The sequence below is a fragment of the Proteus genomosp. 6 genome, assembly GCF_040139785.1.
Lineage (GTDB): Bacteria > Pseudomonadota > Gammaproteobacteria > Enterobacterales > Enterobacteriaceae > Proteus.
This window is the reverse complement of sequence record NZ_JBEEVJ010000001.1, coordinates 115,344-173,014: the sequence shown is the minus strand read 5'-3', so window position 1 is coordinate 173,014 and position 57,671 is coordinate 115,344. Positions and strand designations below refer to the sequence as shown.

Annotated in this window: 50 protein-coding genes and 1 other RNA gene (2 of these 51 cut by a window edge); 26 read left to right on the top strand and 25 right to left on the bottom strand. The window is 39.6% G+C overall.

The window, feature by feature from the left end:
• Window positions 1–494: the beginning of a murein transglycosylase gene (gene sltY / locus ABN212_RS00810; RefSeq protein ID WP_349442718.1), read on the bottom strand. It extends 1,426 nt beyond the left edge of the window; 494 of the gene's 1,920 nt are visible here — the first part of the coding sequence; it begins with the start codon at window positions 492–494; its stop codon lies beyond the left edge, outside the window.
• A gap of 342 nt (window positions 495–836) precedes the next feature.
• Between sltY and ettA the strand changes: the two genes are divergently transcribed.
• Window positions 837–2,504: an energy-dependent translational throttle protein EttA gene (gene ettA / locus ABN212_RS00805; protein WP_109371873.1), complete on the top strand. Its 1,668-nt coding sequence runs from the start codon at window positions 837–839 to the stop codon at window positions 2,502–2,504.
• Between the two features lie 182 nt (window positions 2,505–2,686).
• Complete coding sequence (locus tag ABN212_RS00800) at window positions 2,687–3,640, top strand: type II toxin-antitoxin system PemK/MazF family toxin (RefSeq protein WP_198625960.1); 954 nt, start codon at window positions 2,687–2,689, stop codon at window positions 3,638–3,640.
• A gap of 218 nt (window positions 3,641–3,858) precedes the next feature.
• Here ABN212_RS00800 and ABN212_RS00795 read toward each other — a convergent pair whose 3' ends face one another.
• Window positions 3,859–4,656: an energy transducer TonB gene (locus ABN212_RS00795; protein WP_198625959.1), complete on the bottom strand. Its 798-nt coding sequence runs from the start codon at window positions 4,654–4,656 to the stop codon at window positions 3,859–3,861.
• Between the two features lie 171 nt (window positions 4,657–4,827).
• On the opposite strand from ABN212_RS00795, the gene ABN212_RS00790 reads away from it, so the two are divergent.
• From ABN212_RS00790 to ABN212_RS00770, 5 genes are all read left to right on the top strand, one after another.
• Window positions 4,828–5,376: an RNA polymerase sigma factor gene (locus tag ABN212_RS00790; RefSeq protein ID WP_109371879.1), complete on the top strand. Its 549-nt coding sequence runs from the start codon at window positions 4,828–4,830 to the stop codon at window positions 5,374–5,376.
• Complete coding sequence (locus ABN212_RS00785) at window positions 5,366–6,394, top strand: FecR family protein (RefSeq protein ID WP_232797545.1); 1,029 nt, start codon at window positions 5,366–5,368, stop codon at window positions 6,392–6,394. Before ABN212_RS00790 ends, ABN212_RS00785 begins: the two co-directional genes overlap by 11 nt.
• Before the next feature lie 103 nt (window positions 6,395–6,497).
• Complete coding sequence (locus ABN212_RS00780; protein WP_349442715.1) at window positions 6,498–9,245, top strand: TonB-dependent receptor; 2,748 nt, start codon at window positions 6,498–6,500, stop codon at window positions 9,243–9,245.
• Window positions 9,246–9,308: 63 nt separating this feature from the next.
• The gene (locus tag ABN212_RS00775; protein WP_349442714.1) at window positions 9,309–11,018 is read left to right on the top strand and encodes an ABC transporter ATP-binding protein/permease; all 1,710 of its coding nucleotides are present in this window, start codon (window positions 9,309–9,311) and stop codon (window positions 11,016–11,018) included.
• On the top strand, window positions 11,008–13,806 hold the full coding sequence (locus ABN212_RS00770; RefSeq protein WP_349442712.1) for a M16 family metallopeptidase: 2,799 nt from the start codon (window positions 11,008–11,010) through the stop codon (window positions 13,804–13,806). The genes ABN212_RS00775 and ABN212_RS00770 overlap by 11 nt, the downstream gene beginning before the upstream one ends.
• Before the next feature lie 139 nt (window positions 13,807–13,945).
• On the opposite strand, the gene ABN212_RS00765 is transcribed toward ABN212_RS00770, so the two are convergent.
• Entirely contained in the window at window positions 13,946–14,362 is a 417-nt protein-coding gene (locus tag ABN212_RS00765; protein WP_198619294.1) for a DoxX family protein, read from the bottom strand.
• 270 nt (window positions 14,363–14,632) lie between these two features.
• On the opposite strand from ABN212_RS00765, the gene ABN212_RS00760 reads away from it, so the two are divergent.
• Complete coding sequence (locus ABN212_RS00760) at window positions 14,633–16,651, top strand: FAD-dependent oxidoreductase (protein WP_198619293.1); 2,019 nt, start codon at window positions 14,633–14,635, stop codon at window positions 16,649–16,651.
• Window positions 16,652–16,756: 105 nt separating this feature from the next.
• On the opposite strand, the gene sstT is transcribed toward ABN212_RS00760, so the two are convergent.
• Window positions 16,757–18,010, bottom strand: coding sequence for a serine/threonine transporter SstT (sstT, locus tag ABN212_RS00755; protein ID WP_109371891.1), 1,254 nt, complete (start codon window positions 18,008–18,010; stop codon window positions 16,757–16,759).
• A 713-nt stretch (window positions 18,011–18,723) separates the two neighbouring features.
• Between sstT and ABN212_RS00750 the strand changes: the two genes are divergently transcribed.
• The 5 genes from ABN212_RS00750 to ABN212_RS00730 all read left to right on the top strand — a co-directional run bounded on the left by ABN212_RS00750 (window position 18,724) and on the right by ABN212_RS00730 (window position 21,235).
• Window positions 18,724–19,383 carry a DedA family protein gene (locus ABN212_RS00750; RefSeq protein WP_109371893.1) on the top strand — a complete coding sequence of 220 codons (660 nt, stop codon included), beginning with the start codon at window positions 18,724–18,726 and terminating at the stop codon, window positions 19,381–19,383.
• Window positions 19,384–19,650: 267 nt separating this feature from the next.
• Window positions 19,651–19,956, top strand: coding sequence for a DUF883 family protein (locus ABN212_RS00745; RefSeq protein WP_098941181.1), 306 nt, complete (start codon window positions 19,651–19,653; stop codon window positions 19,954–19,956).
• A 6-nt stretch (window positions 19,957–19,962) separates the two neighbouring features.
• Entirely contained in the window at window positions 19,963–20,373 is a 411-nt protein-coding gene (locus ABN212_RS00740) for a phage holin family protein (RefSeq protein WP_160229968.1), read from the top strand.
• A complete protein-coding gene (locus ABN212_RS00735; RefSeq protein WP_232797544.1) occupies window positions 20,354–20,659 on the top strand; it encodes a YqjK-like family protein in 306 nt (101 codons plus the stop codon). The genes ABN212_RS00740 and ABN212_RS00735 overlap by 20 nt, the downstream gene beginning before the upstream one ends.
• A gap of 183 nt (window positions 20,660–20,842) precedes the next feature.
• Window positions 20,843–21,235 (top strand): DoxX family protein, encoded by a 393-nt coding sequence (locus ABN212_RS00730; protein ID WP_023580968.1) that lies wholly within the window; start codon window positions 20,843–20,845, stop codon window positions 21,233–21,235.
• Between the two features lie 85 nt (window positions 21,236–21,320).
• On the opposite strand, the gene ABN212_RS00725 is transcribed toward ABN212_RS00730, so the two are convergent.
• Window positions 21,321–22,223 (bottom strand): LysR family transcriptional regulator, encoded by a 903-nt coding sequence (locus ABN212_RS00725; protein WP_023582840.1) that lies wholly within the window; start codon window positions 22,221–22,223, stop codon window positions 21,321–21,323.
• A gap of 113 nt (window positions 22,224–22,336) precedes the next feature.
• Here ABN212_RS00725 and ABN212_RS00720 point away from each other — a divergent pair, with 113 nt between their 5' ends.
• Complete coding sequence (locus tag ABN212_RS00720; RefSeq protein ID WP_198619292.1) at window positions 22,337–23,041, top strand: pirin family protein; 705 nt, start codon at window positions 22,337–22,339, stop codon at window positions 23,039–23,041.
• A gap of 67 nt (window positions 23,042–23,108) precedes the next feature.
• Here the strand turns inward: ABN212_RS00720 and rnpB are convergent.
• Together rnpB and rsmI are read right to left on the bottom strand one after the other, a co-directional pair.
• Window positions 23,109–23,484, bottom strand: an RNA gene (rnpB, locus tag ABN212_RS00715) — RNase P RNA component class A.
• Between the two features lie 60 nt (window positions 23,485–23,544).
• Window positions 23,545–24,423, bottom strand: a complete 879-nt coding sequence (rsmI, locus tag ABN212_RS00710) for a 16S rRNA (cytidine(1402)-2'-O)-methyltransferase (protein ID WP_023582842.1) — start codon at window positions 24,421–24,423, stop codon at window positions 23,545–23,547.
• Between the two features lie 61 nt (window positions 24,424–24,484).
• On the opposite strand from rsmI, the gene ABN212_RS00705 reads away from it, so the two are divergent.
• The 4 genes from ABN212_RS00705 to dolP all read left to right on the top strand — a co-directional run bounded on the left by ABN212_RS00705 (window position 24,485) and on the right by dolP (window position 27,901).
• Window positions 24,485–26,242, top strand: a complete 1,758-nt coding sequence (locus ABN212_RS00705; RefSeq protein WP_349442710.1) for a penicillin-binding protein activator — start codon at window positions 24,485–24,487, stop codon at window positions 26,240–26,242.
• Between the two features lie 80 nt (window positions 26,243–26,322).
• Complete coding sequence (locus ABN212_RS00700; RefSeq protein ID WP_349442709.1) at window positions 26,323–26,700, top strand: YraN family protein; 378 nt, start codon at window positions 26,323–26,325, stop codon at window positions 26,698–26,700.
• Window positions 26,701–26,722: 22 nt separating this feature from the next.
• The gene (gene diaA, locus ABN212_RS00695) at window positions 26,723–27,313 is read left to right on the top strand and encodes a DnaA initiator-associating protein DiaA (protein ID WP_004245257.1); all 591 of its coding nucleotides are present in this window, start codon (window positions 26,723–26,725) and stop codon (window positions 27,311–27,313) included.
• A 9-nt stretch (window positions 27,314–27,322) separates the two neighbouring features.
• On the top strand, window positions 27,323–27,901 hold the full coding sequence (dolP, locus tag ABN212_RS00690; RefSeq protein WP_023582845.1) for a division/outer membrane stress-associated lipid-binding lipoprotein: 579 nt from the start codon (window positions 27,323–27,325) through the stop codon (window positions 27,899–27,901).
• 113 nt (window positions 27,902–28,014) lie between these two features.
• On the opposite strand, the gene ureG is transcribed toward dolP, so the two are convergent.
• The 7 genes from ureG to ABN212_RS00655 are packed head-to-tail and all read right to left on the bottom strand — an operon-like array spanning window position 28,015 to window position 33,054.
• The gene (gene ureG / locus ABN212_RS00685) at window positions 28,015–28,632 is read right to left on the bottom strand and encodes an urease accessory protein UreG (RefSeq protein ID WP_006535303.1); all 618 of its coding nucleotides are present in this window, start codon (window positions 28,630–28,632) and stop codon (window positions 28,015–28,017) included.
• A 9-nt stretch (window positions 28,633–28,641) separates the two neighbouring features.
• Window positions 28,642–29,307, bottom strand: a complete 666-nt coding sequence (locus tag ABN212_RS00680; RefSeq protein WP_198619289.1) for an urease accessory protein UreF — start codon at window positions 29,305–29,307, stop codon at window positions 28,642–28,644.
• A gap of 24 nt (window positions 29,308–29,331) precedes the next feature.
• A complete protein-coding gene (gene ureE / locus ABN212_RS00675) occupies window positions 29,332–29,832 on the bottom strand; it encodes an urease accessory protein UreE (RefSeq protein ID WP_196573643.1) in 501 nt (166 codons plus the stop codon).
• A gap of 26 nt (window positions 29,833–29,858) precedes the next feature.
• Window positions 29,859–31,562: an urease subunit alpha gene (ureC, locus tag ABN212_RS00670; protein WP_109371909.1), complete on the bottom strand. Its 1,704-nt coding sequence runs from the start codon at window positions 31,560–31,562 to the stop codon at window positions 29,859–29,861.
• A complete protein-coding gene (locus tag ABN212_RS00665; protein WP_069368686.1) occupies window positions 31,559–31,885 on the bottom strand; it encodes an urease subunit beta in 327 nt (108 codons plus the stop codon). Before ABN212_RS00665 ends, ureC begins: the two co-directional genes overlap by 4 nt.
• 8 nt (window positions 31,886–31,893) lie before the next feature.
• Entirely contained in the window at window positions 31,894–32,196 is a 303-nt protein-coding gene (locus ABN212_RS00660) for an urease subunit gamma (protein ID WP_198619288.1), read from the bottom strand.
• 21 nt (window positions 32,197–32,217) lie between these two features.
• On the bottom strand, window positions 32,218–33,054 hold the full coding sequence (locus tag ABN212_RS00655) for an urease accessory protein UreD (protein WP_198619287.1): 837 nt from the start codon (window positions 33,052–33,054) through the stop codon (window positions 32,218–32,220).
• A gap of 494 nt (window positions 33,055–33,548) precedes the next feature.
• Here ABN212_RS00655 and ABN212_RS00650 point away from each other — a divergent pair, with 494 nt between their 5' ends.
• Window positions 33,549–34,439, top strand: coding sequence for an AraC family transcriptional regulator (locus tag ABN212_RS00650; protein WP_196532370.1), 891 nt, complete (start codon window positions 33,549–33,551; stop codon window positions 34,437–34,439).
• Between the two features lie 5 nt (window positions 34,440–34,444).
• Here ABN212_RS00650 and mtgA read toward each other — a convergent pair whose 3' ends face one another.
• From mtgA to arcB, 3 genes are all read right to left on the bottom strand, one after another.
• Entirely contained in the window at window positions 34,445–35,143 is a 699-nt protein-coding gene (mtgA, locus tag ABN212_RS00645; protein ID WP_196532371.1) for a monofunctional biosynthetic peptidoglycan transglycosylase, read from the bottom strand.
• Window positions 35,144–35,163: 20 nt separating this feature from the next.
• A complete protein-coding gene (gene elbB / locus ABN212_RS00640) occupies window positions 35,164–35,814 on the bottom strand; it encodes an isoprenoid biosynthesis glyoxalase ElbB (protein ID WP_198619286.1) in 651 nt (216 codons plus the stop codon).
• 236 nt (window positions 35,815–36,050) lie between these two features.
• Window positions 36,051–38,387 carry an aerobic respiration two-component sensor histidine kinase ArcB gene (gene arcB, locus ABN212_RS00635; protein ID WP_198619285.1) on the bottom strand — a complete coding sequence of 779 codons (2,337 nt, stop codon included), beginning with the start codon at window positions 38,385–38,387 and terminating at the stop codon, window positions 36,051–36,053.
• A 675-nt stretch (window positions 38,388–39,062) separates the two neighbouring features.
• Here arcB and gltB point away from each other — a divergent pair.
• The 4 genes from gltB (at window position 39,063) to ABN212_RS00615 (ending at window position 47,997) form a co-directional block, all read left to right on the top strand.
• The gene (gene gltB / locus ABN212_RS00630; RefSeq protein WP_349442702.1) at window positions 39,063–43,523 is read left to right on the top strand and encodes a glutamate synthase large subunit; all 4,461 of its coding nucleotides are present in this window, start codon (window positions 39,063–39,065) and stop codon (window positions 43,521–43,523) included.
• 9 nt (window positions 43,524–43,532) lie between these two features.
• A complete protein-coding gene (locus tag ABN212_RS00625; RefSeq protein WP_198632063.1) occupies window positions 43,533–44,930 on the top strand; it encodes an FAD-dependent oxidoreductase in 1,398 nt (465 codons plus the stop codon).
• A gap of 509 nt (window positions 44,931–45,439) precedes the next feature.
• Window positions 45,440–46,714 (top strand): C4-dicarboxylate transporter DcuC, encoded by a 1,275-nt coding sequence (dcuC, locus tag ABN212_RS00620; protein ID WP_349442700.1) that lies wholly within the window; start codon window positions 45,440–45,442, stop codon window positions 46,712–46,714.
• 14 nt (window positions 46,715–46,728) lie between these two features.
• The gene (locus ABN212_RS00615) at window positions 46,729–47,997 is read left to right on the top strand and encodes an amidohydrolase (RefSeq protein ID WP_109371927.1); all 1,269 of its coding nucleotides are present in this window, start codon (window positions 46,729–46,731) and stop codon (window positions 47,995–47,997) included.
• Window positions 47,998–48,112: 115 nt separating this feature from the next.
• Here ABN212_RS00615 and sspB read toward each other — a convergent pair whose 3' ends face one another.
• The 5 genes from sspB to zapE form a co-directional block, all read right to left on the bottom strand.
• Window positions 48,113–48,622 carry a ClpXP protease specificity-enhancing factor gene (gene sspB, locus ABN212_RS00610; RefSeq protein ID WP_160229959.1) on the bottom strand — a complete coding sequence of 170 codons (510 nt, stop codon included), beginning with the start codon at window positions 48,620–48,622 and terminating at the stop codon, window positions 48,113–48,115.
• A gap of 6 nt (window positions 48,623–48,628) precedes the next feature.
• On the bottom strand, window positions 48,629–49,270 hold the full coding sequence (sspA, locus tag ABN212_RS00605; RefSeq protein ID WP_023582862.1) for a stringent starvation protein SspA: 642 nt from the start codon (window positions 49,268–49,270) through the stop codon (window positions 48,629–48,631).
• 655 nt (window positions 49,271–49,925) lie between these two features.
• Window positions 49,926–50,318 carry a 30S ribosomal protein S9 gene (rpsI, locus tag ABN212_RS00600; RefSeq protein WP_004245284.1) on the bottom strand — a complete coding sequence of 131 codons (393 nt, stop codon included), beginning with the start codon at window positions 50,316–50,318 and terminating at the stop codon, window positions 49,926–49,928.
• Window positions 50,319–50,333: 15 nt separating this feature from the next.
• Window positions 50,334–50,762 carry a 50S ribosomal protein L13 gene (gene rplM / locus ABN212_RS00595; protein WP_006535327.1) on the bottom strand — a complete coding sequence of 143 codons (429 nt, stop codon included), beginning with the start codon at window positions 50,760–50,762 and terminating at the stop codon, window positions 50,334–50,336.
• Between the two features lie 434 nt (window positions 50,763–51,196).
• Window positions 51,197–52,312, bottom strand: a complete 1,116-nt coding sequence (gene zapE / locus ABN212_RS00590; RefSeq protein WP_198625951.1) for a cell division protein ZapE — start codon at window positions 52,310–52,312, stop codon at window positions 51,197–51,199.
• Between the two features lie 203 nt (window positions 52,313–52,515).
• Between zapE and zapG the strand changes: the two genes are divergently transcribed.
• The 3 genes from zapG (at window position 52,516) to degS (ending at window position 55,820) form a co-directional block, all read left to right on the top strand.
• On the top strand, window positions 52,516–52,920 hold the full coding sequence (gene zapG, locus ABN212_RS00585) for a Z-ring associated protein ZapG (RefSeq protein WP_023582864.1): 405 nt from the start codon (window positions 52,516–52,518) through the stop codon (window positions 52,918–52,920).
• A 231-nt stretch (window positions 52,921–53,151) separates the two neighbouring features.
• The gene (gene degQ, locus ABN212_RS00580; protein ID WP_109371935.1) at window positions 53,152–54,543 is read left to right on the top strand and encodes a serine endoprotease DegQ; all 1,392 of its coding nucleotides are present in this window, start codon (window positions 53,152–53,154) and stop codon (window positions 54,541–54,543) included.
• Window positions 54,544–54,749: 206 nt separating this feature from the next.
• A complete protein-coding gene (degS, locus tag ABN212_RS00575) occupies window positions 54,750–55,820 on the top strand; it encodes an outer membrane-stress sensor serine endopeptidase DegS (RefSeq protein ID WP_109371937.1) in 1,071 nt (356 codons plus the stop codon).
• Window positions 55,821–55,847: 27 nt separating this feature from the next.
• Here degS and ABN212_RS00570 read toward each other — a convergent pair whose 3' ends face one another.
• The 3 genes from ABN212_RS00570 to murA all read right to left on the bottom strand — a co-directional run.
• Window positions 55,848–56,093 (bottom strand): CPCC family cysteine-rich protein, encoded by a 246-nt coding sequence (locus tag ABN212_RS00570; RefSeq protein WP_198619281.1) that lies wholly within the window; start codon window positions 56,091–56,093, stop codon window positions 55,848–55,850.
• A 33-nt stretch (window positions 56,094–56,126) separates the two neighbouring features.
• Window positions 56,127–57,188: a DUF2157 domain-containing protein gene (locus tag ABN212_RS00565; RefSeq protein WP_198630125.1), complete on the bottom strand. Its 1,062-nt coding sequence runs from the start codon at window positions 57,186–57,188 to the stop codon at window positions 56,127–56,129.
• Between the two features lie 194 nt (window positions 57,189–57,382).
• Window positions 57,383–57,671 carry the final stretch of a UDP-N-acetylglucosamine 1-carboxyvinyltransferase gene (gene murA / locus ABN212_RS00560; protein WP_349442697.1) on the bottom strand. The gene runs 974 nt beyond the window's last position, so the window shows 289 of its 1,263 coding nt (coding positions 975–1,263); its start codon lies beyond the right edge, outside the window — the gene reads right to left on this strand; the stop codon is at window positions 57,383–57,385.

Genomic DNA, 57,671 nt, shown 5'->3' with positions numbered 1-57,671 from the left:
AGTGAATCACAACTTGATGGCATTGATGTGCCATTAAGCCATGCTTCTTTAGCCCCTACCCATGCCGTTTGAATATCACCTATTGCCCATTTTGCATAATAATAATTACATCTTGCGGCTTTAGGATTTGGTGGATTAGGGCTAAAAGTCAGTAAGTTCTGCCACTCTTGGCGCTTAGCCAATTCATTCACAAACAGTGAAGGAAGTGCTTTTGCTGGTGGCAATGTGGGATATTTAGCAACAAATTCAGTAACCACTGCTGGCGCAATAACATCAAGATTATCCGTAATTTGACGGTATTCCAGATAAGGATAAAGTGGATAGTTTTGTAATGTGGGCAGTAGTTTTTCTACTTCATCTGTTTGTTTCAGATCCCATGCTGACTTAATTTCTTGATAACGGCCACGTTGTTCACTTAATGAATCTGCTTGCACCCATGTAGAAAAACACAATGCCCCAATTGCCACTGCTAACGACCACTTTTGCTTCACCACGTTATTTCTCCCACCTCAAATAGAACCACCAAAGAGTGAATACATTAGCTAATATGATAATCATTAACAATGTAAGTTCCCCTCTTTAAGAGAAATTTTCTTTACTTTCAGAGGAAGTACGGAAGGTGGATAAAAACCTCTCTTTTGACTAAGGTTTTCTTTTATAAATCGGGTATACTGGCGACTTTCATCATTTTCGGGTCTTTGGCAAAATACTGGCATTGACTTTGCTATTGTTCATTTTGGTACCATAAACACGCGGCTTAATCACAAAAAATTTGTTTTTAGCGCAAAAAGTGGCACCTCAGATAAAATCTCTTTTATAATCAAAGGGTAATTATAGTGGCTCAATACGTTTATAGTATGTTGCGTGTCGGGAAAATTGTCCCACCTAAGCGACATATCCTTAAAAACATTTCACTCAGCTTCTTCCCGGGCGCGAAAATTGGTGTGCTTGGTCTTAATGGTGCTGGTAAATCAACATTACTACGCATCATGGCAGGTATTGATACTGATATCGAAGGTGAAGCACGTCCACAACCAGGTATTAAAATTGGTTACTTACCACAAGAACCAAAATTAAACCCAGAACATACAGTACGTGAAGCCGTTGAAGAAGCCGTCAGCGAACTGAAAAACGCATTAAACCGCCTTGATGAAGTTTATGCGGCTTATGCCGATCCTGATGCTGATTTCGATAAATTAGCAAAAGAACAAGGTCAGTTAGAAGCGATTATTCAATCTCATGATGGCCATAACCTTGAAAATCAATTAGAGCGTGCAGCAGAAGCGCTACGTTTACCTGAATGGGACGCAAAAATTGAGAAACTTTCAGGGGGTGAACGTCGCCGTGTTGCTATCTGTCGTCTCCTGTTAGAAAAACCAGATATGCTGTTATTAGATGAACCAACTAACCACTTGGATGCAGAATCTGTGGCTTGGTTAGAGCGCTTCTTACATGATTATGAAGGTACTGTTGTGGCGATCACCCACGACCGTTACTTCCTTGATAACGTAGCGGGTTGGATCTTAGAACTTGACCGTGGTGAAGGTATTCCATGGGAAGGTAACTACTCTTCATGGTTAGAGCAGAAAGACGCGCGCCTTGAGCAAGAAGCAGCAACTGAAGCGGCTCGTCATAAATCTATTCAGAAAGAACTTGAGTGGATCCGCCAAAATCCTAAAGGTCGCCAAGCAAAAGGCAAGGCACGTCTTGCTCGCTTTGAAGAACTTAACAGCGTTGATTATCAAAAACGTAATGAGACCAGTGAACTCTTTATTCCACCTGGACCACGTTTAGGGGATAAAGTGTTAGAAATTAATAATCTAACAAAATCTTATGGTGATCGCGTTCTGATTGATAATTTAAGCTTCTCTATTCCTAAAGGGGCGATTGTCGGTATTATCGGCCCTAACGGTGCAGGTAAATCAACACTATTTCGTATGATCTCGGGTCAAGAACAACCAGACTCAGGTACACTCACTTTAGGTGATACTGTTAAACTGGCATCTGTTGATCAGTTCCGTGACAGCATGGACGACAGTAAAACTGTTTGGGAAGAAGTTTCAGGTGGCCAAGACATTATGCGTATTGGCAACTTTGAGATCCCAAGCCGTGCCTATGTTGGTCGTTTTAACTTTAAAGGTATTGACCAAGGTAAACGTGTTGGCGAACTTTCTGGTGGTGAGCGTGGTCGTTTACACCTTGCGAAGCTGCTACAAGTTGGCGGTAACATGTTGCTGCTCGATGAACCAACTAACGACCTCGACGTTGAAACTTTACGTGCATTAGAAAACGCCCTATTAGAGTTCCCAGGTTGTGCAATGGTTATCTCGCATGACCGCTGGTTCCTTGACCGTATTGCCACGCATATCATCGATTATCAAGATGAAGGTAAAGTGGAATTCTTCGAAGGTAACTTTACTGAATATGAAGAATACAAAAAACGTACATTAGGCAACGACGCTATTCAACCTCGTCGCATGAAATACAAACGTATGACAAAATAGTTTTAATTATTTTCCTTACGACTAAAAATAAAAGCAGAGATTATTCTCTGCTTTTTTATATTTAATTAGTTTGAAATTTAATAAATATATTTAAAGTTTAAAATAGAAAAAATAAAGTCACATTAATCTAAAATAATCCCGAAAACACAGATATACCTCACTATTACTTAACGGATTATATTATGATAAGAATTAATTATTTTGAATTTTATAATTATCGGACTGAAATATTATTAGGTCATGTTATTCTAAATGGTATAAATGAAATTATCACTCCACTATTTAGAGATAACATTGATAAAGAAAATTTCTATCCTGTTTTTATCACAAAATCATTTATCGGTAGAAAAGAGCACCGATGGGAAATAAAAAGTTCAAAAATTCAAACTCTATCTGAGAACAATATTATTATAAATATTTGGCTATCTCCAAGAAATGTTTCAGATGATATTTATTTATCTCAAACATTAAAAAATAAAAATTATAAAAGTGCTAAATCAATATTATATCTTGGTAAAATTATTATTGTTGAATTTGGACATATCTTCTCATGTGTCACTTTGGATGCCAGTATAAAAACAAATAAACGCTATCCTGATAATATTCAACAGGGTGAAATGCATAAGAGAAGGCCTGCGATTGTCGTAAAAGCAGATGACAGAGGAGTTAAAGTCATTCCACTCACATCAAAAAAGCCTCATGACTTAGCCGTTAATTCCTCTATTTTTAAATTATCAGATGAATCAATAAAAAACATTGGTGATCTTGCTAAAAAAGAAACTTATGCTTTATGTGATATGATCCAAACTATTTGTGTAACGCGAATACTTCCTCCTTTATTTAAATTAAACACTCGTAAAAGATACTATAGACATGAGGATTATCGAGCATCTATTTGCCGTAACGATCGAAAGTTATTAGACAAAGGATTATTATCATCAATATCAAAAAATAAATTATATTCAGAATTAGAGGATTTAAAAATAAAGAATAATAAATTAGAATCAGAGATATATCATTTGAAAAATAATTTACTGCTCTTAAAAGAGATGTATATGTATACAAATGGAAGTCACGCTTCACATATTGATGAAATTGATAATGAGATTTTATTATACAAAAACTCTATTGAATAATTATATTGATGTTATATTTTCACTATGATACTCTTGTTTCGTTGGTGGGGATAAAAGAGCCGGCAATCTTCCCCGCGACGCTGAAAAATTGCGATGCCGACGAACACAAAGATTAAAACTAGAAAACCACCTTACGGTGGTTTTTTAGTTTCTGTTTCTTTAAATTATTTATTTTTAATAGTTAGTTTATTATGTAGTAAATAATTATAAATAATAACTTAGCTCTCTTGCCTATAATCAAACGTTAAAGGCGCAGTAAATGAAATATTACCATTTACTAAACGATAGCTTTCAGGCGCTGGAAATGGCGAAGCACGTTTAATCGTATTTAACGCTTCTCTATCAAGAATACGATTACCTGATGATGTTTCTACTTTCGCGTCTAATAACTCACCTTTTGCATTTAACACAATAGAAACTTGTGTCACGCCCGTTGCTTTAAAGCGCAATGCTGTGCGTGGGTAGCGTTTATAGGCATTAATATGGCTATGAACTAAGCTTTCCCAGCCCATTTGCCCACTCACAGAAGAAGTAGATAAACTATTAAATTGAGCACTACTACTTGTATTAGAACCAGAAATAGGTGCGCTTGTTACATCTGATGGTGCTTCTGAGACAGGAAGATCATCAGGTACTTTCACCGCAACAGGTTTTGGTTTCACCACTGGTTTTACTTTTGGCTTTTCTGGAATACGCTCATAAGTACCTTGTTCTACTACAGGCATTTTAGGTAAATCTAACACTTCTTTGATAGGTTCTGGCTCTACCTCTGCGGGTTCAGGAACAGACATCACTTTTTCAGGCCCAACAGGAACTTCTTTTGTTTCTGCCTGTGCTAATTGATAGATACCAAGATCCATTGTCATCGCTGGTGGTAAAACACCATGGCGTTCATCTTTAGATGTTATCCAGCCAATAGCGACAACAGCTAACGTTGCATGAAATAAAATACTGGCGGTTAATCCACCAATAGAAAATGATCCACGGCGTGAAAAAGTCGCCGACATACTACTCATAATTCTTGCCTCTGATTTTCTTTCTTGTGAATTATAGGCATAATACAAACACAAATGATATTGCTTATTATTAATAATACAATAAAAAATTAGCTTGATAATTATCATAACTTGTTCGCATGAGAAGCAGTAAGAGCTTATTATTTCACTCTTTTTTAGACACCAGAGATTATGGCTAGCGATAAATCATTGGCACAAAAAATTAGTTGTGCCTATCAATCAACCTATGGACAACTTGTGCGTTTTTTCCACAAACGTACGGGTAATTACCATGATGCAGATGATTTGTCTCAAGATGTGTTTACACTATGGCTAAACAGAAAAGAACAAACACCTGTGCAAGAACAGCGTGCTTTTCTGTTTAAAATAGCGAACCACGTTTTGATTGACCATTGGAGAAAAAATCAAAAGCAAAAAGATATCTATCAGGATGATTGTGAATTAGATGACGCCGCTCAAAGTTATACCACGGAGCTTGATCCGGGGTATGTCGTTGAGCATCAACAGCGTTTAGATCTACTTAGCGAAGCAATTGAAACATTACCTCCACGCCGTCGAGAAGCATTTGTTCTTTATCGTTTTGATGGACTATCACAAAGCGAAATTGCAGAGCAAATGGAAATCTCAATCAGTATGGTGGAAAAACATATTGCCGCTGCCCTATTACATTGCAAAAGATATGTCGATGCAGGACAGGAGAAATGCTCGAATGATGAGTAAGCCGGAAAAAAATATACCGGAAATAAAACCTCACACAGATGAGGAGCTAGACTCCCTTTTTTTGGAGACTAATGATGAATTACTCAATGGATCGACTGATGAGCAAGCAGCCCTTTGGTTCACCCGACAATATAGCCAAAGGATGACACCTCAGCAACGTCAAGCGTTTAAAGTGTGGATAGAAAATGATGTAAATCGGCAAGCGTATCAAGATATTGCTGGGATCTGGCGTCAATGCGATGCATTACCACGACCAACAATCGCCACCGTTGAAAAGAAAAAACGCTCTTTTTGGCGCCCAATGATCCACACCACGGCTACTCTTTGTTTACTCACCGTTTTATATCTTCCTTATAGTCATTTACCTGCATTACTGATGGATAATATGACGCTTGCAACCAGCGATTTACCGAAAGAAATGACCTTAGCTGATGGCTCTAAAGTCTATTTAGACAGAAATACACAGGTAAGAGTGGCTTATGTGCAAGAAGAAAGGCGTTTATGGTTGGATAAAGGACAAGCCTATTTCAAGGTAAAATCAAATCCGTATCGCCCTTTCTATGTGCATGCTGATACCCGATTAATTAAAGTAGTTGGCACTGAATTTGAAGTTAGTCGCTATGATAACAATCAAATTAACGTTGCTGTCCATGAAGGGATCGTTGAAGTAAAAGCAACACCGAAATCTTCGCCAGCCTATTTGTACGCAGGCTCTCAGGCTACAAGCAAATTAGCCAGCGATAGCTTTGTTATCTCTTCGGTCAATATTGATTCCGTGGGAAGTTGGCGTTTTGGTCAACTGCATTTCTTTGAGCGCCCATTGAATGAAGTGATAACCAAGCTCAAACCTTATCTTGATATCAATATTCAAATTTCCTCCCCCGAAATCGCCAAAATGAAAGTCTCAGGGATCGCTAACATAAATGATGCCAAAGACTTTATTACCGCAATTCCACTGATATTGCCGGTTAATGTTGTTTTCACTGATAAAAATAATGCTTTAATTATCAATAAGTAAAAAGAAATATGAAAAATATTCTTTTTTACAGGTGAGGATAATTCTCATTTCACCCTCTTCCCTAGTAACAACAATTATTAAGTTAGTGAATGGGATTGGTGAAATGAGAATGAATAACAAAAAAAAGACCCTTAAGAGGTCTTTACTAGCATTGCTAATAAGTACCACTATTGCCACACCTTGCGCTTATGCATCTACAGTTTCAGTGGCTTTACCAGAGCAGTCTTTAGCTGATTCATTAAGTGCCATTGCAAAACAAGGACAAGTACAAATTTTATTTGATGCAAATTCGGTTAAAAACCTACGTGCTCCAGCACTTTCAGGTCAATTTGAAACCCAAACTGCATTACAAAAAGTCTTAATCGGGAGTGGATTAGAAATTATTCCACAAGGCAGTGGGTTTGTTATTCGCCCCCTTGCAACTGCCAACGCGATCGTTATTCCTGAAGTTAAAGTAACCGGTGTCGGTAGTACATATCATCCAGCTACTGATGTGGTTTCAGCCCCACAATACATCACCTCAGAAGAGATAAAACAGCGTAATACAGGTGATGGAAACGTTACTGACTTACTAAAAAGTAACCCTGCTGTTCAATTTTCCAATAACGACAGCACCTCAATGAATCAGGGTGAAATTAAACCTTCGCGTATCTCTATTCACGGCTCTAGTAGTTATCAAAACTCTTACAAACTTGACGGTGTCAGTTTTAACAACGATTTTGACCCTGCTAATTCAGGTTTAGGTGAAACCAACACACGCATTAGTAGTGATGAACAAGGGATGTACCTTGATAGTCGCTTAATTGATAGCGTCGCAGTTTACGATAACAATATTCCTGTCGAATTCGGCGGATTTACGGGGGGAACGGTTGAAGTACAAAGTCGTCGTTGGTCTGGTGAAACACACGCCAACGCCTATTATCGTACAACACGTTCAAGCTGGAACAATATTTTCACCGATCCAAAACTAAATTTTGATACCGCAAATAACGATTTTAGTAATCCTGCTCGATTCCAGAAAAAATACGATAAACAAAACTTTGGTGGTTGGTTTGAAACAGGCTTAACAGACAACACCGGACTTATTTTCTCTGCATCTCGTCGTGAATCAACGATCCCGATGATGATAAGTGCAGAAGGCGGAATTATTCTGACTCCAGATGGTCAGTTAGAACAAGTTGAGCAAACGCCTCATTATAAAGATCAAACTCGAACATCAGATAACTATTTTATTAAATATTCATGGGATATCTCAGAGAAACAATCTCTTGATTTATCGAGCAATATTGCACGTTATAATAGTTATTTATTCTCAGGTTCTGTCTATAACTCAGGCTATGACAACGAACATAATGGTTTAAGTTTTACCGCACTTTATAAACACCAACTTGATCTTGGTTCATTGGAATTAACGGCGGGTTATCAAAACCTTGAAGATAAGCGTACTAATGATCAAGACTACTTTATCACCATTAAAGATTATACCGATTGGCAAAACCCACAGCAGGTTAGCAGTGGTGGTCAAGGTGATCTGAAAAGTAGACAAGAAACCTATAACGCAAAAAGTATTATGCGATTTAACCCTGTTGAATGGGGTGCCGTGAGTCACCAGCCAACGACAGGATTTGAGATTAGCCGAACTAAAGGCTCTTATATCCGCGACAAAACCTATTACAACTACACCTATACAGGTTCCACATGGGATAATCAGTGGATGGGTTCATTGCAGCAAACAACGCGTTTCTTAGCGGGCACATATGATGCTTCGTATACTAACTACGCTATTTATCTCGACGATAATATCCAATATAAACGCCTCACATTACGTCCTGGTATCCGTTTAGATCGTGATGATTTTGTTCAAAAAAATAATATTTCTCCACGTTTAAGCGGAACTTATGATCTTTGGGGAACAGGTGATACCTTAATTATTGGTGGTGTAAACCGTTATTACGGTCGTTCCATGCTGACTTACGCACTGTATGGCGCACAAAATGCAGGCTTACAGCACTGCTATTTCTCTTGTGATAACAACAATCCAAATGATTGGGAAAACCGTACCGACTTTGAAGGTGTTGATTCTCTCAAAACACCGTATAACGATGAAATTACGTTAGGTTTACAACAAGAAATTGTGTCTACAACTTGGCGTCTGCAATACGTTCATCGTGAAGGTCGTGACGAAGTCCGTAGTGATACAAAATACCCGAATGACAAAGACAAAATAAGAATTCGTCACTTCAATAATAATGGTCGCAGCACTCACGATACCTTAACGCTTTCAGTGAAAAACAGTCAGCCTTGGGAATTAGCCCAAGCAGATCATGTTTTTAATGCTTCTATTAGTTGGCAGAAAAGCAAAACCAATACCCCTAAAGATTCTGGTTACGCCAATTTCGATCCTAGTTCACAAGGAATGAACTATGACAAAGTTTGGTATGACGGAAAAATCATCAATGCCAAAGACTTACCTTCTGGCAATTTTAACTCACCATTAAAAGTCACGGCTGAACTCACCAGTGTTTGGGATGATTGGGATATTACTTGGTATAACCGACTTCAATGGAATGGTGCTCGTTCACAAGCAGAAAAAGTCAATAATGGCGCGCCAAAACCAAGTGAATATGGTCCATTATTTGAATACAAAAAACGTAATTACAGTAGCCGTTTTACTTGGGATACCAAACTGGGTTGGAAACCTGAATTTGCTTATGGTGTCGGTATTTCTGTTGAAGTGAATAATGTCCTTAACACCAAAAATGTGGCTGACTACTTCACTTACCAAGATAAAGATTACAAATCTTATGAACCAGGTCGTCAATTCTGGTTACAAGTCAGCTACGACTATTAATAAATTGACGAAGTTAATGTGAGCAACCTAGTCGATAAACAATAAAAATATGACCAATAAGCAATGAAAACAATAAAACAATTTTTCTATTTAGTTTCACCTTTTTGGGGGCGGCGTGCCGCCCTTTACTGCTGGTTTCTGTTGATTGTCTCATTAACCTTAACCCTGTCATCGGTTTGGTTTAACGTCAAAATGAATGAATGGAATGGCAGTTTCTATAACGCATTACAACAACTTGACGGACAAGCGTTATACAAGCTCCTTCAACAATTTATCATTATTATTGCGGGATTAATTACTGTGGTAGTAATGGGCGATTTTTTACGCCAAAAAATGGTCATTCGCTGGCGAGAAGGCATGACTGAACAAGTGCTTGATCGCTGGTTATCAAAAAACAGTAAACACTATATGTTAAGACTCACTTCTCAAGAGCCTGATAACCCAGATCAGCGTATTGCAGAAGATATTCGTTTACTGATCGAATCAACAATGCGTTTAACCGTGACATTTTTGCACTCGTTACTCACGCTTATCTCTTTTGCCACCATTCTTTGGTCACTGTCTGGCGCTATCTCTTTCACATTAGGTGGTAGCGAGTGGACAATTCCTGGCTATATGTTCTGGGCTTGTATTGTGTATACCATTATTGGGATCACTATTACGCAGTTTATTGGTTCGCCACTGCGTAAAATTAATATGGATAAACAGCGCAAAGAAGCTGATTACCGTGCTGCTCTCATCACCCGTAAACAACATGGCGATGCAATTGCAGGCCAACGTGGTGAAATCAGTGATCGTAATGAATTAATGGGCCGTTTTTTAGGGGTTATTCATAACTGGAATAACCTTATCCGCTACGAAAGAAATCTTGCATTCTTCACTGTGGGCTACCAACAAGCTACTGCAATGGCGCCAATTATTTTTGCCTTACCTAAATTCCTTGCTGGCGAATTAATGCTAGGGGGATTAATGCAGTTGAGACAAGCATTCTCTAGCGTTGCGGGTGCATTAAGCTGGTTTATTTTCTCCTATAAAGAGATTGCTGCATGGCAAGCAACGGTGACGCGTCTTTACAATTTCGTGGTGCTTTTAGAGCACGATCATGAGCCAGAAGTCACTGATTTAAATGATAAACAGATTAAGTTGAAAGCCAATCTTTCTCTATTTATGCAAGATAACAGCCTGTTAATCCAAGATATTAACTTCTCTGTAAAAGCGGGTGAATTAACCGTTATCGAAGGTTGTTCTGGTTTAGGTAAATCAACACTGCTTAGAGCATTAAGTGGACATTGGCCTTATTTCAAAGGGGAAATTCAACGCTCACCAAATGTGTGTTGGATCCCACAACGTATGTATCTACCTTTTGCGCGTTTAGATAGTTTGCTCGCTTATCCTTATCAGCCTAATCAATTCTCCGCCAAAGAGTACGAAGAAGCGCTTCATTTGGTGGGCTTAGATAAAATAAAAAATCAACTTTCACTGGAAACTGATTGGACAACACGCCTATCAGGTGGTGAGCAACAACGCCTTATTTTTGCCCGTTTATTACTCAATAAACCAGAGCTTATTTTACTAGATGAAACCACATCAGCACTTGATGAACAAAATGCATTAAGCATGTTGAAGTTGCTAAAACAACATCTGCCAACTGCGGGTATTGCCTTAGTCAGCCACCAGCGCTTTACACATGTGATTGCAGATAATGTGCTTTCATTAAAAGCCTCTACCGTATCCTCCTCTCAACCTGCTGGAGCTACCGAATATGTATCGTAATTTACTGATTGTTTCAGTCAGTCTTTCACTTTTAGGGTGTGCTGCAAGCACCCCTAATCAAAATGACAAAAATACGCTATCTCTGCGCCCTGATGTTCGCCATTTTACATTAGATAATGGTTTAGACGTCTACTTACTGCAACGCCAACAAACTGGCGTTGAAATGCGTCTATTAGTGAAAAGCGGTTCGGTGCAAGAAGATGAAAAGCAACTTGGTTTTTCACACTTTACCGAACATATGGCGTTTAAAGGCACCACACACTTTCCGGGTACAACGGGCTTTAAACAACTTGAAAGCCTAGGCATGAAATTAGGTAGCCACGTTAATGCAGCAACTAGTTTAAATGCAACTACCTATAAATTGTCATTGCCGAATGCAAATCCCATCCAAATTAAAACAGGGCTAAAAATCTTATCAGATTGGGCATTTGAAATGACATTTGACCCTATTGAGTTTGATAAAGAGCGCCCTGTTATTGTTGAAGAATGGCGTTTACGTCAGGGGATTGGTTTTCGAATTAACCGCCAGTTAGAAGAATTGCGTTATTACGGTAGCCGTTATCTGGATCGTGATCCTATTGGTGATTTAGACATCGTTAAATATGGCGATGTAAAAGATGCGAAACGTTATTATGATGCTTGGTATCAACCAGAAAGAATGGCTTTAGTGCTGGTGGGTAACTTTAATCAAGGCGATGCAATCGCAGATATTAAACAACTGTTTAACGCTAAAAATAGCGAGAACAAAGGGATTGACGACCCATCTTGGCACAACTTTATCGATCATAAAGATTTACTCGTTAAGACTATTTTCGATAAAGAACAAGGCTCACGTATTTTGCAATTTACCTTGCAACGTACTTTGCCTGCACCTTTAAATAGCCGCCAAGGTCAATATGAAGACCTAATGGATTCATTATGGCTATCGATTTTAAATCAACGCTTCTCAACTATCGTCGATAATGGCTTGATTGCGTCCATTAGCGCTAATGCGCAAGGCGCAATGTTAGACTCTCGCCGCTCACAGCAATTGATGATTGCGCACCCTAAAGGTAATGATTACCAAGGCGCATTAGATATCTTATTTACCGAAGTTCAACGCCTAGCCTCTGTTCCGGTAACTCAAGAAGAATTAGATAATGCTCGAAATGCGATGTTAAAGCGTCTAAGTCAACAAGCAGCGGGCGAAGAACGTTACGAGCACGATTATTTAGCCAATCAAATTACCACTGCGATCGAATTGGAGATGCCAATTCAAACAAAAAAACAGGCATTAAATTTAAGCTATCAACTCATCAATAAAGTGACACCTGAAACACTAGAACACTATTTTGCTCAATACCTAAAACAAGCATCACCACGAGTGGCGGTTATTGGCCCTGATAGTGATGCCAATGTATTTAGTGCAACTAAAGCAGCACAACGCTGGCAAGAAATTAGACAATCAAATCCAGGTGCATTTACGTTAAAAACACAAGCCGTTGTGTTAGATATCAAACCTGAACAAACAGGCTCCATTGTTTCAACGCAATCACTGCCGATTGAAAAAACACAAGAGTGGACACTGAGCAATAACGTAAAAGTGATTGTGAAAAATGACAGTTATCTTAAAGATAATATTCAAGTTTCACTGCGTATTCCGGGTGGTTCATCCCTTGAAACCAATCAAAGCTTAGGCATGGTGCAATGGGCATTAAAATTACCTGAAGTCAGTGGATATGGTCATTATAACGCTCGCGAATTAGCGTTATTTACCAAACAACACCAAATTAGTTTACGCCCTTACAGTGAACTATTATTCCACGGTTTCCGTGGTGAAGCGCCCATTGATGAATTGGAAACTTTACTCACGTTAATGCACTTAAAAATCACGTCACCGCAATTTAATGGCGAGAAATTAGAGCAACAAAAACAAGCGATGGCATTAGGCATTTCAAAAACGCCTGTTGAACGCACGTTCTTAGATAATATCAATAAAGAAAGTTATCAAAATGGCGATCGTTTAGTGGTTTCTCCTCAAGGTGCTTGGAAGCAGTTTACTGCCCAACAATTACAGCAAACCAACCAAATGATTTTAGGGCAACCTGCTGATATGACGTTAGTTATCAGTGGTCCCGTGAACCTTAATCAAGTTAAACCGTTAATTGAGCGCTGGATTGCGAGTCTGCCAACACGTTCAGAGCAACGCTTATTTTGGGCAGATCCCGCTATTAATCCTAAACTCACCTCGTTTAGCAAAACATATCCTATTGCAAGTAGTGATAAGAGCATGATTAGCATTCAATATGCAGCGCCTGCTCAATGGTCACAGCAACAAGTATTAGCGCTAAATTTACTCGATACGGTGATCAGCCAACGCTTAAGACTTAATCTACGTGAACGTGCTGGAGGAATTTACTCTCTTGGTTTCTCTGAAATGTTAACGAAAGTCCCTACAAGCTACTATACTGGCCGTTTAAACTTTACGGCATCACCTGAGCGTGCAGATGAATTAATTACTCTTGCTCGTAAAGTCGTGAATGAAGTTAAACAGTCAGGCATTACAGATAAAGAGTTACAAGAGGCTAAAAATATCTGGCTAACTGAAAATTCACAGGTAAATGACAGTGCAAGCTATTGGACAGATGCCCTTGCACAAGTTGCAACTGATGACCAGCAGTATCAGCGTTTACTTACTGACCCTGCCATTATAAAAACATTAAGTGTTAACGATATAAACCAAGTAGCTCGTCAGTGGCTAGGCGAAAATGAAAAAGTATTTAAATTAACGCCACCAAATCAAAAATAAAAACGACTTTAGTTTATAAACGATAATTAACTACGTTGTCGAAAACAAAACGCCCAGTTCAAGATAAAACTGGGCGTTCATTCATCAATTTTAATCAAGTTATAAAGATAACATTCAAATTTATTGATTATTAAATTTATTAATCTTTTTTAACAGCGAAACGACCGCTACCTAAAAACATGACAGCAATTGCCGCAAATAAATAGAAGCCCGCGCTTTCTGGTGCCCATCCCCCTGTTTTAGGGTTTAGTGCAAATAAATCACCTGAGTGCACCATCAGTACAGCAACAAACATTGTACCCGCTAAAACCAGCGCTGAAGCACGAGTAAATAAACCAATAATCAATAGAATAGGCGCAACAACTTCTCCAATCACTGTGCCATAAGCAATAAATGCAGGTAGATTAGCATTAGCCAACATTCCCTGAATACCTGCTAATCCACCCGGTTCCATTTTATGAAGTCCATGTAATAACATTAAAACGCCAAGAGAAACACGTAATACCAATTTACCCAAGTCAGAACAGTCAACAAGTTGATTAAATTTATTAATCATAACGTCTCCAAATTCAAAATAGTGAAGTGTGTTTTTAATACGTATTAATAGGTACACTACATTATATGATGAAATATTATGAATGAGTGTGATTTTTATTATCACTATTTGTTCTCATTAACTAATCACTTAGATTATTATTGATTTATAGCCCGCCATTCACCTTTTCCATGATTAAGATCACAACTTATTAACATAATAAACTCTTAATCACTCACTTCTCGTTATGCTAATAGATATCTCATCTGACCAGTATAAAAAGGGTATCTGATGGCACATTATTCTCATCTATTTTCGCCTCTTGATTTAGGGTTTACCGTACTTAAAAACCGTATTCTTATGGGCTCTATGCATACTGGACTTGAAGAAAATCCGAATGATGCCCCAAAACTTGCACAGTTTTATGCCCAAAGAGCCGCGGCAGGTGTTGCACTAATAGTGACTGGAGGGATCTCTCCCAATAAACAAGGCGTGTTATTGCCACACGCTGCAACATTGATGTCTGAAAGCCAACTGGCAACTCATCAACTTGTTACTGATGCGGTTCATCAACAAGACGGTAAAATTGCATTACAGATATTGCATACAGGCCGTTATAGCTACCAACCTAATTTAGTTGCACCTTCAGCTATTCAATCGCCAATCACCCCGTTTATGCCAAAAGCCATGAGTCATGAACAAATCGAACAAACCATCAATGATTACATTCATTGTGCTCAATTGGCTCAAAAGGCAGGTTATGATGGTGTTGAGATAATGGGATCGGAAGGCTATTTAATTAATCAGTTTTTAGTCAGACAGACTAATCAGCGAGACGATCAGTGGGGAGGAAATATCGAAAATCGTTGTCGCTTTGCTTTACGTATTCTTGAAGGCATTAAGAAAGCCGTGGGTGAGGCGTTTATTATTATTTACCGCCTTTCTATGTTGGATTTAATCAAAGATGGCGCAGAGGCATCAGAGGTACTTTATCTTGCCAAAGCCATTGAAAAAGCGGGCGCTACAATGATTAATACAGGGATCGGTTGGCATGAAGCGCGAATTCCGACCATTGCCACGATGGTACCAAGAGGCCAATTTGCGAATGTCACACGCGAATTAATGGGAAAGGTGAATATCCCACTGATTACATCAAACCGAATTAACACACCACAAACCGCAGAAGCTATTTTAGCTGAAGGCTGTGCTGATATGGTTTCAATGGCTCGCCCTTTCCTTGCTGATCCTGAGTTTGTGCTTAAAGCACAACAGGGGCGCGAAGATGAAATCAATACTTGTATTGCTTGCAATCAGGCATGCCTTGATGAAATATTTTCAGGTCAAACCGCCTCTTGTTTAGTTAATCCCTTTGCTTGTCAAGAAACCGAACTTCTGGTTATTCCAACTCAACAACCTAAAAAACTGGCTGTTGTTGGTGCGGGACCCGCGGGATTATCTTTTGCGGTAACCGCCGCGAAACGAGGCCATCATGTCACACTGTTTGAAAAAGAAGATGTGATTGGTGGTCAACTTAATATCGCCAGTCAAATTCCGGGGAAAGAAGAATTTCAAGAGACATTACGTTACTTCAAACGACAATTACAACTCACGGGAGTCATTGTTAAAAATAATACCGAAGCCACTCCTGAACATCTTGAAAACTTTGATGAGGTGATTTTAGCAAGTGGCGTTAAACCTCATATTCCTGAGATTGAAGGACTTGATGATCCCATTGTGAAATCTTATCTCGACGTTCTTAAATACCACCAGCCAGTAGGTAAAAATGTCGTGATCATGGGGAGTGGCGGAATTGGCTTTGATACCAGCCTTTATCTCACGCAAAAAGGGCAATGTAGTAGCCTAAGTCCTTGCGCCTTTAATAAAGAGTGGGGTATTGATCCGACACTTTCTTATCGTGGTGGCATAAAACCCGCAAATCATTCAAAAGACGATACTAAACACATTGTTATGACACAGCGTAAAGCAGGGAAAATAGGTTTAAGCTTAGGTAAAACAACGGGATGGATACATCGTTTAACGCTAGAGAAAAAAGGCGTTAAATTTTTAACCCATTGCAACTATCAAAGGATCACACCAGAAGGTCTCATTATTGAACAGGATGGAAAGCAACAGCTTATCCCTGCTGATAATATTATATTGTGTACAGGGCAACGTGCTTATCACCCATTACTTACGCCTTTAGAAAAAGAAAACAAAACAGTTCATCTTATTGGTGGAGCAAAAGATGCCAGTGCATTAGATGCAAAACGCGCTATTAGGCAAGGCACAGAACTCGCCCTTGAAATTTAATCAATTAAGGTTAGCAAGACAAAAAGAAACCCCACAAAATGTGGGGTTCTATTTTTTTATTAATTATTATTTTTACTACTCTTCCTGTCTTACTACTTACCCTTTTTACCCATTATTTTTTTCAGTTAATGGATTTTCTGAAATACGATTATCTTCAGCGATACAAACTGTTGCAGTAAACAGAACGTCAGTTGATGAGTTCAGTGCGGTTTCAGCTGAATCTTGTAACACTCCGATCATCACGCCCACAGCAACCACTTGCATAGCGATATCATTGCTAATACCAAACATGCTACAAGCCAGTGGAATTAACAGTAAAGAACCACCTGCAACACCTGATGCACCACACGCACAAATCGCAGCAACAAGACTTAACAATAACGCAGTTGGAATATCGACTGGCATACCCAGTGTATTAACCGCAGCTAATGTCAAAATAGTGATAGTGATTGCAGCACCACCCATATTAATGGTTGCACCTAATGGAATTGAAACAGAATAAGTATCTTCGTTTAAATTCATACGACGACACATTGCCATATTCACTGGAATATTTGCAGCTGAGCTACGTGTAAAGAAGGCAGTTACACCACTTTCACGCAAACATGCCCACACTAATGGATATGGATTACTACGGATTTTCCAAAATACGATCAGTGGATTCACGACTAAAGCAACGAACAACATACAGCCAATCAATACAGCAAGAACTTGTAAGTAACCTGCTAAGACTTCAAAGCCAGTTGTTGCAATCGTTGATGACACTAAGCCGAAAATACCGATAGGCGCTAAACGAATAACAACACGCACTAAGTTAGTTACTGCGTCAGCTAAATCTTGCGTTAAGGCTTTAGTAGTATCACTTGCGTGGCGTAATGCTAAACCAAGCCCGATAGACCACGCTAAAATGCCCATATAGTTACCATTGATAAGCGCATCAACAGGGTTTGCAACCACATTAATTAATACGCCTTTAAGAACTTCAGCAATATTTTCAGGTGGTGACAATTGTGATTCGTTAACAACTAGCGTTAAAACTGATGGGAACATAAAGCTGGCAACAACTGCGGTTAACGCAGCAAAGAACGTTGCTAACAGATATAAAATTAATACAGGACGAATATTAGATTTTTGCCCTTGACGGTGGTTTGCAATTGAAGCCATAACCAGCACCCAAACTAAGATAGGGGCAACAGCTTTTAATGCACTAATAAACAGAGTACCTAACAGGCTCATCATTTTGGCAGCTTCTGGCGCTAACCAAGCAAGTAAGATCCCTGCGACTAATCCCACGAGAATTTGTTTAACGAGACTTCCCTGAAAGAACAGGCTGAAGACTCTGGATTGTTGTTTATCCATAGCTATTCCATTACTTAAAATAATATTTAAAAAAGGCATTTTTGAGTGTTTGCAATGCCAGTATAAGGAATTGAATCGCGCTGAAAAGCTGATTATGCAAAATATACAGCATTAACCATTTTTGTTAACAATAAAATAACACAACTGTGATCATAATAGGATTTTGTTCTTTTTAATAGACCAACATGAAATGAAAGAAATTATTATTATCAGTAAGTTATACCTAGTCACCTTACTTATTTTTTATTTTGTTTCTCTTCTTTTAGATTTTCTTAATCAATTAATAGTCTTTTTTATTAACATTATCGCTAACAATTATTCTCTCTAGCCCTTCTTGATTTGAATAAATAATAAACAAGATAATGCTTTATTTTTGCACAATTAATATTAAAAACTTATCTTTTATGAACGCTATAAAATAGAGAACACCTCTTGGTATTATCCCTCATCTTAAGCTTTTCTTTTTTAAAAGCGCCTATTCTGAACTCAAAAAGAGATTAGATGTCTATTTTTCGAGATCCAATATCCATGTATAAATAGTGTCGTCATCCAGTTAAAAAATTTTCTGTCTAGTTTTTCATGATTTTGTTAGAGTGTTGCTGTTTTAAACAATGAAAAATAGACCCTATGAAGTAGAAAACGGGTAAATAGATTACAACACCTATTGATTCTATATTTACCCCCAAATGACTCAGTTTTAGGAAGCCTTTTATATGGAAATCGTAAGAGAGCTATTCTTGGCGCTATGGCACCAAGATTACGAAACCTTAGCTAATCCTTCATTAATATGGATTATCTACATTTTATTATTCACCATACTATTCCTAGAAAACGGAGTATTGCCCGCAGCTTTCTTACCAGGAGATAGCTTATTAATTTTAGTGGGCGTGTTAATTGCTAAAGATACAATGGATTTTCCATTAACCTTACTTATTTTGACTGCAGGCGCGAGCCTAGGCTGTTGGTTGGGCTATCTTCAAGGGCGATGGCTTGGAAATACTAAATTAGTACGCAGTTGGCTATCGCATCTGCCAGAACATTACCACCAACGTGCTCATGGGCTTTTTCATCGTCATGGCTTAGCCGCACTGTTAATTGGACGTTTTTTAGCCTTCGTGAGAACACTGTTGCCAACAATTGCAGGTCTTGCTGGATTAAACAACACGCGCTTTCAAATCTTCAATTGGTTAAGTGGGCTTTTATGGGTTGGTATACTGACCACGTTAGGTTACTTATTAGGTAATAGCCCGCTCTTTCGCCAATATGAACACCATTTAATGAATATCCTTATGCTATTACCAGTTTGCCTATTAGTTATGGGATTAATTGGTAGTATCTGGGTTGTGATTAAAAAGAAAAAGAAAGTGAGCTAAAGCGCTGCTTTTTCTAATAATATCAAGATATTCTGAATACGATATAGAGTCATAAAACTCATACTTAAAGCCTGTTTCAGATAACTGAACAGGCTTTTATTTTATGGGTGACCTCTTCTTTTTTTATCTCAAGCAATACAGTAAATATTCCCGTTTAATTAAGACTTTTCTCTTTTTTACCTCGTTACATCAATATTTAATTTTATTAAGAGATAAAATTGGTCTATGGTTATAAGTATTAACCTGTCACTATTAAAGGAGTTAATTATGTCTCATCAACGTTCAAATGAAGATCTGCGTAGTGAATTGAAATCTCTTGCTGATACTCTAGAAGAAGTGCTGAACTCCTCTGCTGATAAATCCAAAGAAGAAATCCAAAGCTTACGCGCAAAAGCTGAATCGGCAATCAAAGGTTCTCGTGCAAAATTGAGCGATGCCGGTCGTGAAATTGTCGATAACACCAAAGAAATTGCAGGCAAAGCAGACAACTATGTTCGTGAAAATCCGTGGACAGGTGTCGGCATTGGTGCTGCAGTTGGTGTTGTTCTTGGTGTTCTTCTAGCTAAACGCTAATCACCCATGAGTGATACGCAAAGACCACAGGGCCCCGCATCTGGGGTTCTGAATTCTCTCAGTAAGATTGGCGCTATCATGATAGGCATGGTTGAAACACGCCTAAACTTGATTGCCGTTGAGCTAGAAGAAGAAAAAACCACGCTTATCCAGCTTATTTTAATGGCTGGTGTTACTTTGTTGCTCACCGCTTTTGGCTTAATGAGCCTACTTATTCTGATTTTTTGGGTTATTCCACCTGAATATCGAGTCCATGCTTTAGCCATCACAACCGCTACTTTACTTTTTTGTGCACTGATTGGTGCCATCATGACATTAAGAAAAGCGCGAAATTCCACCTTGTTAGGCGATACTCGCCAGCAATTGGAATTAGATAAACGTCTTTTGGAGCAATATCATGATGAACAAACAAAATAAGCAGGCGATCCTCGCAAGACGTAAAAAGCTGTTGTTGAATAAAATTCAGCAACAGCGCTCTGATTTAGGGCAAAGCACGCAAACTTGGCTTGATGTGACTGAGCCTTATGATAAAGCATGGAGAATTATCATTTCGTTAAAACCCGCGCTTTTAGTGGGTGCCAGTTTTATTTCTCTTTACAGCATTAAACATCCTAAAAAAATCATACGATTAGGACAACGTGCTATCGGTGCAATTGGTTTAATTCGTACAATCCAAAAGTCCTTCAAAAAAACCTCAGATTGAACATCAATTTTTTTGTCTAAGAATGTTAATTCTTCTTAATATCCTCTTTACTCAACTCACATTATTATATATCTCACAACGTAGCCGTGGTTATTAAATCTAAAAACAGAAAAATAGCCGACGAAAATACAATACAAATCGATATACATTGCAAATAATAGAGTTTAATTAGGAATAAACATCATGAAAAAATTTGAAGATATTGCGTTATTAATTGCCCGCATTTTAATGCCAATTTTATTTATCAGCGCAGGCTACGGAAAAATTGGTGGTTACGAAGGTACACAGCAATATATGCAAGCAATGGGTGTTCCAGGTTTCTTATTACCACTGACTATTTTATTAGAATTAGGCGGTGGATTAGCAATCTTATTTGGTTTCTTAACTCGCACAACAGCAATCTTTACCGCGGTATTTACTCTTCTAACCGCACTACTGTTCCACAGTAATTTTGCTGAAGGCATGAACCAATTAATGTTTATGAAAAATATGACAATCGCAGGTGGATATTTATTACTGGTTATCACTGGTCCAGGTAAATGGAGCTTAGATCGTATTTTCAATAAAAATTGGTAATAACGAATTTAGAAACAAAAAAGATCCTCTAGGGGATCTTTTTTTGTTTTAAGCATAAAATCTAAAGATTATCTGAGCTTCAAAACTATTTTTTATTGTTCGCAAAGAGTTTAGGTATTTCACGTAAACACCACGATTTTGCTTCTCCCATGCTGTCTCTTCGCCATGCCATAATAATATTATTTTCATGGTGATATTCAGGGCCAACAACACGTAAACGCCCTTCTTTGATATCATCTTCAATTAAATCAATTGGCATCGTCGCCACACCTAAACCCGCAATTAAAGCACGGCGTTTATCTTCAATAGAACTGACCGTTAAACGGCGCTGTTTATCCAATAGCAGCACAGTTAAAACTGGGCGCTCTCTTGCGGTATCTGCAATGGCAATACCACGATATTTTAAGCGAGTTTCTTCGGCTAATGGCTCAGGTTCGTTATGGATGGGATGATCTGGGCTGGCGACATAAACGCTAGTGGTATTGTATAAAGGACGAAAGTTGATTTCTGATGAAGTGCGAAAATGCATATCAGGTGAAATCACAATATCACATTTACCGCTTTCTAAGCTTTCCCAAGCACCTGCTAAGACTTCTGTCACTAAAGAGAGTTGGGTATTGGATTTTTCAGCTAATTTATCAACCAAAGGAAAGAGTCGAGATGCAGGAGTAAGTGCTTCACAAACGATAGTGATATGAGGCTCCCAACCTCTTGCTAAGGCTTCTGCGTCTGACGTTAATTTGTCAGCAGCCTCAAGTAATATGCGTCCTCTATCAAGCAGCATTCTGCCAACATTAGTAAATTTAGTTCTATGGCCAGAACGGTCAAAAAGGACAACGTCTAAATCTTCTTCTAATTTTTGCATGGTATAACTGAGTGCCGATGGAACTCGATTTAGTTCATCAGCTGCTGCTGCAAAACTCCCTCTACGATCAATGGCATCCATCACTCGTAAAGATTCCAACGTAATTGCTTTGTCTTTACTCATTATACTTATCTCTATCAAATAATTTGATTATTGGCACCAGATTAACTTGCTAACAATAGACAGTCCATACCTCTATGATAAATATATTGATAATCTACTCGAAAAATACCGCTATGATAAAATACAGAACAGCACAACAATGTGGTAAAGCGGATTATGGTTGGCTACAAGCTCGCTACACATTTTCCTTTGGCCACTACTTTGACCCTCATTTTTTAGACTATGGCACGCTAAGAGTTCTCAACCAAGAAGTGCTTGCCCCAAATTCTGAATTTAAAGCAAAGACTTATCCTCATGTTGATGTGGTTAACTTGATCCTTCAAGGAGAAGCGACATACCTTGATAATATGGGACGTACAGTGACGGCAAAAGAAAATGAGTGCTTACTTATTTCACCGCATAATACTGATACGTATATAGAGAAAAACAGTAGCCCTGATACACCGTTAACCCGTATTCAGTTGTGGTTAAATGCGTGCCCACAACAAGAAAGTTTAGCTTCACAAAAATTGGCTTTAGATGAAAACTTAAAATATCAATTGTTAGCTTCACCTACCGGTGATGATGGCTCATTAATATTAAGGCAAACAATTTGGCTTTATCATATTCATTTGCAAGCAGGCGATGAAATTACGCTACCAATAAAAGGACAGAAAGGCTTTTTACAATCCATAAAAGGTGGCACCTATTTGCAAACATCAACACAAGAAAATGGACAAATTCAGTGTGGTGATGGAGCTTTTATCCAAGAGAGCCACAGTATCACGTTAAAAAGCTCGGCTGAGTTTCGTGGCTTGTTTATTGATATCATTTCGTGATAGTTGATTTGGATTGGCTTAAAAACAGAAAACCCTCGAAACACAATGTGAATCGAGGGTTTTTTATGAGGTGAGTTGACCGTTAAGCCGGGTTCTGTCGTGGACAACCATTCATCTAGGCCAGAACTTGCGCGCTGGCTCCAGCAACCTACCCGGGTTCAATGCGGGCCGCACCATAAGAACCCCTATTTGGTCTTGCTCCGGGTGGAGTTTACCATGCCACAAACTGTTACCAGTTGCGCGGTGCGCTCTTACCGCACCCTTTCACCCTTACCTGATCCTGTAAACAGGCCATCGGCGGTTTACTCTCTGCTGCACTTGTCGTAGGCTCGCGCCTCCCAGACGTTATCTGGCACCCTGCCCTGTGGAGCCCGGACTTTCCTCCCCTCTATCCGTCTCCCCCGAAGGGACAACGATAAAGCAGCGGTTGTCTAGTCAACTCAGGGTGCGGATTATAGGGATTTTGGTAGAAAATGTATAGCAAAAGAAGCTAAAAAATCACTTTACTCGTCTTGAGCTTCACCATTTTGCTCAATGACATGTTTATAGAGTGCATTTTTCTTCACGCCATAAATCTCAGCAGTGACTGCTGCCGCTTTTTTCAGTGGTAACTCTTTTTGTAAAATCGCAAGTGTCCGTAATACTTCTGGGGAAAAATCGTCATCAACGGGTTTTTCATAACCTTCAACAATTAATACCATTTCGCCTTTACGACGGTTTTCATCTTCAAGTACCCACTTAAGTAATTCACCAACAGGCATGCCTTGAATAGTTTCCCACGTTTTTGTGAGCTCTCTCGCTAATACTACGTAGCGATCTTCACCCCAAACTGTCACCATATCAGCTAAACTATCTAACAGTCGATGTGTTGATTCATAAAAAATCAATGTACGAGGCTCTTCTGATAATGCGCGTAAACAATCTTGACGACTTTTTGTTTTTGCTGGCAAAAATCCTTCATAACAAAAACGATCAGAAGGAAGCCCTGCCGCAGAAAGTGCCGTAATAGCAGCACAAGCGCCGGGTAATGGCACGACATTGATGCCATTCTTACGACATTGATTGACTAAATGATAGCCAGGATCGTTAATTAATGGTGTACCTGCATCAGAGACTAATGCGATACTTAGCCCCTGTTGTAATTTGCTAATTAATTGATCCGCTTTTTGCTGTTCATTATGATCATGTAACGCATACAAACGTGCGTTAATGGCAAAGTGCTGTAATAGAAGCCCTGTATGACGGGTATCTTCTGCAGCAATTAAATCGACATGAGACAGCACATCAAGTGCCCGCTGGGTGATATCGCCCAGATTACCAATAGGTGTGGGTACTATGTACAGTGTGGATGTCGTTACCGCTGCTCGATTAGGTTGATTCATTGTTTATTCCGAATGACCGATTTAAAATTGAGCATAATTATAAAACATCACTGGGTACAGTATGCTTTCCTCAATTTTTGTGCGTTTTAAAACAGGTTTATCCTATACTGCGATACTCTCTGCGTTGATTATGTCAGGTTGTACCCTGACGGGGCAACAAGAACAACCTCTCACTCCAGCTGCAAAAGCAGAAATGGAGATGAAACAATTTCAAAAAGTGATTGATGACGCTCAAGGGCTAGCATCTTTAGATGTTATTAGAGCCTATATTGGGTTAGAAACATTAATTACTGATCCTCAACTGCATCAGAAAAATATTGATGATACATGGCTCACGCTAACCAAACTCACACCAGAGCAACGCCGTGGCGTTGTTATCAAAGCAGATGAAAATACACTGCAAGGTTGGTTAGATTTACTGAATACCTATGAATACAACAAAGATGATGCTGATAAGCTATCAGCGGCAGTCAGAGAATGGCAGACTCGCTATCCTCGTAATCCAGCGGCATTAACCCTTCCAGCAGCATTATTACGTCTTTCACAACCCTCTGTGAGTACGAGTAGCCAAATCGCATTATTATTACCTTTAACAGGGCAAGCGAAAGTCTTTGGTGAAGCTATTCGCCAAGGTTTCCTTGATGCACAAAGTGGTTTACCGCAACCTCAAGCTATGCCAACAGCACCGCAAGAGCCTAAAAAAGATGACAGCCTTGCATCAATTTTAGAAGAGTTGGGCATCAATAATACAGAGACACCAGCAACAGATACGGCAAAAGAAACAACCGAAAATACGCAAGCGACTCAAGATCAAGGAAAAGAGAGCTCAACATTTTCTGGTGATACAACATTACGCTTAGATCCTATTGCACAAAACTCACGCCAAGTGATTGTTTATGATACCAATAGCCAGCCTATTGATGTTTTAATGAAAAAAGTGCAGCAAGACGGCGCTAACTTAATTGTCGGCCCGCTGCTAAAACCTGAAGTCATGAAGACGATAGAGCTTCAAAGTGGTTTACCTGTATTAGCACTCAATGAGTTAGATAATGTGCCTTCTGCAACCACGGTTTGCTTCTTCTCGCTTTCGCCAGAAGATGAAACACGTAATGCGGCACAACATTTACGTCAGCAACAAAAATCAAACCCATTAATTATTGTTCCTGATAATAAATTTGGTCAAAGAATGGCTCAAACATTTGCTGATGAGTGGCAACGCACAGGTGGTGGCACCGTTTTACAACAAACTTTTAGTTCTGTTGATAGCTTAAAAGCCTCTATTAACCGTGGTGTGGGTATTCGTATGACAGGTACGCCTGTTCTACTAACAGCTAATGCACCTTTACCATTAGAGACACAATCTATTCCATCTGCGGGTGGTGCCATTGATTCGGTTTACATCATTGCCACCAGCGATGAATTAACCTTAATTAAGCCAATGATTGATATGGCGATCAGCACCCAAAAACGTCCACCAATTTATGTTAGTTCGCGGAGTAACCAAGGTGGAACAGGCCCTGATTTCCGTATGGAGATGGATGGTATTCAATTTAGTGATATTCCATTGATGGCTGGCGCTAATTTGCCGTTAATGCAAAAAGCATCCAGCAAGTTTGCGAACGATTACTCATTAATGCGTCTTTATGCCATGGGAATTGATGCATGGTCATTAGCAAACAATTACAATGATCTGACAAAAGGCACATTACGTTTTAATGGTATTTCAGGTTCATTACGTGTTGAAAACAACTGTACTGTTTATAGAGAACTTCCTTGGATGCAGTTTAAACAAGGTAAAATTGAACCTGTGGTACAGTAATACACATATTTAGTTATCATTAAAATAAACCGCCATAAAGGCGGTTTATTTTATGAGTGAGATAAAGAAGGAAATCATGGATGATTTTTTCTAAAAACCCTTATTTTTTAGGGCTGTATTATGAGCAAAAAGTGCTAAAATATTTACGCCAACAAGGATTAATATTGATTGAGCGTAATGTCCGATATCCCTGCGGAGAAATTGATCTTATTATGCAGGAAAAGAGGACATGGGTATTTGTTGAGGTTCGTTTTAGACGTAACATCTTATTTGGTGATGCAATAAGCTCTATTACTGCCTCAAAACGACGTCGCTTGTGGCGTACAGCACAGTGTTGGTTAGCACAACGCCAAGAAAGTATCGAGACATCAGACTGTCGCTTTGATATTTGTGCATTTAATCAACGCCAGCTAATATGGTTAAAAAACATTCTCGATTATACGGAATTTATTCGTTAAATTAGATTATATAGGTCTTAACGTGCTTGATAGAATCAAAGTCTGCTTTACAGAGAGTATTCAAACTCAAATTGCAGCAGCAGAAGCATTACCAGATGCCATTTCCAGAGCCGCCATGATGATGGTTCAATCTTTGTTAAACGGCCATAAAATATTAAGCTGTGGAAACGGTAGCTCAGCAGCAACAGCACAGCGATTTGCCGCAAGCATGATCCATCGTTTTGAAACTGAGCGCCCAAGCTTGCCTGCATTATCGTTAAACACAGATAGCGTTGTGATGACTGCAATTATGGGGAATCAGCAGCACGATGAAATCTATGCAAAACAAGTGCGTGCATTAGGACAAGCTGGAGATGTGCTACTTGCTATCTCAACGCACGGTAACAGCAGAAGTATTATTAAAGCCGTTGAAGCCGCTGTTACACGAGATATGACCATTGTTGCATTAACAGGTTATGATGGCGGAGAGCTTGCTGGGTTATTAGGCCCTCAAGACGTTGAAATTCGTATTCCATCTCAACGCACCGTCAGAATACAGGAAGTTCAGATGCTAACAGTCAATTGTCTCTGTGATTTGATTGATAATACATTATTCCCACATCAGGATGACTAAGGAGTTACTATGAAATTGCTTCCTATCACTGCAGTGCTGTGTTCTGCGCTTTTACTGCAAGGTTGTATCGGCGCAGCTGTTGTCGGCACAGCCGCAGTTGCGGGTAAAACTGCAACCGATCCTCGCTCATTAGGGCAACAAGTTGACGATGGTACCTTGGAAGCTCGTGTTTCTGGTGCTCTAAACAAAAACGAACAGATCAAGAAAAGTAATTCACGTATTGTGGCGACTGCTTACCAAGGCAATATTCTGTTAACAGGTCAAAGCCCTGATATGTCTGTTGCGAATACGGCAAAACAAGTCGCAAGTCAGGTTGAAGGGGTGAATAACGTCTACAACGAAGTGCGCCAAGGTGAGCCTGTGACATTAGGCACTGCATCTTCAGATACATGGTTAACAACCAAAGTTCGCTCTCAAATTTTAGGCAGTGATTCAGTAAAATCCTCTTCTGTAAAAGTGATCACTGAAAATGGTGAAGTGTTCTTGTTTGGTATTTTAACCCGCCAAGAAGGGGCTGCTGTTGCAAAAATTGCCAGTGAAACCAAAGGGGTAGTAAAAGTCACTACCGCATTTACTTACCTTAACTGATCCCATTGCTAATATCGTTTTTAGATTATCCTGACAGTATCGGTCTTTATAATAAAATGACCGATACTATCAGTTTCTTTCTCGACTAAAACTCGCCTTTACTCAACAAGCAGTTAGCGTCTTAACATCCCTTTATCAATGATAAAATCGATAATCGTTTCCAAGCCCACTTTTTCTTTTAGATTTGTGAAAACATAAGGCTTCACAGGACGCATTCTTGCTGTGTCTGCTTCCATCACTTCTAATGATGCTCCAACATAAGGTGCTAGATCGATCTTGTTGATCACGAGTAGATCGGAATGAGTAATACCAGGGCCACCTTTACGAGGGATCTTTTCACCTTCGGCAACATCAATTACGTAAATAGTTAAATCAGCAAGCTCAGGGCTAAATGTCGCACTTAAGTTATCACCACCGCTTTCCACAAAAACGATATCAAGATTTTTGTGGCGCATAGCTAATTCTTCAACCGCCGCAAGGTTCATTGATGCGTCTTCACGAATAGCAGTATGAGGGCAACCGCCCGTTTCGACACCAATAATACGATCCGCATCTAATGCTTCAGCACGTGTTAAGATCTTGGCATCTTCTTGAGTATAAATATCGTTAGTCACAACCGCGATTTCATAAGTGTCGCGCATTGCTTTACAAAGAACTTCTAACAGTGCGGTTTTTCCTGATCCAACAGGGCCACCCACACCAATACGTAGTGGTTGATTATATTCTTGCATATAGATTTCTCATGAACGAAAAAGTCGAGTGTATTGTGTTTCATGGCGACTACTGGCAATAATTTGTGCGGGTGTAAAACTCCCAATATCTTCCGTTGCCCAATGTGCGGATTGCTCAACAATTGCAGGGATCTGCTCTGCTAATGTAAACAATATTTTCTGCCCCGCACTTTGCCCTAATGGGATCAGTTTTACGCCTGACATCACTGTATTTTCAAGCCAACCCCAAGCGTAAGCACAACATAACTTTTCAGAGGAGATATTCCATTTCACAGCAGCTAACGCAAACGCCATGAGTTGTGTCTGTTTTACACATGCTTGTAAAGTTTCATCTAACTCAATATCTAATTGAGGAAGTAAACGAGCAAAAGCGATACCTCGTTGGCGCTCTTCTTGTCTTAACTCTTTAGTTTCACGACTTGCGACAATAAAATCACACCAATATTTCACTTCACTCATTTTGGCTTGTGCCAAATTTTCTTGTAATCGCCGTAAGATAGGGAGCTCTAACGTTGCTATAGTGCTGGTCATTTGGGTACTTAACCAATCCGATAATGTTTGCGGACAACAAACCCAACCCTTTTCAATCGCCCACTCTAATCCTTGGGAATAAGTAAACGATCCCACAGGTAAAGAAGGACTGACTAATTGATATAAGCGCAGATCTGCAAGCATCAATAGGCTCCCTTATTCAAATAATTAGTGATGATGATGGTGATCGTCATGAGAGTGATGGTGATGATGACCACCTGACGATCCACCATAAGCGCCTGGCTCAGGTTGGTATTTCTCTAAACCCACCACTACATTGGCGCCTAAACCTCTCGCCATATCATCTAAAACATGATCATGAAAATAGCGACACCAACCCGCTTCGATTTGTAATGGAACATGACGATTACCTAAGTGGTAACAAACACGAGCCAATAACAGCGGATCGTCACTATACACGGTTGAAACTTGCTCTTTAGCCGCTTCAATCGTTACCAGCGTATTATCTTCTGACAGTAAGATATCGCCCTCTTTTAGCACCGTACCACGGGGCAAAAATAGCCCAGCTTCTTGCCCATCACTTAAGGTTACTTTTAAACGACTTTTGGTTCTTTCATCCATCGTTAAGCACAAAGTAAGAGCCTGTTTTTCTGAAGTTGCTATTTCAAGCGCTTTTTGTTTATCAATAAGTTGAGTAAATCTTTTCATTCTCTACATTCTCGGTAAAACGCGGATCAAAAGAGGAAATAGCGTTGTGCCATAGGTAATTGCGTTGCAGGTTCGCACACTAATGGCACACCATCCGCTTTCACAATATAGGTTTGAGGATCAAGCTCGATATGAGGCACATAACTATTGTGGATCATCGAAGCTTTAGTCACATTACGACAACCTTTAACACGACCAATTAAGCTCTTTAAGCCCAGCTTTTCAGGTACACCTGCGTCGATCCCCGCTTTCGACATAAAGATCATCGACGTTTGATATTTCGCTTTACCTAAACACGCATACATTGGACGATAATGCACAGGCTGAGGCGTTGGAATAGCCGCGTTAATATCACCCATTGGCGCATAAGCCACCATGCCACCTTTCATGATCAATGCGGGTTTCACACCAAAGAAAGCCGGATCCCATAAAACCAGATCAGCCAATTTTCCTTTTTCAATAGAACCGACTTCATGTGCAATACCATGCGCTAAAGCAGGATTAATAGTGTATTTCGCCACATAGCGTTTAATGCGATGGTTATCACTTTCAGGTGTGTCACCTTCTAATATGCCACGTTGTAATTTCATTTTGTGTGCACATTGCCAAGTACGAAGGATCACTTCACCTACGCGCCCCATTGCCTGCGAGTCCGACGACATAACAGAAATAGCGCCCATATCATGCAAAATATCTTCTGCTGCGATAGTTTCACGGCGAATACGAGATTCAGCAAAAGCCACATCTTCAGGAATAGAAGGATCAAGGTGATGGCAAACCATCAACATATCAAGATGCTCATCTACCGTGTTAATGGTATAAGGCATTGTAGGATTGGTTGAAGCGGGGAGAATATTCGGCTCTCCGACTGATTTAATTACATCGGGGGCGTGCCCCCCACCCGCGCCTTCGGTGTGGAAAACGTGGATCACACGACCAGCAATTGCTTTCACAGTTTCTTCATAGAAACCGCCTTCATTTAAGGTGTCAGAGTGAATAGCAACTTGCACATCCATTTCATCGGCAACATTAAGGCAGTTATGAATTGCCATTGGTGTTGCGCCCCAATCTTCATGAATTTTTAAACCAATAGCACCCGCTTCAATTTGCTCACGAACGGCTTCAGGTTGACTCACACAGCCTTTACCAAATAAACCAACATTAATCGGGAGTTCATCAACAGCCTCTAACATGCGGTGCATGTTCCAAATACCCGGAGTGACTGTGGTTGCATTTGTTCCAGCTACTGGTCCTGTACCACCACCAATAAACGTGGTGACACCAGACACCAAACCTTCTTGTGCTTGTTGAGGGCAGATAAAGTGAATATGCGTATCAACGCCACCTGCGGTAACAATTTTACCTTCACCAGCAACCACTTCAGTAGCAGGCCCTACAACAATATCCACATTAGGCTGTACATCAGGATTACCAGCTTTACCGATACCCACAATGCGACCATCTTTAATACCGATATCCGCTTTTACGATACCCCAATGATCTAAAATAATGGCGTTTGTAATAAGTACATCGACACATTCAGCATTGATGACTTGGCTCTGCCCCATACCATCACGAATAACTTTACCACCACCAAACTTGACTTCTTCGCCATAAGTGGTGAAGTCTTTTTCAATTTCAAGAAAAAGCTCAGTATCGGCTAATCGCAGACGGTCGCCAGTTGTTGGGCCAAACATATCTGCATAAGCTTGACGTGAGATAGTTTTCATTTTTTCTCACTCTCCAATTTACCCATCACTTTGCCATGAAAACCGTAAATTTCACGTTTTCCTGCAAAAGCCACCAATTCGACTGTGCGGCTTTGACCGGGTTCAAAACGAACCGCCATGCCCGCTGGAATATTTAAACGAAAACCCAAAGTGCCTTCTCGTTCAAATTTCAGTGCGTCATTCACTTCATAAAAATGATAATGAGAACCAACTTGCACGGGTCTATCACCATGATTGGCAACCTGTATTGTTTTTGTCTCTCGACCGGCATTAAGCTCGATATCCCCTAATGCCTGATTAACTCTAATTTCACCGGGTATCATGTTGTTACCTACACAATAGGATCGTGAATAGAAACAAGCTTTGTGCCATCAGGGAATGTGCATTCTACTTGAATGTCTTTGATCATTTCTGGCACCCCTTCCATGACTTGTTCTGCCGTCAAAACAGTACGTCCATCACTCATCAATTGGGCAACAGTTTTACCTTCGCGCGCGCCTTCCATAATGGCGCAACTGATAAGTGCAACCGCTTCAGGATAATTAAGCTTGAGCCCTTTCGCTAAACGTCTTTCAGCAACAAGACCCGCTGTAAAAAGCAGTAATTTATCTTTTTCTCTTGGTGTTAATTCCATTTCTGCTCCTAAAATTAACGATTATGTCGCCCATATACGAGGCGGCTCAGGGCAATACCCTAACCAGTGTTGTCTGACGGTTTGCCAAACTTGAGCAAAACACGCCATCATCGGCTCTGTTTGCGAGCCTAATAACCGTAAAACTAAAATACCGTCTACATCCGTTAAACCATATTCGATAACAGGATCGTAAGTGGCTGAAGAAATCTCAACGCTCTGTTGAATAAGGTTTTTTAATTCGTCTGTTGCGGGATAAATATAAAGTGACCCCAACATAGGAAATTCACGCATGGCAGCCGATCTTTTTTGTAAACCATCGACAAAAAGCGACTCAGTTAATGTCAACTTTTCATCAATATAGAAATTTAAACGCCCTTTTACATTGCCATTTTCAAACCATTCATTTAAAACAGGGCGACCAAAACATTGGATTTCCCAGCCAATAAATCTGGCTGTAGATGCAATATGAATATGCGTTTCTAGGCAAACTTGAGCTTCAGGAAAAAAGATATTTTCTTGAGGTAACCACTCTAAAAAGCCATTAGCTGCCACTTTTAAGGTTTGAACTTGCCGAGCAACACCGCCTGCGCTACGGTAAAACTTAGTGGCTCCAGGTGTTGTGAGCAACGCGTGTGCTTGAGGCTGCACATCAATATTGATCAATAGGTTATCGCCACCAACCACACCGCCTGGGGGATGAAGCAAATAAGTGTGTGCAATACCTTGCTCAGGATAAAAAGGACGCTGAACCATTAATGGGCCGATATGGCGCTTTTCTGTAAGACGTGTTATTTCACGTTTTACTTCATAACGTAAAACGATTTCAGCAAGCCAACCCTTCCCTGAAAAGTCAGACATACTCACTCCTGCCAACTCGGCAAAATTATCAATAAATCAGGAAAATACGTGAATACATACAGCGCTATCCATAAGATTGAGTCATTCAAAATCAAATAGAAAATAAGCTAATGAATGTTGGATAGGGTGTGGATAAAAGACAAACAGTGATATCCTAAGAACAGGATAATCTCCTTCGTCTTTGACGCGCGATTCTACACCTTATTACGAAAAATGCGTTTTGAATAAATAACAATTTATTTAGAAAAAATGACACTGTTTAAAATAAATGTAAAAAATGAGCAAATATCTATATTGTCATGTTTTATCAGCAAGATTATATTCTGTTTTGCTCTCATTCAGCTTTGCATGACAACACTAATTTAAACTAGAATAATCTCTCTATTTATTATTCTAGACGTGGCTTATCAGTTTATACAGCAAATGAGCTAATTTTGAGTATTGTTCATTTAAGCAAGATTAATGCTTAACTTGCCTACGGTATATCGGAGATCATGGAATACAAACACATCCTGTCCTCTAACCAAATGTCTTTAAAAACGTTTTACATCGAAAACCCGATGATAGCGATGGTTAGTGGCGCAAAAGGTACAATTTGCATCAATGGGCAAACTATTGATGTATCAAGCCATTTAACGCTTATTATTCCGAAATATAGTCAAATTTCTTGCGATATTGTCAGCCAATTTACGCATAAATCTATTGAACTACACACTCTGGTGTTATGTGAAACAGAGCTTCAATCGGTTTTCTCTTTACTAAAACCTTTAATTAAATCTAGCTCGCCACTCACAAGCCACCTTCCGTCTTACCATTTATCAACTCCTGAAGTGATAAAAAGTAATTTTGGAATTTTAAAACAGTGTTTACCGCTACCACATGGCTCTCCATCACAAGAAACCATGTTTATGCAGCAGTGCTTATTCTTTATTTTAATGGCGGTACATCAGGCAGGTGTGGATATTCTAAATATCTTTCGTTTTAACTATGATGAGCCGAAAAATCAGGCCATTACACACCTGATAACACAAGATCCACAGCGAAAATGGCATTTAGAAGATGTCGCAAAAACATTGTTTACGACGCCATCGACATTACGTCGGCATTTAAATAAAGAAGGGGTTTCATTCTGCCAATTGCTATTAGATGTCAGAATGGGGATCGCTTTAAACTACCTCACATTCTCTAATTACTCGGTATTTCAAATCAGCCATCGTTGTGGATTTGGAAGTAATGCTTATTTTTGTGATGCCTTTAAACGTAAATATGGCATGACACCGTCACAGTTTCGCATTCAATCTCGTCAAGCTAATGATCCATCGACGATAAACAAAATGTCAGAAAAAATTGCAGAGCCAGAAAGTAAAGTGTTTCCGACCTTATAAAGGTGTTACAAATTATTTTTCTTTAAAAAGGCTATTCCACCCATTAGTCGCATCTGATTTAAGATCCACTGTTGCCGTTTTAAGGTATAAGCAGAAGGTTTATTTACGTGATAAATATGCGGGTTAGGCAATACCGCAGCCAATAATGCAGCTTCATGGCTTGTAAGTTGTTTCGCTGGCTTTCTAAAATAGTGTTGAGAAGCCTGCTCTACACCGAAGATCCCATCACCAAATTCAACAATATTCAGATACACCGTTAAAATACGTTTTTTTGACCAAATAAGCTCGACAACTGGCGTCATTCCCGTCTCAAGCCCTTTTCTTATCCAACTACGACCATCCCATAAAAAGAGATTTTTGACCGTTTGCTGAGAAATAGTCGATGCACCACGTAATGTTTTCCCGTTGTTATGATTTTTTTTGAAAACTTTCTCAATAGCATCAAAATCGAAGCCCCAATGTTTGGGAAAATTTTGATCTTCAGAAGCAATAACAGCTAAATACATTACAGAAGCTATCTCTTTTTCACTTACCCAAGTGGAATGTGATACATAAGAGAAATCAAACTCACTCCAAGCAGAAATTTGTCTTTGAACCATAACAGCAGAAAAAGGCACAGGTAAAAAAGAAAACAGCACAACTGTTAACAGCCATAAAGCAATTAAAATAATTAATAGTTTCTTTAACTTTCTCACCAGTACCATCTGCTGTTTTTACCTACTATTTATGCCATCTCAAGGACTTTCTTAACTAGTTTCTCAATACCTACCTGTGCTTGTGCAATAGATTGTGCAAGCATATACGCAGGAGTTGTGACAACACGATATTTTTCATCAACAACAATATCATCAACCGGGCAATCTATATGGATGCCACCCATCTTTTCAATTGCACGAGCTGTTTCTGCGTCATTTCCAATTGTTAATTTTACTGGAGAATTTAACATTTTTGGTAACATTACAGGCGCAATACATATTAACCCTAATGGCTTATTTTGCTGATGCATCGCTTGTACAAATCTTAAGAGATCTTTGTTAATTTCACAGTCACTCCCTTTTGTTGCGAAATTGCATAAATTCTTCGCTGCACCAAAGCCACCAGGAATAATGACAGCATCAAAGTTTTCAGCCTTTGCCTCTGATAAAGGGGAGATTTTTCCACGAGAAATACGAGAAGATTCTTCCATCATATTCCTTTTTTCTGATTTTTCCTCACCTGTAATATGATTAATTACAGTTGGTTGTAAATCATTAGGTGAAAAATAATGAACTTCAGCATTATTTTGGCTTAAAGCAAGCATTGTGAGCACTGATTCATGGATTTCACTCCCATCGAATACACCACAGCCACTTAAAATTACCGCAATTGATTTCATATCTTTCTCCGTTTGTAGTAGATTACTAGTTACCCATTTATAGGTGTAAACACCAATCGGCATCACATATTTAAATGTTTCTTGTAACAAAAAAACTTATCTTTGCTATTTTGTTGCTTGTATGATGTATGGAATAGTTTCATCCTATTCGCCTATGTAATGAGAATCAAAAAAAGCGGATAGAAAAGTTTCCCTGGTGTTGGCGCAGTATTCGCGCACCCCAACTTCGGTTGGGGTTATTTTTTTCTAGCGTCTGCCAACCAGTTTCTTAAACTTTCTACATCCTTTCTCCAATCCTTCCCTAGCTCATCGACCCACTCTTGTACATTGTCCCACCAAGCAGGTAATTCCGGTGATTGGATCTGTTTAGCGAGTTGCTGTAAATGTTTTAAACCTATAGAACCTGCTGCACCTTTGATTTTATGTCCTTCCTCAGTGATGCCCTTCTGATCACGCGCTGTTAGGTTAGATTCAAGAACTGACATATAACTTGGCATCATCTTTTCAAAAACATCTAAACCATCAGTGATTAATTGAGGTCCGACAAGTTCGATGTATTGATTCAGCATGTCTATATCTAATAATTCTTCATTTTTATTCAACAATTCCGATGACTCATTACATGGCACAGAAACCGCACCATCACCCCAGAATTTGTTGATAATCGCGGTAAGTGCATCCACAGAAAGTGGTTTACTTAGCACATCATTCATTCCCGCATCCAAATACTCTTTTTTGTCTTTCAAAACATTTGCTGTTAAAGCGATAAGAGGAGGAAGTTCATTACTGTCGAATTCTTGACGTAATTTTCTTGAAATATCGAAGCCAGTCATATCAGGTAATTGAATATCTAGTAGCACTAAGTCATATTCATCAGGCTTAAACATCGATAACGCTTCTTGTCCTGTCATTGCCACATCAACGGTATTACCCAATTTTTCTAAAACAGAGCAGGCAACAATCACGTTAAGTTCTATATCTTCAACAAGCAGAATATTTAAAGCAGGTAATAAGAGTTCATCATCACTTTCGATATCGTGGTGCTCTTCAATCGCAGGAGCGACGATAGAGAGGGTAAAGGTAGAACCCTCACCTAACTCACTCTCAACACGAATATCGCCGCCCATATGCTGTGCTAGGCGTTTTGAGACAGCAAGTCCGATACCCGTTCCCGTTGCAGAACGACCACCTTGACTATCATTGACTTGATAGTACATAGCAAAGATCTTCTCAAGCTCACTTTTTGGAATACCAATTCCGCTATCCTTCACTTCAAATAACAACTTATCTGGCGCTTCTTGCCAAATACGCACTTTGATTTCACCTTCTTGAGTAAACTTCACAGCATTACCAATGAGATTCCATAAGATCTGACGTAATCGAGTCCCATCAGAGGTTATCTTATGCGGTAGCGTTTCTTCAGCTTCGAGTGTGAATTTCAATCCTTTTGGCTGTACTAACAATCCAGACAGGTTTTCTAAATCAGAAATAAATTCAGTAAAGTCAATTGGCTGGTTATCTAACTGAATTTTTCTACGCTCAATTTTGTCCATCTCAATCACGTCATTAAAAATATTCCCTAACGTAATCGCACTCACATGGATCGTTTTTAAGTAATTGAGTTGTTCTGGTGAAAGCTCGGTATCCAATAAGATACGGCTTAATCCAACAATACCATTTAGCGGTGTACGCAATTCATGGCTGATTGTTGAGATAAAGGTGGTTTTATCACGGCTCGCGTTCTCTAATGCGTCTTGATAGCGCTTACGCTCTGTAATGTCACGTCCAAAGCCCATTAAGCCATGACGTTTACCAATACGATCATAAAACGGCACTTTGCGCAGTTCAAAACAAGCCTTGCGGCCATCAGGATAAACTAACCACTGCTCATAAGTGAGCGACACATTATGACGGAAGACTTTTTCATCCGTTTCCATCACTTTTATCGCAATATCTTCGTCATACACATCAAGTGGTGTTAAACCGATAAGTTGCTTTTCACTTTTACCTGTCAGTAATTCCGTCGCACGGTTACATCCTGAAAATTCATTATCTTCATTGCGGTAATAAACTAAGTCAGGAGAGGCATCTAAGAATGAGCGTAAAAGTGAGGATTGCTGTTCAAGCTCGATTTGCGTCAATTCACGACGCTTCATTTCACTTTTTAGTTTTTCTAGTAGTTCAAGGTGTGCTTTTTCAACTTTTTCACGCTCTTGAATTTCCAAGTTTAATTGCTCAATATTCTCTTTCAATTGAGAGTTAAGCTCTAAGTCGCGCTGGCGCATTACACCTAGTTTATCCACCATACGAGATAAACGGCGTCGTGATTCTTCAAGTTGTTCAACCACAACAGAGAGAAAATAGACAGCCCAAGGCGTAATAATCAGCCCAAAGAAAATAGAGCGAACAAGGTCAATACTGGTAACATCACCTGCAAGCAAGAATGTCACCGCCATTTGAACAACCATCGCTAAAACAACTAATGCAGAAGCTAACAACAATGAGAAGCGAATTAGCCCCAGCCTCATCATTAAGTCAACGTAGTATTGGGCAAGCCCTTTGAGCAATTTCATTGAAAACTCCAATATATTGAATCTATGGAATGATAACCCAAAAATGAATTGGCGCAGTGGCGAACATTCAGAAATCTTGCTAAGAGTAGTTATTTCTCATTACTTTGTTTGATTTAACCCTCTATTTTCTCTCAACGAATCTATTCAGACATATGCATTCATAAAAAATAATACAAAAACTAAGCAACATAGACGATAGCAATATCAACGATAAATAGACCTTATTAGAAAAAATTCAATTTGTCTTTTTTTATACAAAATGTATAAAAACAATAAAACTCCAAAATCAATATATTCAGTAGAATAACTCACTACCCGTTTTTATCATTAAAGGATGAGATAAAGCTAAAGCGCTCAAATAAAGTGATATAGCTCACATTAAAAAATCGCTCTCATACTATTTTAAAATAGAATAATTTAGTTATTAATCAATGCATTAAAATAAAAATATCCTTATCTATTTTATCTCAGTCAAATATCCCTACACATTGACCTGATTTTTATTTATCGATAAGTTGAAAAGGCATTGCATAGCAATATAAAAAACACTCCAAGCTAGGCAAACACAACATCACCCGACTGAGCACCCATAAATTTACCTACATACTTTGAGCCAAAACGTTCCTTTTGTGCTCTGTTTTGAGGTGCTCAGTAAACAAAGTAGGAAGCAAAAAAATGCTCTATCAAAAGACACAGGAAAAAGACAATTGTGGGTTTGGGTTGATCGCGCATATTGAAGGGCAAGCCAGCCATAAGATTGTCAGAAATGCCATACATGGTCTTGCCAGAATGCAACATCGTGGTGCTATTCTTTCTGATGGTAAAACCGGCGATGGATGCGGATTACTCTTACAAAAACCAGAGCGTTTCTTCCAATTAGTTGCACAAGAAAAAGGCTGGCATTTAGCAAAAAATTACGCCGTAGGGATGCTATTTTTAAGCCAAGATCCCAATATTGCCAAACAATGCCGTCTCATCGTTGAAGAAGAGCTACAACGTGAAACACTTTCTATTGTCGGCTGGCGTGAAGTGCCTATTAACACTGATATTTTAGGGAGTATTGCCCTTTCTTCTCTTCCTTTAATCGAACAAGTTTTTGTTAATGCCCCCGCAGGATGGCGGATAAGTGATATTGAGAGACGACTCTTTGTTGCCCGCAGACGTATTGAAAAGCGCATTACTGACAATGATTTTTATATTTGTAGTCTTTCTAATTTAGTGACCATCTATAAAGGTCTCTGCATGGCCATTGATTTACCGCGCTTTTTTACCGATCTTGCCGATCTACGCATGGAATCTTCAATTTGTTTATTCCACCAGCGTTTTTCAACTAACACCACACCAAGATGGCCTCTTGCGCAACCTTTTCGCTATCTTGCTCATAATGGTGAAATAAATACCATTACAGGCAATCGTCAATGGGCAAGAGCGCGTGCCTATAAATTCCATACGCCACTTATTCCTGATCTACAAAGTGCAGCACCTTTTGTCAATGAGAGTGGCTCAGATTCAAGTTCACTCGACAATATGCTAGAACTTTTTCTCAATGGCGGTATGGATATTGTTCGTGCAATGCGATTGTTAGTGCCGCCTGCATGGCAAAACAATCCACAAATGGATGAAGATCTTCGTGCCTTTTTTGATTTTAACTCAATGCATATGGAGCCTTGGGATGGCCCCGCAGGTATTGTATTATCAGATGGTCGTTACGCTGCGTGTACGCTAGATAGAAACGGTTTGCGCCCTGCTCGTTACGTTATTACCACAGATAACATCATCACTTGTGCTTCTGAAATTGGTATTTGGGATTATCAGCCTGATGAAGTGCGAGAAAAAGGACGTGTAGGTCCTGGCGAGCTGATGGTCATTGATACTCATCAGGGGCGTATTTTGCACTCTGCCGAAACCGATGAAGATTTAAAAAGACGCCATCCTTATAAACTGTGGTTAGAGCGCAATGTCAAACGTTTAACGCCCTTTGAAGAGTTACCAGAACAACAAGCTACAGGACAACGTGCCTTTGATGACACTTTATTAGCCACTTATCAAAAACAATTTGCATATAGCCAAGAAGAACTTGAAAGCATTTTGCATGTGCTTGCAGAAAACGGGCAAGAAGCCACAGGATCAATGGGCGATGACACGCCATTTGCTGTACTTTCTCAACGCCCTCGGCTTATTTATGACTATTTCAGACAAAAATTTGCGCAAGTAACAAATCCTCCCATAGATTCATTAAGAGAAGCACATGTTATGTCTTTAGCGACCTGCATTGGGCGCGAGATGAATGTGTTTTGCGAAGCGGAAGGTCAAGCTCATCGACTGAGTTTTAAATCGCCTATTTTGCTTTATAGCGATTTCCAACAGCTTATTAATCAAGAAAGTCCTTATTACCAATCTGTTCATCTTGATATCACATATCAACCAACAGAATGCAACTTAGAAACAGCGTTACGCCAATTATGCGCAAAAGCACAACAGGAAGTTCACCGTGGTGCGGTATTATTGGTTTTAACAGATAGAAATATCACTAAAGAGCGATTGCCTATTCCTGCTCCTATGGCAGTTGGCGCGGTACAAAAAGCATTGGTAGATAATAACTTACGCTGTGATGCCAATATTATTGTCGAAACCGCTAGTGCCCGTGATCCTCACCATTTCGCCGTATTACTCGGATTTGGTGCTACCGCTATTTACCCTTACCTTGCTTATGAATCTTTAGCCCAACGTGTTGATAAAAAAATCCTGCAAGCAAGTTATGCCCAAGTAATGCTTAATTACCGCAACGGCATAAATAAAGGATTGTATAAGATCATGTCCAAAATGGGCATTTCAACCGTAGCTTCCTACCGTTGCTCTCAACTTTTTGAAGCGGTGGGATTAAATGATAGCGTTGTCGAGCTCTGCTTTGCGGGCGTTGATAATCGGATTAATGGCGCTGACTTTAGTGATTTTGAACACGACTTATTTAATCTATCTAAACGAGCTTGGTTAACCCGTTACCCTTTAGATGCGGGGGGATTATTGAAATATGCGCATAAAGGGGAATATCACGCCTACAATCCTGATGTCGTTCAAGCACTGCAACAAGCGGTAAATAGCGGGGAATATGCCGACTATCAGCATTATGCTAGTCTGGTACAACAACGCCCAATAACCACATTGCGCGATATGCTAGTCCTCAATAACAAGGCAACGCCTATCTCGATTGAAGAAGTCGAACCTGAAACAGAATTATTTAAACGCTTTGATACCGCTGCAATGTCAATTGGGGCACTAAGCAAAGAAGCTCATGAGGCCCTTGCGCAAGCGATGAATACGTTGGGCGGCTTTTCAAATTCAGGCGAAGGCGGTGAAGATCCGGCTCGTTACGGTACTAATAAAGTCTCACGCATTAAACAAATTGCCTCGGGTCGTTTTGGCGTGACGCCTTCTTATCTAATGAGTGCAGATGTTTTGCAAATCAAAGTCGCACAAGGAGCAAAACCCGGTGAAGGAGGACAACTTCCCGGCGATAAAGTCACCCCTTATATTGCGCAATTACGCTACGCTGTTCCTGGTGTTACTTTAATATCACCGCCACCTCATCACGATATCTATTCTATTGAAGATTTAGCACAGCTTATTTTCGACTTAAAACAGATCAATCCTACTGCACTGATTTCTGTAAAACTCGTATCAGAGCCTGGTGTGGGCACCATTGCTACGGGTGTTGCCAAAGCCTATGCGGATTTGATAACCATTGCAGGTTATGACGGAGGTACAGGTGCAAGTCCTTTAACTTCTGTAAAATATGCAGGTAGTCCGTGGGAATTAGGTTTAGTGGAAACCCAACAAGCGCTAGTGGCAAACAATCTTCGTCATAAAATTCGTTTACAAGTCGATGGCGGATTAAAAACAGGACTCGATATTATTAAAGCGGCGATTTTAGGCGCAGAGAGTTTTGGTTTTGGTACAGGTCCTATGGTCGCGTTAGGCTGTAAATACTTGCGTATTTGTCATTTAAATAATTGCGCAATGGGTGTTGCAACTCAAGATGAAACGCTACGTCGTAACCATTATCACGGATTACCTGAACGTGTTATTAACTACTTCCGCTTTATTGCACAAGAAACCCGTGAGTTAATGGCATTGCTCGGAGTACAAAAAATTACCGACTTAATCGGTCGTACTGATCTGCTTTCTTGTTTAGAAGGTGTGACAAGCAAACAACAAAAACTCTCATTAGGCGGATTACTAGAAACAGTGACATCCCCCATAGGTAAATCCCTTTATTGTCAGGAAAATAATGAAACTTATGATAAAGGTGAATTAAACCAGCGTATTGTTACTCAAACGATTGAAGCCGTTGAACAGCAAAAAAGCCAAACACACTATTTTGATATTCGTAATACAGACCGCTCTGTGGGTGCAACGTTATCTGGCATTATTGCTAAGAAATATGGCGAGAATGGGTTATCTGCAACACCTATAAAACTCAATTTTACGGGCACCGCAGGTCAAAGCTTTGGTGTCTGGAATGCACAAGGCGTTGAATTAACCTTAATCGGTGATGCAAATGATTATGTTGGCAAAGGTATGGCGGGCGGTCGTATTGTAATTTCGCCTCCAGTTGGTTCTGCTTTTAAAAATCATCATGCAACCATTATGGGTAATACGTGCCTTTATGGCGCAACAGGCGGGAAACTGTATGCTTCAGGCTTGGCAGGTGAACGTTTCGCCGTCAGAAACTCCGGCGCGATTGCTGTTGTTGAAGGCGTTGGTGATAACGGCTGTGAATATATGACGGGCGGTATTGTCTGCGTTCTCGGTAAAACAGGGATTAACTTTGGTGCAGGAATGACGGGGGGATTTGCCTATCTATTAGATGAAGACCTCACATTATCGCAACGGATCAACACTTCGTCGATTGAGTTGCTTCCTGTTGCATCCTTTGCCATTCTCGCTGAACATCTACGTGGCATGATTGCAGAACATGTCAGACTAACAGGCTCACAGCAAGGAGAAAGATTACTTTCACAGTGGGAATATTGGTCACAACACTTCAAGTTGGTTAAGCCAAAGTCCAGTGATGTCAATGCGTTGCTTGGTCATCCTCGTCGTTCATCTGCTGAATTACGCGTTCAGGCACAATAGGAGAATATTATGAGTCAGAATGTGTATCAGTTTATCGACTTAAATCGTGTTGAGCCGACTAAAAAACCGTTAGCAATTCGCAAAATTGAGTTTGTTGAAATCTATGAGGCCTTTTCACCACAGCAAGCCTCCGCACAAGCTGATCGCTGTTTAGGTTGCGGGAATCCTTATTGTGAATGGAAATGCCCTGTTCATAATTACATTCCTAATTGGTTAAAGCTGGCAAACGAAGGACGTATTATTGAAGCGGCCGAGCTTTCTCATCAAACAAACAGTTTGCCTGAAATTTGTGGTCGCGTTTGCCCTCAAGATAGGCTTTGTGAAGGTGCCTGTACGCTTAATGATGATTTTGGTGCAGTCACAATTGGCAATATTGAACGTTACATCAATGACACCGCCTTAGCACAAGGATGGCGCCCCGATCTTTCTCACGTCACAATGACTGATAAAAAAGTTGCGATTATCGGCGCAGGCCCTGCGGGTCTTGCCTGTGCAGATGTTCTTATTCGTCAAGGTGTGAAACCAGTTGTTTATGATAAACATCCAGAAATTGGGGGATTACTTACGTTTGGGATACCCTCTTTTAAACTCGAAAAATCACTGATGATCCGACGCCGCGAATTATTTAGTGAAATGGGTATCGAGTTTTGCCTTAATACGGAAATAGGCAAGGATATCGCCCTAAATACCCTAATAACACAATATGACGCGGTTTTTCTAGGATTGGGCACTTATCACAGTTTAAGCGGTCATTTTCCTAATGAAAATGCTGATGGTGTTTATAGCGCCCTACCTTATTTAATTGGTAATACACGTTATTTAATGGGTTATGGTGAAGATCCTCAAACACCTTATATCGACCTTAAAGATAAAAATGTAGTGATATTAGGCGGTGGCGATACCGCAATGGACTGTGTGCGTACTGCAATTCGACAAGGTGCAAATAAAGTCACTTGTGTTTATCGTCGTGATGAAAGCAATATGCCAGGTTCAAAACGTGAAGTAAAAAACGCCAAAGAAGAAGGCGGCGAATTTTTATTTAATCTTCAACCTATAGATATTGAAGTTGATAATCAAAATAAAATGGTTGGTATTCGCGTTATTAAAACTCAAAGTGATAAAACATTAACGCCGATTGAAGGAAGTGAGCATTTGTTATCTACTGATGCGGTTATTCTGGCATTTGGCTTTAAACCTGCACATTATCCATGGTTAGATGAAAATAATATTGAATATGCATCTTCAGGCAGAATTATTATTTCAGATAATCAAGAAATACCAAATCAAACAACAAATCCTAAAGTGTTTGCTGGAGGCGATATTGTACGAGGCTCTGATCTTGTGGTAACAGCAATAGCAGAAGGAAGAGAGGCTGCCGAAGGAATATTGCAATATTTATCATGTTAAATATTTTTTATTTCCGTTATTTTAAATAACAATTTCTCTTGTTTATTATCCCATTTAATTTAAGTGGGATAAGTTTGCAATATTATCGGTGAAATTAATAAATAGTATTTAAGGATCATCAAGATATCAGACCAAATAATCATTCTCATTACCATTTAATATAATTTATAGAATAATATTTTGATAAAAAGCGATATTCTTTTTTGTATCAAAATAACACTCCTTATCTATAGTAAATATAATTTATTTTCGTATTTTTTACTTTATCTCTTTTTATTTAACCTTTTTGTCATCTTTTAATGATCATTGTTTTACAGCATTTGTTAATAACATCACAGTCTAAAAAAATAGATTTTATTTCGGCTATTAAATTTGATAACAATCAAATATTATCAACCTACCAACTTCATAATGGAGTCACCTAATAACTTTACAGAAAAATATAATTTATTGATGTTAGGTTCGCTTTCATAATTAATAGTATTGTCATAATTAACTAGGGGATCACCATGGTGATGCAACTTATAGCCGTAGCCGTTATTATCGTAACTGTCTATTTGCTAATAAAAAAATATGAAACCCGAATGGTACTTATCGGTGCGGGTTTATTGCTTTGTATTTTGAGCCTAAGCCCATTAGATGCGTTTGCCGCATTTAGTGAGCGCATGGTATCTTCATCATTAATTCAAGCAATCTGTTCGAGTATGGGTTTTGCTTATGTTATGAAATATACCAAATGCGATATGCATCTGGTTCATGTTTTATCAAAAGTAATGACTCGTCTGGGCTTCTTCCTTATTCCAGCTACGGTTGTCGTAACGTATTTTATTAATATCGCAATCCCATCAGCAGCAGGTTGTGCGGCAGCGGTAGGTGCGACACTCATTCCATTATTAATCGCAGCACGTATTCACCCAGCTATCGCTGGTGGTGCCGTGTTATGTGGTACTATCGGCTCAATGCTAAGCCCAGGTATGTCGCATAACGCCTTCGTTGCTAACATGGCGAATATGGAAGTGGTTGATTTAATCGCTCGCCATAGCCCATATAGCTTAATGGCTGGTGGTATCGCAGCAGTTTCACTGGCGGTTGTCGCTTTAGTGAAAAAAGAGTTCAAAATGGCTTCTGTTGCGGGTGATGCATCATCTTCATCAGTACAAGCAACGCCAGAAGCTATTCGCCCTAACTACTTATATGCAACAGCACCTTTCATTCCATTAATCCTGTTAATTCTGCCATTCTTCGAGACTTTCAGTACATTTAAACTGTCTGTACCAGCGGCAATGTTAATCGGTTCTATCTATGCTCTGTTCATCACATTAACTAACCCAGCTCAAATTACGAAAGAGTTCTTTAAAGGTATGGGTAATGCTTATGGTGATGTATTAGGTATCATCATTGCAGCAGCAGTATTCGCAGCAGGTCTGAAAGCATCTGGTTTAATCGACGCGTTCATCAACTTCTTAACTCATTCTCCTGAATTCGCTCGCTGGGGTGGTACTTTAGGGCCATTCTTAATGGGTATTATCACAGGTTCTGGTGACGCAGCAGCATTCGCATTCAACGAAACAGTAACACCTCATGCTGCACAATTCGGTTATGAAATCCCAGACATGGGTATGGCAGCGGCATTATCTGGCGCGTTAGGTCGTACTATGTCACCACTGGCAGGTGCAGCAATTGTTTGTGCTGGTCTTGCAAACGTAAACCCTATGGAAATCGCAAAACGTACTGCACCGGGTATGATTATCGGCGTCATCGCTGTTGCGTTATTCATGTTATAAGTGGAGAAATGAATATGTCAGCAATTACACTAGAAAAATTAATTAAATGGCGTCGTGAGTTTCACCAATATCCAGAAATTGGTTGGTCAGAATTTTTAACCACAGCAAAAATCGTCAAAGAACTACGTAGTTTAGGTTTAGAAGTTAAAGTTGGCCCAGACGTTATCAATCAAGAGTTTGCTTTTGGTCGCCGCCGTCAAGTCGTTGAAAAAGGTCTAGCTGTTGCAAGAGAGCATAAAGTTGATGAAGCTCTACTTGATGAAATGAAAGAGCTAACTGGCTGTGTGGCTATCTTTGACAGTGGTAAAGCAGGCCCAACAGTAGCACTGCGTTTTGATATCGACTGTGTTGGTGTTAACGAAGCAACAGAAGCAAAACACCGTCCTCATGCAGAGAACTTTGCTTCTTGTCACGCAGGCGAAATGCATGCTTGTGGTCACGATGGACACATCTCTATCGGTTTAGGTGTTGCTCACTGGTTAGTTGAGAATAAAGATAAAGTGGTTGGTAAAGTTAAAATTCTATTCCAACCAGCAGAAGAAGGTGTTCGTGGTGCTCGTGCAATGGCAGAAAGTGGTATCGCAGATGATGCTGATTACTTCTTAGGTGCTCACTTAGGCTTTATCGCCAACAGTGGTGAAATTGTTATTAACCCAACACATTTCTTATGTACCACTAAATATGACTTCCGCTTTAAAGGCGCACCATCTCACGCAGGCGCAGAGCCAGAACTTGGTCGTAATGCTTTAGCGGGTGCTTGCCACGCGGCAACACAAATGCTGGGCATTTCTCGCCATGGTAAAGGAATGTCACGTATCAACATCGGTGTATTAAAAGCCGGTGAAGGCCGTAACGTCACCCCAGCTAACGCAGAAATGCAAATTGAAGTTCGTGGTGAAAATGAAGAGATCAACAGCTTTATGGCTGCAAATGCAGTACGTATGGCTGAAGGCGCAGCACATAGCTTCCAGTTAGAAATGGAAAGCGAAATCATGGGTGAAGCCGTTGACTTGACGAATGACCAAGAACTGATTGATGTTATGACCAAAGTTGTGGGTAAACATTCTGAGCTAACTGCGGTTGCAACTCGCCCATTCGGTGGTAGTGAAGATGCAACAGTATTAGCAAAACGTGTACAACGTTGTGGTGGTAAATCACTGTACTTCGTTGTTGGTGCCGATAGAACAGCGGGTCACCACCAAGCAGGCTTTGACTTCGACGAAAAACAATTAATGACTGCAGTTAATCTTTACACTGGTTGTTTAGAAGAACTGCTGAAATAATTTCAGCCCAATCATTAATTTAAACGCCCTATAGAAATATAGGGCGTTTTTTTATGTACAAAAAAACCCAGTTCAAATGAACTGGGTTTTTCATTAATACAAATAAGATAATCTCTTATTTCACTACACGCAATGATGGACGACCTGTAGGACGAGGTGGCTCTGGATCATCATCTGGTGGCGTTACATCATCAGAAACAGGTTTATCCGTTACTAATGATAAGACTTCGCCAACAGGAGCATCTGGTGTTTCTTGATGCTCATCTTCAGCAAACTGTAATGATGCGCCAGATTCATAAGCAGGCTCTGGCTCAAACATCATTCCCGCACCGTTTTCTCTCGCATAAATAGCCATAACAGCAGCCATAGGCACTCGCACTTTACGAGGTATGCCACCAAAGCTTGCACTAAATAAAACCTGATACGGTGTTAACTCTAATTCATCTACAGCACGAGATGAAATATTTAGTACAATTTGACCATCATGCGCATATTCCATTGGGACTTGAACACCGACAACATTCACATCAACAACTAAATGTGGTGTTAAATCGTTTTCGATGATCCAGTCATAATGCGCACGTAATAAATGCGGACGACGCGGAGACATATCCATAATCTCCATACTTAATTACCCTCTTGAAGGTAAACGCATCTCACGCTCTGCTTCGGTTAATGACGCGAGGAAAGAATCACGCTCAAAAACACGCTGCATATAAATTTGTACATCTTTAGCGCCAGCACCACTTAAATCTACACCGAGCACTGGTAAACGCCATAACAGAGGAGCAAGGTAGCAATCTACTAAGCTGAACTCTTCACTCATAAAGTAAGGATATTCTTTAAACACAGGAGATACAGCCAATAGCTCTTCTGCTAACTGTTTACGAGCAGCATTTGCTTGCTGTTCAGTTCCTTTTTCGATGGTGTTCATTAAAGAATACCAATCATGCTCGATGCGATGCATCATTAAACGGCTGCTACCACGAGCAACAGGATAAACTGGCATTAAAGGAGGATGAGGGAAGCGTTCATCAAGGTATTCCATGATGATGCGTGAATCATACAGAGTCAGCTCACGATCAACCAAAGTCGGTACACTTTGGTAAGGGTTTAGATCGATAAGATCCTGTGGAAGATTACCAGCTTCAACCTGTTCAATTTCAACACTGACACCTTTCTCCGCTAGGACAATTCTGACCTGATGGCTGAAAATATCAGTCGGACCGGAAAACAAAGTCATTACCGAACGTTTGTTGGCAGCGACAGCCATGAAAACCTCCAAGTTAATCAATTAAAGAAATGAATTAGCACAATGCCTTTTCCATTTCCCCATTCCTAAAAGACAAGCACACAAACGCAGTAGACCTAAATAAACATTTAAGCTATTAACTGCATTGGGTAACTACCTGTATAACAGTGTTATCGTGGGATAATCATATTTTACAGGGTTAAAAACTCACCTGTCTTTGCGGCACATATCATTATCAAGTAATACCAAAATAATCATTCAACAATCATATTGTCATAATAATTTTGGTATGACTTTCAAACTCATCACTGGTATTACGATCAATATACCCATTGGCAACATGATGAAGTCATAGAAAGAAAGACATCAAAGCTCGCTATTCTACCAGAATTCATGTTACTTAGGGGGGCTAATGCAAATAATTCAACACAATATGCCACACTACCTTAAAAGTAAGATTATAATATCAAAAAATGAAATTATTTAGAGATAACATCTGAAAAATAGACTTTTTAATACTATCGTTATCTTACATATAGCCTGTTTTATGAGTAACAGCCTCATGTATTAGCAACATTATGTTTTTATTATTAATAAGCACAAATAAGTTAAAAATAAAAAACCCGCCTGTGAAGACGGGTTTTCAACATCAAATTGATATCTAAAAGATAACAAATTAACGTTTAGAGAACTGTGGACGACGACGTGCTTTACGCAGACCCACTTTCTTACGTTCAACAGAACGCGCATCACGGGTTACGAAACCAGCTTTACGCAGATCAGAACGTAGAGTCTCATCATATTCCATCAGTGCACGAGTGATACCGTGACGGATCGCGCCAGCTTGACCAGAAATACCACCACCTTTAACAGTGATGTATAAATCTAATTTACCCAGCATATCAACTAATTCCAGCGGTTGACGAACAACCATACGTGCTGTTTCGCGGCCGAAGTAAACTTCTAGGCTACGTTTGTTGATTACGATATTACCGCTACCTGGCTTAATGAAGACACGTGCGGAAGAACTTTTGCGGCGACCTGTGCCGTAGTATTGATTATCAGCCATTGCCTATTATCCCGATTAAATGTCCAGAACTTGCGGTTGTTGTGCCGCGTGGTTGTGCTCAGATCCTGCGTAAACTTTCAGTTTACGATACATCGCACGACCCAGAGGCCCTTTTGGCAGCATGCCTTTTACCGCGATTTCGATTACACGCTCAGGACTACGGGCGATCATCTCTTCGAAAGTCGCTTGTTTGATACCACCTACGTGACCAGTATGACGGTAGTAAACTTTGTCAGTACGTTTATGACCAGTTACCGCTACTTTCTCAGCGTTTAAAACGATGATGTAATCACCAGTATCAACGTGCGGAGTGTATTCCGCTTTGTGCTTACCGCGTAAACGGCTAGCAATTTCAGTTGCTAAACGGCCTAAAGTTTTGCCGTCTGCATCAACAACGTACCAGTCGCGTTTTACGGTTTCTGGTTTAGCTGTAAAAGTTTTCATTATTGAAAATTACCCAATGTTTAGTTACACGTTGGTGAACGCTCGGTTCAAATACTATTGAGGTTCACACGACTCTTGTGTCCAGCAAACCTACCCCTTCGAGTAGCACTGCTGACTCTAAAATGCGAGTTTTTTGGGAAATAAAAAACTTGCTGCAACGTGGGGTCGCAAGATTATAGAGAAGTCAGAAAAAAAAATCGAGTCATAATTGAAAAACAATTGAATTCTTTTTCAATATTTCAGCGAAAAAAACGAATCTGGCACTTTTTTCTGATTTGACTGATAAATTCTTGCTACCTGAAGATAAGAATTGTTCCTTTCCAGAGCGCTTGTAAGCTGCCTAATGCACTCTATTTTCATAGAAAAAAACATCAAGCAACTTAACCTGCGTCATCCTACCATAATGAAAGATGACTTTCTTCAAGAATTAAAAATTAAGCGAGATGGGGTTGTACTAAATATTCTTCACTTTGCATCTCTTGTAAACGAGATAAGCAACGTTGATATTCAAAACGTAAAAAATCACCTTGGTAAATCTCGTTCATTTCTACATTTGCATTAATAATAAGTTTCACCTTACGCTCATAAAACTCATCAACAAGCGCTAGAAACCGACGCGCAGCGTCTTCATTTAATGTCCCCATTTGCTCCATGTCATATAACAAAACAGAGTGGTAATGCTTAGAAAGCTCAATGTAATCAAGCTGACTACGTGGTTCCATACACAAGGTTGAAAAATTAATAGCGAGTACCCCATTAGATGCTTTTCTTACTTTCATGGGGCGATGGTTAATGGTTAAGGTACAATCAACTTGCGGTTCGCTGGTTGCCAAGTGCATGAAAATTCTATCCATCTCCTGACGATTTTTATCATTAAGTGGAGATAAAAAAAGATGCGCTTGCGTTAATGTTCTTAGTCGATAATCAATCCCTGCATCCACATTTAAAATATCGCAGTGTTGTTTGATTTGCTCTATTGCAGGTAAAAAACGAGAACGCTGTAATCCGTTACGATAAAGCTCATCAGGTGGAATATTTGATGTCGCCACCAATGTGATACCTCTAGCAAATAACGCCTCAAGCAAGGTACCTAAAATCATCGCATCAGTAATATCAGAAACGAAAAACTCATCAAAACAGAGCACATCAGTTTGCGTTTTAAATCCATCAGCAATAATTTCTAGCGGATTTTCATGGCCTTGTAAGTTTTTTAGTTCTTCTTGAACACGTAACATAAAGCGATGGAAATGTAAGCGAAGCTTTCGTTCTGTCGGCAAGCTTAGATAAAACATATCCATGAGCCATGTTTTACCTCGTCCAACACCGCCCCACATATATAGACCACGTTCTGGTGTAACAATCTGTTTTTTTGTGCGAATTCGCCCGAATAATCGTTGGGTTAGCGAATTTTTTTCTGGTGGAGTCTCTTTTAATAATGCATGGTATATCTGTTGAAGATGGAGAACCGTTTTTCTCTGAACATCATCAGGTTGATAATCACCTTGCTTCAATGCGGCTTCATAAAGTGATAACGGCGTACTAACAGTCATGAATGCCCTCTTATCCTTAATTTTCTGACATACTGATTTGTGTCTGTCGAATGGCTCTATTATAAGCATTAAGAATTGTTTTAACATCAACGTAACACACGAATTTTATATTAAGCTTAAGGATATTATTCCACCCATGCCTTTTAGCGGTTATGATGTTATAAGAATCCATCGTCCTCACTATTAGATGAAAAGGAGTTGCCATGGTTTGGGTTTATGCACTGATTGGATTAGTTGTCGGTCTTATTATCGGCGCACTTGCAATGCGTTACGGTAACAGCACCCTTCGTCAACAAGATGCTATCAAAGCAGAGTTAGACACAAAAAAAGAAGAACTTGATACTTATCGCAATGAGCTTGTCAGCCACTTTGCTAGAAGTGCTGAACTATTAGATAACATGGCGAGAGATTACCGTCAGCTTTATCAACATATGGCAAAAAGCTCTAATGAGCTCATGCCTGATATGCCTGCTCAAGAAAATCCATTTAATTACCGTTTAAGCGAATCAGAAGCAGCGAATGACCAATCTCCAATAAAAATGCCACCTCGTGATTACTCCGAAGGAGCATCTGGATTGTTCAGACCCACAGATAAAAAAGACAGTTAATATTAAAAACGCCACATTTTTTGTGGCGTTTTTCTTTCTAACAAACGTCATAAAATGACAATTATTTGCTATGGTTTTAAAGATAGCTTTTGTCTTGTAAATCCGTGTAAAAGGAAGCAAAGCACATCATGTCTTAATGAACTTTCCTTTGTCAGTACAGGTCTTAGTGACATCGCGCTCATTTTGAGCAAAAACTTTTATTTTGATAACTGTATCAAGAGACTCTAATTCATGTTGACTAAAAAAAGAAAATTATTACTTAGTGCATTAGCAATGAGTGTCGGACTTTCACTCTCTACTATTCCAGCAACCAGTATGGCTGCACTACCTGCTGTGATGCCATCAGGCGAACAACTGCCAAGCCTTGCACCGATGTTAGAAAAAGTGTTACCTGCGGTTGTCAGTGTGCACGTTTCAGGAACGCGAGTACAAAACCAGCAAGTGCCCGAAGAGTTCAAATTCTTCTTTGGCCCCAATTTCCCATCACAACAACAAAGTGTACGCCCTTTTGAAGGCTTAGGCTCTGGCGTCATTATTGATGCACAAAAAGGCTACGTATTAACAAACAACCACGTTGTTGATGGCGCAGATAAAATTCAACTGCAAATTAATGATGGCCGTGAATTTAGTGCAAAATTAATTGGTAGCGATCCACAAACCGATATCGCATTACTGCAAATTGAAAAACCAACCAACTTAACTGCAATTAAAATGGCGGATTCTGACCAACTACGTGTTGGTGACTTTGCGGTTGCAGTCGGTAACCCATTTGGTTTAGGCCAAACAGCAACATCCGGTATTATTTCCGCACTAGGTCGTAGCGGTTTAAATCTTGAAGGTTTAGAGAACTTTATCCAGACCGATGCTTCAATCAACCGTGGTAACTCTGGTGGCGCGCTTGTTAACTTGAATGGTGAGTTAATCGGAATTAACACTGCTATTTTAGCACCAGGTGGTGGCAACATCGGTATTGGCTTCGCCATCCCAAGTAATATGGCGCGTGACCTTAGCCAACAACTGATTTCTCATGGTGAAGTTAAACGTGGCATATTAGGTATTCGCGGTACAGAAATGAATTCTGATCTGGCGAAATCCTTTAATATTGATGCACAACGCGGTGCTTTTGTTAGCGAAGTAATGCCAGATTCATCTGCTGCAAAAGCAGGCATTAAACCGGGTGACGTTTTAATTTCAGTTGATGGTAAACGTATCAATAGCTTTGCTGAATTAAGAGCTAAAGTGGGTACAACACCGCCAGGTAAAGAGATCCTAATTGGTTTAATCCGTCAAGGTAAACCAATGGATGTGAAAGTGACATTAGAGAAACAATCGGCAGATGCAACACGCGCAGATAACTTCTCTCCTGCACTACAAGGTGCAACATTAAGTAACTATGTGAATAAACAAGTGAAAGCTGTTGCAGTCGATTCTGTCGAAAAAGATTCAGCCGCTGCTGCATCTGGTTTACAAAAAGGCGACCTTATTATTGGTATCAATAATACGCCAATTACATCACTAGGCGATTTACGCAAAGCAATTGATGCTAAACCGCCTGTTCTTGCATTGAATATTCAACGTGGCAATGAACAAATTTATCTGCTGTTACGTAATACACCGCGCTAAGAAGTAAGCTTTCACCTATCTAATTTATTGATTTCCTTAGCCCTGTAATATCTATTATAGGGCTTTTTTTATATCTATTTTTGATGAGCGTCATTGGCTTAAAAGGGGATTTTATGCGTTGAGCGATGCTTTCATAAGTTAAACTATGCTATTCTCACCCCTTCTACGCGAATAATTTCACAGTCAGACATAAATACAGGATTTTTATGTTAACTAAATTACTGCGATCAACTCTAATTGGTCTTCTCACAGCAGCAATTCTTTTGATTGCAGTTCCTTCAATTCGCCCTATTTTTATTGAACGCCTACTTAATGGCGATTTTCTCAATGCCCCTTTTAGCTATAACACAGCAGTACGACGAGCCGCCCCTGCGGTTGTTAATGTTTATAGCAGTACGATGGGAAGCTTTTCTCAAGAAGGTCGTGAGCTGACATCTTTAGGCGCTGGCGTCATTATGGATGGTCGTGGTTATATTCTGACAAATCAACATGTTATTAATAATGCTGATCAAATTATTGTTGCGTTACAAAATGGTGATCTCTATGAAGGTTTACTCGTTGGCTCTGATCCATTAACTGATCTTGCTGTGTTAAAGATTGATGCAGATAAACTCCCGACGATCCCCATTAATAGTAAACGAATTTCTCATGTTGGTGATGTTGTACTGGCTATTGGTAATCCCTTTAATATTGGACAAACTATTACTCAAGGGATCATCAGTGCTACGGGTCGAGTTGGGTTAAGTCCAACACGCTACCAAAACTTTCTACAAACAGATGCCTCAATTAATGAAGGCAACTCGGGTGGCGCATTAATTAATACTGAAGGCGAACTTGTGGGTATTAATACCATGACGTTTGATTCAGGTACTTATAATGGATATCGCCCTAGTGCAGAAGGATTAGGCTTCGCTATTCCGACTGAACTTGCTGTAAAAATTATGAATAAGCTTATTCGTGATGGTCGTGTTATTCGTGGTTTTATTGGTATCACAGCAAAAGAATTACCTAAAATTCGTTCATCAAATACCGACATCAAACAAATTCAAGGGTTGCGCATTTTCCGTATCACACCAAATAGCCCAGCAGATAAAGCAGGAATAAAAACTGGCGATATCATTCTTAGCATTAATCATGCACCAGCGACTTCTGCGATGGAAATGATGGATTATATTGCTGAGACGCGCCCCGGTACGGTATTACCTGTAACATTATTGCGTGATGGCAATGAAATTAATGTCGATGTCACCATTTCGGAATACCAACCAGAATCATAACTAACGAAAAAATCTCCCTATTTTTGGCTAGTAGGGAGATTTCATATAGAACGTTGCACTTTGTAAGCAACTTTCTTTAAAGCTTTGGGTATTACGATAGTCCTCTAATGTGCTGTGATTACAACCGCTATATTGTCCTTCTTTAGTACCATCATTTTGCCAGCCACATACGGGGCAGATCTCAAAAAATGCCTCCTCTTTATCTTTGAAAACAAAATAATGGCATGCAACACAGCTCACTTCTAAAGGAAGATGACAACTTCGCTTTTCCATAGGATTAGCTCTCCTATCATATCGTTAATTATACTATTCGCTCTTACTCTCTTTATTAGCAATTGAGTTATTTTCAACAGCATGCCAAATTTTTTCGGCTTTTCGTCCAATTAAAATCAGTGAAACCGCCAAAATAAAGAAAAAAATCGCACTGTGTAAACTATCCCAGAAATATTCAAAGAATCGGGTATAAAGGTTGATACCAAGGAATGTTAGGCCAAATCCTCTTAACATACCGTCATCTGTTTTAAGGCTTATATAAATACAGATAACGGCGACAACACCAAATAATAGCGCCCAAGGCAATAAATTCACACTTGAAGTGCGATACCACGTATCTGGATCGTAATTACCGAAAATAGACATTATCCATAGTGCAATAAACAGATAAGTCAGCCCCATTATTTTTGTCATGGTAAATAAACGACGGTGTATCAATATATTTTGTAGGAAATAACAGCTTGCTAATAATACTGCGCCAAAGAAGACAAAGCGGATAGGATAGTTCATCCCTAACCAATAAGCGCCCCATCCTGACATATAGCCAGTTTCAGCACCAAACCAATTTCCTAACATCAATAAGAAGAATAACCACACCAACGAGGAACGACTGATAAATCCAATTGCACCATAAATAACACAACCGATTAGAAAGAGAGGAGCAATATGACCACTTCCTGTATCCAGTAATTCTCCCAGTTGCCAAAGGAAAATAGCCGTAAACATCACACCTAAAAAGAGAATAAACTCAGTACTGTAATGCCACTGTGTCTCTTTTCGCTGACGTTTAAATCCCCATAAATAGAGCGCAGAAGCAATAAGTGCAGGAGAGATAACTCGCATAATTTCAGAAACACTAAAAATCTCAATTAAATAATAGACTAATGCGCTATCGCTAAAGATACTCCCAGCGGCAATAATCAAACAGACCATTGCTATCCAAAATGCGTAGCGACTTAATCTTTTCCAATCAAAAGGAATACGATGCAACGTACTTCCTAATTGTTGATATTCTTGTGTCGAGATTGCACCAGATTGTTGCCATTCATCCAGTGCTTGGCGAACTAGGCGCTCTTGTTTCCTTGTTACCTGCATATATGTCCCTTCCTTTTAGCTCATAGAGATTTCTCTAAAACAGGTCTATTTTCTTACTGTATCTTGTCACGCAAGAAATGCCTTATGAATTATCCTATTCTATTGAGAGCCCTATTGAAATAATGCGTAAAAAAAACCATAGCACAACAATGCACTATGGTTTTAAATCGCTAAAAAAGGATAACTAAAATAAATTAGTCATTAGAGCGCAAACGTTCTATTTTTGCCCCTAATCCTTGTAATTTGGCTTCAATATTTTCATAACCACGGTCGATATGATAAATACGATCAACAATGGTTGTGCCTTCAGCAATACAGCCTGCAAGTACTAGACTTGCAGAAGCACGTAAATCGGTTGCCATCACTTGTGCGCCTGACAGTTTTTCAACACCGTGGCATAACACAGTATTGCTTTCAATTTCAGCGTGAGCGCCCATACGGATAAGCTCAGGAATGTGCATAAAACGATTTTCAAAAATAGTT

Bases quoted from the DNA above. Each gene is read 5' to 3' on its own strand.
- rpsI (WP_004245284.1), bottom strand. From the start codon at position 50,318: ATGGCTGATAATCAATACTACGGCACAGGTCGCCGCAAAAGTTCTTCC.
- sspB (WP_160229959.1), bottom strand. From the start codon at position 48,622: ATGGAGATTATGGATATGTCTCCGCGTCGTCCGCATTTATTACGTGCG.
- ABN212_RS00775 (WP_349442714.1), top strand. From the start codon at position 9,309: ATGAAAACAATAAAACAATTTTTCTATTTAGTTTCACCTTTTTGGGGG.
- zapE (WP_198625951.1), bottom strand. From the start codon at position 52,312: ATGACTGTTAGTACGCCGTTATCACTTTATGAAGCCGCATTGAAGCAA.
- ABN212_RS00770 (WP_349442712.1), top strand. From the start codon at position 11,008: ATGTATCGTAATTTACTGATTGTTTCAGTCAGTCTTTCACTTTTAGGG.
- ABN212_RS00735 (WP_232797544.1), top strand. From the start codon at position 20,354: ATGATGAACAAACAAAATAAGCAGGCGATCCTCGCAAGACGTAAAAAG.
- rplM (WP_006535327.1), bottom strand. From the start codon at position 50,762: ATGAAAACTTTTACAGCTAAACCAGAAACCGTAAAACGCGACTGGTAC.
- ABN212_RS00625 (WP_198632063.1), top strand. From the start codon at position 43,533: ATGAGTCAGAATGTGTATCAGTTTATCGACTTAAATCGTGTTGAGCCG.
- ABN212_RS00745 (WP_098941181.1), top strand. From the start codon at position 19,651: ATGTCTCATCAACGTTCAAATGAAGATCTGCGTAGTGAATTGAAATCT.
- ABN212_RS00760 (WP_198619293.1), top strand. From the start codon at position 14,633: ATGGCACATTATTCTCATCTATTTTCGCCTCTTGATTTAGGGTTTACC.
- elbB (WP_198619286.1), bottom strand. From the start codon at position 35,814: ATGAAATCAATTGCGGTAATTTTAAGTGGCTGTGGTGTATTCGATGGG.
- ABN212_RS00765 (WP_198619294.1), bottom strand. From the start codon at position 14,362: ATGATTAATAAATTTAATCAACTTGTTGACTGTTCTGACTTGGGTAAA.
- degS (WP_109371937.1), top strand. From the start codon at position 54,750: ATGTTAACTAAATTACTGCGATCAACTCTAATTGGTCTTCTCACAGCA.
- ureC (WP_109371909.1), bottom strand. From the start codon at position 31,562: ATGAAAACTATCTCACGTCAAGCTTATGCAGATATGTTTGGCCCAACA.
- ABN212_RS00705 (WP_349442710.1), top strand. From the start codon at position 24,485: ATGCTTTCCTCAATTTTTGTGCGTTTTAAAACAGGTTTATCCTATACT.
- ABN212_RS00570 (WP_198619281.1), bottom strand. From the start codon at position 56,093: ATGGAAAAGCGAAGTTGTCATCTTCCTTTAGAAGTGAGCTGTGTTGCA.
- gltB (WP_349442702.1), top strand. From the start codon at position 39,063: ATGCTCTATCAAAAGACACAGGAAAAAGACAATTGTGGGTTTGGGTTG.
- ABN212_RS00665 (WP_069368686.1), bottom strand. From the start codon at position 31,885: ATGATACCCGGTGAAATTAGAGTTAATCAGGCATTAGGGGATATCGAG.
- degQ (WP_109371935.1), top strand. From the start codon at position 53,152: ATGTTGACTAAAAAAAGAAAATTATTACTTAGTGCATTAGCAATGAGT.
- ABN212_RS00800 (WP_198625960.1), top strand. From the start codon at position 2,687: ATGATAAGAATTAATTATTTTGAATTTTATAATTATCGGACTGAAATA.
- ABN212_RS00650 (WP_196532370.1), top strand. From the start codon at position 33,549: ATGGAATACAAACACATCCTGTCCTCTAACCAAATGTCTTTAAAAACG.
- ABN212_RS00700 (WP_349442709.1), top strand. From the start codon at position 26,323: ATGATTTTTTCTAAAAACCCTTATTTTTTAGGGCTGTATTATGAGCAA.
- ABN212_RS00655 (WP_198619287.1), bottom strand. From the start codon at position 33,054: ATGTCTGACTTTTCAGGGAAGGGTTGGCTTGCTGAAATCGTTTTACGT.
- sstT (WP_109371891.1), bottom strand. From the start codon at position 18,010: ATGGATAAACAACAATCCAGAGTCTTCAGCCTGTTCTTTCAGGGAAGT.
- ABN212_RS00750 (WP_109371893.1), top strand. From the start codon at position 18,724: ATGGAAATCGTAAGAGAGCTATTCTTGGCGCTATGGCACCAAGATTAC.
- ABN212_RS00785 (WP_232797545.1), top strand. From the start codon at position 5,366: ATGATGAGTAAGCCGGAAAAAAATATACCGGAAATAAAACCTCACACA.
- ABN212_RS00565 (WP_198630125.1), bottom strand. From the start codon at position 57,188: ATGCAGGTAACAAGGAAACAAGAGCGCCTAGTTCGCCAAGCACTGGAT.
- dolP (WP_023582845.1), top strand. From the start codon at position 27,323: ATGAAATTGCTTCCTATCACTGCAGTGCTGTGTTCTGCGCTTTTACTG.
- ABN212_RS00780 (WP_349442715.1), top strand. From the start codon at position 6,498: ATGAGAATGAATAACAAAAAAAAGACCCTTAAGAGGTCTTTACTAGCA.
- ureG (WP_006535303.1), bottom strand. From the start codon at position 28,632: ATGCAAGAATATAATCAACCACTACGTATTGGTGTGGGTGGCCCTGTT.
- zapG (WP_023582864.1), top strand. From the start codon at position 52,516: ATGGTTTGGGTTTATGCACTGATTGGATTAGTTGTCGGTCTTATTATC.
- ABN212_RS00680 (WP_198619289.1), bottom strand. From the start codon at position 29,307: ATGCTTGCAGATCTGCGCTTATATCAATTAGTCAGTCCTTCTTTACCT.
- ABN212_RS00790 (WP_109371879.1), top strand. From the start codon at position 4,828: ATGGCTAGCGATAAATCATTGGCACAAAAAATTAGTTGTGCCTATCAA.
- ureE (WP_196573643.1), bottom strand. From the start codon at position 29,832: ATGAAAAGATTTACTCAACTTATTGATAAACAAAAAGCGCTTGAAATA.
- arcB (WP_198619285.1), bottom strand. From the start codon at position 38,387: ATGAAATTGCTCAAAGGGCTTGCCCAATACTACGTTGACTTAATGATG.
- dcuC (WP_349442700.1), top strand. From the start codon at position 45,440: ATGGTGATGCAACTTATAGCCGTAGCCGTTATTATCGTAACTGTCTAT.
- ABN212_RS00740 (WP_160229968.1), top strand. From the start codon at position 19,963: ATGAGTGATACGCAAAGACCACAGGGCCCCGCATCTGGGGTTCTGAAT.
- sspA (WP_023582862.1), bottom strand. From the start codon at position 49,270: ATGGCTGTCGCTGCCAACAAACGTTCGGTAATGACTTTGTTTTCCGGT.
- ABN212_RS00660 (WP_198619288.1), bottom strand. From the start codon at position 32,196: ATGGAATTAACACCAAGAGAAAAAGATAAATTACTGCTTTTTACAGCG.
- ABN212_RS00730 (WP_023580968.1), top strand. From the start codon at position 20,843: ATGAAAAAATTTGAAGATATTGCGTTATTAATTGCCCGCATTTTAATG.
- ABN212_RS00720 (WP_198619292.1), top strand. From the start codon at position 22,337: ATGATAAAATACAGAACAGCACAACAATGTGGTAAAGCGGATTATGGT.
- ABN212_RS00615 (WP_109371927.1), top strand. From the start codon at position 46,729: ATGTCAGCAATTACACTAGAAAAATTAATTAAATGGCGTCGTGAGTTT.
- ABN212_RS00795 (WP_198625959.1), bottom strand. From the start codon at position 4,656: ATGAGTAGTATGTCGGCGACTTTTTCACGCCGTGGATCATTTTCTATT.
- rsmI (WP_023582842.1), bottom strand. From the start codon at position 24,423: ATGAATCAACCTAATCGAGCAGCGGTAACGACATCCACACTGTACATA.
- ABN212_RS00725 (WP_023582840.1), bottom strand. From the start codon at position 22,223: ATGAGTAAAGACAAAGCAATTACGTTGGAATCTTTACGAGTGATGGAT.
- mtgA (WP_196532371.1), bottom strand. From the start codon at position 35,143: ATGGTACTGGTGAGAAAGTTAAAGAAACTATTAATTATTTTAATTGCT.